The 57,498-nt window shown below is 48.7% G+C and carries 56 protein-coding genes (2 of these 56 running past the window's edge); 23 read left to right on the top strand and 33 right to left on the bottom strand.

What is annotated here, in order from left to right:
* Both kynU and TH61_RS07860 read right to left on the bottom strand, forming a co-directional pair.
* Positions 1 to 1,144, bottom strand: partial view of a kynureninase gene (gene kynU / locus TH61_RS07865; RefSeq protein ID WP_066512665.1) — the 5' portion only. It extends 131 nt beyond the left edge of the window; the window shows 1,144 of its 1,275 coding nt (coding positions 1-1,144); its start codon is at positions 1,142 to 1,144; its stop codon lies off the left edge, out of view.
* A 103-nt stretch (positions 1,145 to 1,247) separates the two neighbouring features.
* Entirely contained in the window at positions 1,248 to 2,303 is a 1,056-nt protein-coding gene (locus tag TH61_RS07860) for an amidohydrolase family protein (protein ID WP_066508049.1), read from the bottom strand.
* A gap of 472 nt (positions 2,304 to 2,775) precedes the next feature.
* Here TH61_RS07860 and TH61_RS07855 point away from each other — a divergent pair, with 472 nt between their 5' ends.
* The 3 genes from TH61_RS07855 to TH61_RS07845 all read left to right on the top strand — a co-directional run bounded on the left by TH61_RS07855 (position 2,776) and on the right by TH61_RS07845 (position 4,908).
* Complete coding sequence (locus tag TH61_RS07855; protein ID WP_066508047.1) at positions 2,776 to 3,165, top strand: RidA family protein; 390 nt, start codon at positions 2,776 to 2,778, stop codon at positions 3,163 to 3,165.
* An 85-nt stretch (positions 3,166 to 3,250) separates the two neighbouring features.
* Complete coding sequence (locus TH61_RS07850) at positions 3,251 to 4,108, top strand: NAD(P)H-binding protein (RefSeq protein ID WP_066508046.1); 858 nt, start codon at positions 3,251 to 3,253, stop codon at positions 4,106 to 4,108.
* Positions 4,109 to 4,173: 65 nt separating this feature from the next.
* A complete protein-coding gene (locus TH61_RS07845; RefSeq protein ID WP_066508044.1) occupies positions 4,174 to 4,908 on the top strand; it encodes a YebC/PmpR family DNA-binding transcriptional regulator in 735 nt (244 codons plus the stop codon).
* Positions 4,909 to 5,044: 136 nt separating this feature from the next.
* Here the strand turns inward: TH61_RS07845 and TH61_RS07840 are convergent, their stop codons facing one another.
* From TH61_RS07840 to TH61_RS07825, 3 genes are all read right to left on the bottom strand, one after another.
* Positions 5,045 to 5,584 carry a restriction endonuclease gene (locus TH61_RS07840; RefSeq protein WP_066508042.1) on the bottom strand — a complete coding sequence of 180 codons (540 nt, stop codon included), beginning with the start codon at positions 5,582 to 5,584 and terminating at the stop codon, positions 5,045 to 5,047.
* Between the two features lie 68 nt (positions 5,585 to 5,652).
* Positions 5,653 to 6,036: a nuclear transport factor 2 family protein gene (locus TH61_RS07835; protein WP_066508040.1), complete on the bottom strand. Its 384-nt coding sequence runs from the start codon at positions 6,034 to 6,036 to the stop codon at positions 5,653 to 5,655.
* Positions 6,037 to 6,589: 553 nt separating this feature from the next.
* The gene (locus TH61_RS07825; protein ID WP_066508037.1) at positions 6,590 to 7,117 is read right to left on the bottom strand and encodes a 3-hydroxyanthranilate 3,4-dioxygenase; all 528 of its coding nucleotides are present in this window, start codon (positions 7,115 to 7,117) and stop codon (positions 6,590 to 6,592) included.
* Positions 7,118 to 7,134: 17 nt separating this feature from the next.
* Between TH61_RS07825 and TH61_RS07820 the strand changes: the two genes are divergently transcribed.
* The 6 genes from TH61_RS07820 (at position 7,135) to TH61_RS07795 (ending at position 13,141) form a co-directional block, all read left to right on the top strand.
* Positions 7,135 to 7,371 carry a hypothetical protein gene (locus TH61_RS07820; protein WP_066508035.1) on the top strand — a complete coding sequence of 79 codons (237 nt, stop codon included), beginning with the start codon at positions 7,135 to 7,137 and terminating at the stop codon, positions 7,369 to 7,371.
* Positions 7,372 to 7,394: 23 nt separating this feature from the next.
* Complete coding sequence (locus tag TH61_RS07815) at positions 7,395 to 8,183, top strand: SDR family oxidoreductase (RefSeq protein WP_066508033.1); 789 nt, start codon at positions 7,395 to 7,397, stop codon at positions 8,181 to 8,183.
* Positions 8,183 to 8,626, top strand: a complete 444-nt coding sequence (locus TH61_RS18340; RefSeq protein WP_066508031.1) for a hypothetical protein — start codon at positions 8,183 to 8,185, stop codon at positions 8,624 to 8,626. Before TH61_RS07815 ends, TH61_RS18340 begins: the two co-directional genes overlap by 1 nt.
* A 44-nt stretch (positions 8,627 to 8,670) precedes the next feature.
* Entirely contained in the window at positions 8,671 to 10,113 is a 1,443-nt protein-coding gene (locus TH61_RS07805) for an aldehyde dehydrogenase (protein ID WP_066508030.1), read from the top strand.
* Positions 10,098 to 10,748 (top strand): hypothetical protein, encoded by a 651-nt coding sequence (locus tag TH61_RS07800; RefSeq protein ID WP_157600648.1) that lies wholly within the window; start codon positions 10,098 to 10,100, stop codon positions 10,746 to 10,748. Before TH61_RS07805 ends, TH61_RS07800 begins: the two co-directional genes overlap by 16 nt.
* A gap of 194 nt (positions 10,749 to 10,942) precedes the next feature.
* Positions 10,943 to 13,141, top strand: coding sequence for a S9 family peptidase (locus TH61_RS07795; protein ID WP_066508025.1), 2,199 nt, complete (start codon positions 10,943 to 10,945; stop codon positions 13,139 to 13,141).
* A 425-nt stretch (positions 13,142 to 13,566) separates the two neighbouring features.
* Here TH61_RS07795 and TH61_RS07790 read toward each other — a convergent pair whose 3' ends face one another.
* The 4 genes from TH61_RS07790 to glmM all read right to left on the bottom strand — a co-directional run bounded on the left by TH61_RS07790 (position 13,567) and on the right by glmM (position 19,595).
* On the bottom strand, positions 13,567 to 14,538 hold the full coding sequence (locus TH61_RS07790; RefSeq protein ID WP_066508023.1) for an L-threonylcarbamoyladenylate synthase: 972 nt from the start codon (positions 14,536 to 14,538) through the stop codon (positions 13,567 to 13,569).
* Positions 14,539 to 14,714: 176 nt separating this feature from the next.
* Complete coding sequence (locus TH61_RS07785; RefSeq protein WP_082780333.1) at positions 14,715 to 16,655, bottom strand: PAS domain-containing sensor histidine kinase; 1,941 nt, start codon at positions 16,653 to 16,655, stop codon at positions 14,715 to 14,717.
* 276 nt (positions 16,656 to 16,931) lie between these two features.
* Positions 16,932 to 18,074, bottom strand: a complete 1,143-nt coding sequence (locus TH61_RS07780; RefSeq protein WP_066508020.1) for a cysteine desulfurase family protein — start codon at positions 18,072 to 18,074, stop codon at positions 16,932 to 16,934.
* A gap of 129 nt (positions 18,075 to 18,203) precedes the next feature.
* On the bottom strand, positions 18,204 to 19,595 hold the full coding sequence (gene glmM, locus TH61_RS07775; protein ID WP_066508017.1) for a phosphoglucosamine mutase: 1,392 nt from the start codon (positions 19,593 to 19,595) through the stop codon (positions 18,204 to 18,206).
* Between the two features lie 609 nt (positions 19,596 to 20,204).
* Between glmM and mazG the strand changes: the two genes are divergently transcribed.
* From mazG to TH61_RS07735, 8 genes are all read left to right on the top strand, one after another.
* Positions 20,205 to 20,996: a nucleoside triphosphate pyrophosphohydrolase gene (mazG, locus tag TH61_RS07770; RefSeq protein WP_231862322.1), complete on the top strand. Its 792-nt coding sequence runs from the start codon at positions 20,205 to 20,207 to the stop codon at positions 20,994 to 20,996.
* Positions 20,997 to 21,248: 252 nt separating this feature from the next.
* Positions 21,249 to 22,103, top strand: coding sequence for a MotA/TolQ/ExbB proton channel family protein (locus TH61_RS07765; RefSeq protein WP_066508015.1), 855 nt, complete (start codon positions 21,249 to 21,251; stop codon positions 22,101 to 22,103).
* A gap of 28 nt (positions 22,104 to 22,131) precedes the next feature.
* Complete coding sequence (locus TH61_RS07760; protein WP_066508013.1) at positions 22,132 to 22,734, top strand: biopolymer transporter ExbD; 603 nt, start codon at positions 22,132 to 22,134, stop codon at positions 22,732 to 22,734.
* 14 nt (positions 22,735 to 22,748) lie between these two features.
* Positions 22,749 to 23,270, top strand: coding sequence for a biopolymer transporter ExbD (locus TH61_RS07755; protein ID WP_066508012.1), 522 nt, complete (start codon positions 22,749 to 22,751; stop codon positions 23,268 to 23,270).
* Entirely contained in the window at positions 23,270 to 24,091 is an 822-nt protein-coding gene (locus TH61_RS07750; protein ID WP_066508011.1) for an energy transducer TonB, read from the top strand. The genes TH61_RS07755 and TH61_RS07750 overlap by 1 nt, the downstream gene beginning before the upstream one ends.
* 141 nt (positions 24,092 to 24,232) lie before the next feature.
* Complete coding sequence (locus TH61_RS07745) at positions 24,233 to 24,490, top strand: hypothetical protein (RefSeq protein WP_066508009.1); 258 nt, start codon at positions 24,233 to 24,235, stop codon at positions 24,488 to 24,490.
* Complete coding sequence (locus TH61_RS07740; RefSeq protein ID WP_066508007.1) at positions 24,477 to 25,433, top strand: PstS family phosphate ABC transporter substrate-binding protein; 957 nt, start codon at positions 24,477 to 24,479, stop codon at positions 25,431 to 25,433. Before TH61_RS07745 ends, TH61_RS07740 begins: the two co-directional genes overlap by 14 nt.
* A 47-nt stretch (positions 25,434 to 25,480) precedes the next feature.
* Complete coding sequence (locus TH61_RS07735; RefSeq protein WP_066508005.1) at positions 25,481 to 26,953, top strand: tetratricopeptide repeat protein; 1,473 nt, start codon at positions 25,481 to 25,483, stop codon at positions 26,951 to 26,953.
* Between the two features lie 104 nt (positions 26,954 to 27,057).
* Here the strand turns inward: TH61_RS07735 and TH61_RS07730 are convergent, their stop codons facing one another.
* The 13 genes from TH61_RS07730 to TH61_RS07670 form a co-directional block, all read right to left on the bottom strand.
* Positions 27,058 to 28,122 carry an RluA family pseudouridine synthase gene (locus TH61_RS07730; RefSeq protein WP_066512654.1) on the bottom strand — a complete coding sequence of 355 codons (1,065 nt, stop codon included), beginning with the start codon at positions 28,120 to 28,122 and terminating at the stop codon, positions 27,058 to 27,060.
* Between the two features lie 93 nt (positions 28,123 to 28,215).
* The gene (locus TH61_RS07725; protein WP_066508001.1) at positions 28,216 to 28,821 is read right to left on the bottom strand and encodes an OmpH family outer membrane protein; all 606 of its coding nucleotides are present in this window, start codon (positions 28,819 to 28,821) and stop codon (positions 28,216 to 28,218) included.
* Positions 28,822 to 28,840: 19 nt separating this feature from the next.
* Positions 28,841 to 29,527 (bottom strand): OmpH family outer membrane protein, encoded by a 687-nt coding sequence (locus tag TH61_RS07720; RefSeq protein ID WP_066507999.1) that lies wholly within the window; start codon positions 29,525 to 29,527, stop codon positions 28,841 to 28,843.
* An 18-nt stretch (positions 29,528 to 29,545) separates the two neighbouring features.
* Entirely contained in the window at positions 29,546 to 32,035 is a 2,490-nt protein-coding gene (bamA, locus tag TH61_RS07715; RefSeq protein WP_231862321.1) for an outer membrane protein assembly factor BamA, read from the bottom strand.
* Positions 32,036 to 32,070: 35 nt separating this feature from the next.
* Positions 32,071 to 32,823, bottom strand: coding sequence for an isoprenyl transferase (locus TH61_RS07710; RefSeq protein WP_066507994.1), 753 nt, complete (start codon positions 32,821 to 32,823; stop codon positions 32,071 to 32,073).
* Positions 32,824 to 32,913: 90 nt separating this feature from the next.
* Positions 32,914 to 33,585 (bottom strand): DUF6089 family protein, encoded by a 672-nt coding sequence (locus TH61_RS07705; RefSeq protein ID WP_157600646.1) that lies wholly within the window; start codon positions 33,583 to 33,585, stop codon positions 32,914 to 32,916.
* A 90-nt stretch (positions 33,586 to 33,675) separates the two neighbouring features.
* Positions 33,676 to 34,614: a DUF6089 family protein gene (locus TH61_RS07700; RefSeq protein WP_066507988.1), complete on the bottom strand. Its 939-nt coding sequence runs from the start codon at positions 34,612 to 34,614 to the stop codon at positions 33,676 to 33,678.
* Between the two features lie 124 nt (positions 34,615 to 34,738).
* Positions 34,739 to 35,617, bottom strand: a complete 879-nt coding sequence (locus TH61_RS07695; protein WP_066507986.1) for an NAD kinase — start codon at positions 35,615 to 35,617, stop codon at positions 34,739 to 34,741.
* Between the two features lie 54 nt (positions 35,618 to 35,671).
* Positions 35,672 to 36,337 carry a CBS domain-containing protein gene (locus tag TH61_RS07690; RefSeq protein ID WP_066507984.1) on the bottom strand — a complete coding sequence of 222 codons (666 nt, stop codon included), beginning with the start codon at positions 36,335 to 36,337 and terminating at the stop codon, positions 35,672 to 35,674.
* Positions 36,334 to 37,098 carry an alpha/beta fold hydrolase gene (locus tag TH61_RS07685; RefSeq protein ID WP_066507983.1) on the bottom strand — a complete coding sequence of 255 codons (765 nt, stop codon included), beginning with the start codon at positions 37,096 to 37,098 and terminating at the stop codon, positions 36,334 to 36,336. Before TH61_RS07685 ends, TH61_RS07690 begins: the two co-directional genes overlap by 4 nt.
* 39 nt (positions 37,099 to 37,137) lie before the next feature.
* Positions 37,138 to 37,710, bottom strand: coding sequence for an aminodeoxychorismate/anthranilate synthase component II (locus TH61_RS07680; protein ID WP_066507978.1), 573 nt, complete (start codon positions 37,708 to 37,710; stop codon positions 37,138 to 37,140).
* Positions 37,711 to 37,788: 78 nt separating this feature from the next.
* Positions 37,789 to 38,283: a CvpA family protein gene (locus tag TH61_RS07675; RefSeq protein WP_157600644.1), complete on the bottom strand. Its 495-nt coding sequence runs from the start codon at positions 38,281 to 38,283 to the stop codon at positions 37,789 to 37,791.
* A gap of 26 nt (positions 38,284 to 38,309) precedes the next feature.
* Entirely contained in the window at positions 38,310 to 38,771 is a 462-nt protein-coding gene (locus tag TH61_RS07670; RefSeq protein ID WP_066507972.1) for a GatB/YqeY domain-containing protein, read from the bottom strand.
* 125 nt (positions 38,772 to 38,896) lie between these two features.
* Between TH61_RS07670 and TH61_RS07665 the strand changes: the two genes are divergently transcribed.
* The 5 genes from TH61_RS07665 to TH61_RS07645 are packed head-to-tail and all read left to right on the top strand — an operon-like array spanning position 38,897 to position 42,423.
* Entirely contained in the window at positions 38,897 to 39,613 is a 717-nt protein-coding gene (locus TH61_RS07665) for a pyridoxine 5'-phosphate synthase (RefSeq protein ID WP_066507970.1), read from the top strand.
* Between the two features lie 58 nt (positions 39,614 to 39,671).
* Positions 39,672 to 40,250: a hypothetical protein gene (locus tag TH61_RS07660; RefSeq protein ID WP_157600642.1), complete on the top strand. Its 579-nt coding sequence runs from the start codon at positions 39,672 to 39,674 to the stop codon at positions 40,248 to 40,250.
* A 40-nt stretch (positions 40,251 to 40,290) separates the two neighbouring features.
* Entirely contained in the window at positions 40,291 to 41,058 is a 768-nt protein-coding gene (locus TH61_RS07655) for an alpha/beta fold hydrolase (protein ID WP_066507964.1), read from the top strand.
* A gap of 1 nt (position 41,059) precedes the next feature.
* The gene (locus TH61_RS07650) at positions 41,060 to 41,773 is read left to right on the top strand and encodes an SAM-dependent methyltransferase (RefSeq protein ID WP_066507962.1); all 714 of its coding nucleotides are present in this window, start codon (positions 41,060 to 41,062) and stop codon (positions 41,771 to 41,773) included.
* A gap of 20 nt (positions 41,774 to 41,793) precedes the next feature.
* Complete coding sequence (locus TH61_RS07645; protein WP_066507959.1) at positions 41,794 to 42,423, top strand: hypothetical protein; 630 nt, start codon at positions 41,794 to 41,796, stop codon at positions 42,421 to 42,423.
* Positions 42,424 to 42,760: 337 nt separating this feature from the next.
* On the opposite strand, the gene TH61_RS07640 is transcribed toward TH61_RS07645, so the two are convergent.
* The 7 genes from TH61_RS07640 to TH61_RS07610 form a co-directional block, all read right to left on the bottom strand.
* Complete coding sequence (locus TH61_RS07640) at positions 42,761 to 44,119, bottom strand: murein hydrolase activator EnvC (protein WP_082780332.1); 1,359 nt, start codon at positions 44,117 to 44,119, stop codon at positions 42,761 to 42,763.
* A 34-nt stretch (positions 44,120 to 44,153) separates the two neighbouring features.
* Positions 44,154 to 44,912: a DUF4292 domain-containing protein gene (locus TH61_RS07635; RefSeq protein ID WP_066507958.1), complete on the bottom strand. Its 759-nt coding sequence runs from the start codon at positions 44,910 to 44,912 to the stop codon at positions 44,154 to 44,156.
* Positions 44,905 to 46,665, bottom strand: coding sequence for a tetratricopeptide repeat protein (locus TH61_RS07630; RefSeq protein ID WP_071887809.1), 1,761 nt, complete (start codon positions 46,663 to 46,665; stop codon positions 44,905 to 44,907). Before TH61_RS07630 ends, TH61_RS07635 begins: the two co-directional genes overlap by 8 nt.
* Before the next feature lie 18 nt (positions 46,666 to 46,683).
* Positions 46,684 to 47,691, bottom strand: a complete 1,008-nt coding sequence (locus tag TH61_RS07625; RefSeq protein WP_066507957.1) for a sugar nucleotidyltransferase — start codon at positions 47,689 to 47,691, stop codon at positions 46,684 to 46,686.
* A gap of 115 nt (positions 47,692 to 47,806) precedes the next feature.
* Positions 47,807 to 48,253 carry a dUTP diphosphatase gene (gene dut / locus TH61_RS07620; protein WP_066507955.1) on the bottom strand — a complete coding sequence of 149 codons (447 nt, stop codon included), beginning with the start codon at positions 48,251 to 48,253 and terminating at the stop codon, positions 47,807 to 47,809.
* Positions 48,254 to 48,272: 19 nt separating this feature from the next.
* Positions 48,273 to 49,769 (bottom strand): lipopolysaccharide biosynthesis protein, encoded by a 1,497-nt coding sequence (locus TH61_RS07615; protein ID WP_066507954.1) that lies wholly within the window; start codon positions 49,767 to 49,769, stop codon positions 48,273 to 48,275.
* A gap of 159 nt (positions 49,770 to 49,928) precedes the next feature.
* Positions 49,929 to 50,711: an enoyl-CoA hydratase/isomerase family protein gene (locus TH61_RS07610; protein WP_066507952.1), complete on the bottom strand. Its 783-nt coding sequence runs from the start codon at positions 50,709 to 50,711 to the stop codon at positions 49,929 to 49,931.
* Positions 50,712 to 50,937: 226 nt separating this feature from the next.
* On the opposite strand from TH61_RS07610, the gene TH61_RS07605 reads away from it, so the two are divergent.
* Positions 50,938 to 51,378 carry a hypothetical protein gene (locus TH61_RS07605; protein ID WP_066507951.1) on the top strand — a complete coding sequence of 147 codons (441 nt, stop codon included), beginning with the start codon at positions 50,938 to 50,940 and terminating at the stop codon, positions 51,376 to 51,378.
* Positions 51,379 to 51,598: 220 nt separating this feature from the next.
* Here TH61_RS07605 and infB read toward each other — a convergent pair whose 3' ends face one another.
* The 4 genes from infB to feoB all read right to left on the bottom strand — a co-directional run.
* The gene (gene infB / locus TH61_RS07600) at positions 51,599 to 54,775 is read right to left on the bottom strand and encodes a translation initiation factor IF-2 (protein ID WP_066507949.1); all 3,177 of its coding nucleotides are present in this window, start codon (positions 54,773 to 54,775) and stop codon (positions 51,599 to 51,601) included.
* A 168-nt stretch (positions 54,776 to 54,943) separates the two neighbouring features.
* Positions 54,944 to 56,209 carry a transcription termination factor NusA gene (gene nusA / locus TH61_RS07595; RefSeq protein ID WP_066507945.1) on the bottom strand — a complete coding sequence of 422 codons (1,266 nt, stop codon included), beginning with the start codon at positions 56,207 to 56,209 and terminating at the stop codon, positions 54,944 to 54,946.
* An 8-nt stretch (positions 56,210 to 56,217) separates the two neighbouring features.
* On the bottom strand, positions 56,218 to 56,691 hold the full coding sequence (gene rimP / locus TH61_RS07590; protein ID WP_231862320.1) for a ribosome maturation factor RimP: 474 nt from the start codon (positions 56,689 to 56,691) through the stop codon (positions 56,218 to 56,220).
* Positions 56,692 to 56,886: 195 nt separating this feature from the next.
* Positions 56,887 to 57,498, bottom strand: partial view of a ferrous iron transport protein B gene (gene feoB, locus TH61_RS07585; protein WP_082780331.1) — the end only. 1,548 nt of this gene lie beyond the right edge of the window; the window shows 612 of its 2,160 coding nt (coding positions 1,549-2,160); its start codon lies off the right edge, out of view; its stop codon occupies positions 56,887 to 56,889.

Genomic DNA, 57,498 nt, shown 5'->3' with positions numbered 1-57,498 from the left:
TGAGCGTGTCAAACAGTTGACGTCCGTTCTGGTTCACGAGCAGGGAAATCTGACAGCCTCTGGCCTCAGGCGCCGACGGTGTGATGATTTCCAGCAGCTCTTTGGGCTGGTTCAGCTCTTTGATTAAATACTCCAAGTAGGCAGTCAGGCGTTCGCTCTTAGCGCGCAGGTTTTTAATGCCGGCTTCTTCAAACAAGGCCAGAGACGCTTTATGCACTGCCAAGGGCAGGATTTGTGCGTTGGAAAGTTGCCAGCCTTCGGCGCCGGCCATAGGAATAAAACCCTTCTTCATCTGAAAGCGCTCTTGCTGGTCATGGCCCCACCAACCGGCAAAGCGCGGCAGGTTGGGATTGTTAGCGTGACGCTCATGCACAAAGGCACCAGAGGTTCCGCCCGGACCCGAGTTCATGTATTTGTAGGTACACCACACGGCAAAGTCCACGTCCCAGTCATGCAATTGCAAAGGCACATTGCCTGCCGCGTGTGCCAAGTCAAAACCGCATAACGCGCCCATGGCATGCGCCGCTTGGGTGATGGCCGCCATGTCAAACACCTGCCCGGTGTAGTAATGCACGCCGCCCATCATGACCAAGGCTAGCTCATCGCCGTGCTCTTGGATGGCTTGCAGAATGTCTTCGTTGCGCCAGGTAGTCTCCCCTTTGCGCGGCGAGATTTCAATGATGGCGTCTTCTGGGGTATAGCCATGGAACTTCACCTGCGTCTCCAGCGCGTACTGGTCACTGGGGAAAGCACCGGCTTCGGTTAGAATCTTGTAGCGGCCTTCTTTGGGTTGATAGAACGACACCAGCATGAGGTGCAGGTTCACGGTGAGTTGGTTCATGATGACCACCTCCTCGGGCTTGGCGCCCACAATGCGGGCAGAGGGTCCGGCCAGGGCTTTGTGGTAGGTGAACCAAGGCGTGTCTCCGGTAAAATGTCCTTCCACGCCCAGGGTAGCCCACTTGTGCATCTCCTCCTCTACCGCCGCTCTGGCAGATTTAGGCTGAAGCCCTAAAGAGTTTCCGCAGAGGTAGACCGTGTCCTGTCCGTTTTGCTGCGGGATGTGAAACTGCTCTCTGAAATTGCGTAACGAATCTGCCGCATCTTGGGCCTGGGCAAAGGCCAACGTATTTTGAAAGGTCATCTCTTTGAATTTGTAAAGCACCACGCATGCGGCTCTAGCCTGCTAAATTAAGGAGAAACCCCCAATGTTAAACAGGAATTACCGTCTGGCACGGGCTATTGTATTACAAAGAAGGGCTATGGGATGTTTTGAGAGAGTTGGGCAGGAACTGTTCTTTCTGCAAACCCAACCATTGCAACGCCGAGCCACTCAACAGCATTTCCTTCACCGCGTCTGGGTACGGCATAGACTCAATGAGTTTACCCGGTTCCAGTTCGCCCAAAGGGAAAGGATAATCACTGCCCAAGGCAATCTTATCTGCGCCGAACTGCTTGACCACATAGTCTAAGGTATTGGGGCAGTGCACGAGGGAGTCTATCCAGAACTTGCCCAGGTAATTGACCGGCGGCACGTTGTTGTCCACGGCGCACAAATCTGGCCTAACGTCAAACCCATGCTGAATGCGGCCGATGGTGAACGGGAAGGAACCCCCGCCGTGCGCGAAGGCTACGCGCAAATGAGGCAGACGCTCCAAGACGCCGCCAAAAATCATGGAGCAGATGGCGCGCGAGGTTTCGGCGGGCATGCCCACCAGCCACGGCAGCCAGTACTTGCGCATCTTCTTTTCGCCCATCATGTCCCAGGGGTGCACAAAAACGGCAGCACCTAAATCAGCGGCGGCTTCAAAGATGGGAAACAGGGCATCATCATCCAGGTTGAGGTCATTGACGTTGGAGCCAATCTGCACCCCGGCCAGGCCCAGTTCCTTCACACACCGCTCCAGCTCTTTAATGGCCAGTTTGCTGTCCTGCATGGGCAAGGTGCCCAATCCTACAAACCGCGTGGGGTAATCTGCCACTACGCCGGCAATGTGGTCGTTCAGGATTTTGGAGAGGTCCCAGGTGTCTTCGGGCTTGGCCCAGTAGGAGAACATGACCGGCACCGTGCTCAAGACCTGCACCTGCACGCCGTGGTGGCTGCACTCCTGCATGCGCACCTGTGGGTCCCAGGTATTGTCCTGCACTTCCCTAAAGAAGCGGTCATCCAGCATCATGCGCGCACAGCAGGGCTTGTGGTGCTCTAGCCGCACAAAACCGCCGTATCCATATCGTTCCCGCAAGTCTGGCCAGCGCTCGGGCAAGATGTGCGTGTGGATGTCTATTTTAAGCGGTTGGTGCATGATTGTAGGGTAGGCAGTGTACTTGAATGCTCAAAATAATAAAATCTGCGCACTTTCTGGGAACAGCTATTCACTTCTGCTTCCGTTTTTAGGCTATTTTCTGGAAATCAGGCTAAAAACAGATTTGATTGTTGATTGTCGATTGCTGATTGTTGTTCAATAGTAACAGAAACGTTTTTGGTCTGATTCTCAGAAATGAGGCTAACACAATGTGCCAATTCAAACTATCCATTTTGTCATCCTGAAAGGACCTTGTGGGCGAACTAGACAAACTCTTTATAAATGCTACTACAACTTTCTCACAAGGTCCTTTCAGGATGACAGTAGAGGGGAGTCTCATTTTCAGGAGGACGGATGAGTGGTTATCAAGCATTTATCATGACAGAAGAAAATATCTGCATAGTTTTTCTGCCTAAGTCATTATCAAGTAGATTGGCTAACAATTAACAATCAGCAACTAACAATTAAACCTATGTCAACAGAAACAACACGCCAGATATTCTCCTCAGGGGCGCCTTGGGAAAACACGGTGGGATATTCACGCGCGGTGCGGGTGGGGCCTTTGATTGAAGTGGCCGGCACTACTGCGGTAGAAAACGGCCAAGTAATAGGCGACGTGTACGCGCAAACCATCTGCATTCTGCAGAAGATTGAGAAGGTCCTGCAGGAGGCCGGCGCTTCTCTGGAACAGGTGGTACGGACCCGGATGTTTGTCACCGACATCAGCCAGTGGCAGGAAGTGGGCAGGGCGCATGGGGAGTTTTTCAAAGACATTCGGCCCGTGACCAGCATGGTCCAGGTGAGTGCGCTCATTGACCCTACCTTGCTGGTAGAAATTGAGGCGACGGCTTACTGCAGGTAAGTCGTTTTTGGGCTATTTTTTGAAAAACTAGAATAAATTCACTAGCTTATGCATTGATTATCAGTTTTCTCCAAAAGAATGGCCTATGAAAACAGTTTTAGTCTTAGGAGCCACCGGTTGTCTGGGTTCTCACATTCTGGAGGTACTGCGGGAGAAAGGCTTCACAATTAGAGCCACCGCGCGCACCGCCCTCAAAGCCGAACAACTGCAACCATCCGTTCATCAAGTCATCATCTGCAACCCAACCCAGCAAGAAACGCTCACGCCAGAACTTGTCCAGGGCGTGGACTACATCATCTCGGCACTGGGTAAAAGTCTGAGCCTGGCAGACACCAGCAAAACCTGCTTTCACGAGGTAGACTATCAAGGTAATCTCAACATGCTCCAGCTGGCGCAAAAGCACGGGCAAATAAAGAAATTCATCTACGTAGCCGCTTTCAGCGGTGAGAAACACCCCAGTGTGGCCTACTTCAAAGCGCACGAAGACTTTGCGCGGGACTTACAGCACAGCGGCATTGCCAACACCATCATCAAACCACCTGCGCTTTTCTCTGCCGTTTTAGAGCTAGTGCCCATGGCGCGCAAGGGACAGCTGGCCTCCGTAGGCCCTGGCAACCACATCACCAACCCCATCCATGAGCACGAGGTGGCCGAAGCCTGCGTAAACGCTCTCACCTCTTTAGACACGGTGGTGGAACTTGGCGGCCCGGTCAATTATTCCCGCATGGATTTGATAAGAATGGTAGGCAAGAAAGTGGGGCATTACCGCACTATTCCGCAGGTGCCGTACTGGGTGGCCAACACCTTTCTGCCCATGATAAAACTGGTGAGCAAGTCTCTGTTTGAAAAAGCGGCCTTTTTTGTGGAAGTCACCAAAACCGATTGCGTGGCACCCGTAAAAGGACAGCGCCGGCTAGAGGAATATTTAGCCGAACACGTGTAAGCCCAACGCTTGGGGCGTAGCGTGTTTTTGTTGATATTTGCACCAATCAGTTTTAGAAAACCGCAATGGGAAGAGCATTTGAGTTTCGGAAAGCCCGTAAAATGAAACGCTGGGACATGATGTCCAAGCAGTTCACCCGCATAGGGAAAGAGATTGTGATGGCCGTTAAATCTGGCGGACCTGACCCAGACACCAACTCCCGCCTGCGCGTCTGCATCCAGAACGCCAAAGGCGTGAACATGCCCAAAGACCGCGTAGAGGCCGCCATCAAGCGCGCCCAGGGCAAGGAAGAAAACGACTATTCTGAAGTAGTATATGAAGGCTACGGCCCGCACGGCGTCGCCGTCCTGGTAGAAACCGCCACTGACAACGTGAACCGCACTGTGGCTAACGTGCGCATGCACTTTAACCGCACCGGTGGTGAGCTTGGCCGCACGGGAGCCTTTGACTTTATCTTTGAGCGCAAAGGCGTTTTCCATTTGAACGGTGAAGGCCTGGATTTGGAAGAGCTGGAGCTGGACCTGATTGACTTCGGGCTGGAGAGCATTGACAAAGACGAAGAGGAAAACGAAATCATCATCCAAACCTCTTTCCAGGATTTTGGTGCCATGCAAAAGGCTCTGGAAGAGCGCGGCCTCCACGTAAAAAGCTCTGAGCTACAGCGCTACCCAACGGTATTAAAAGAACTCACGCCAGAGCAACAAGAGGACATGACCAAGCTCCTGGACCGTCTGGAAGAAGACGAAGACGTACAGGCCGTGTACCACAACATGAAAGAAGACGCCGAAGACGGGGAATAACCTTTGGTTTTTGGCCTGTTTTCTAAAAAAAAGGCTAAAAACGGAGATACATTCAAAGGCCCGCTTTCTTTAGAGAAGGCGGGCCTTTGTGTTGAAAAATATCTGAACACCAATTGGCTGATATTAAACATAGAGGTTAGTCAAATAGAAATTCTTTAAGTGGCTCTAAATGTCCATCCTGCAAGTATGCTATGTACTTATCATTACAATACTCACCAACATATTTTGGAGTATCCGCCCAAGGTGGAGGCTGAAAGTTTGGATGGTTAGTAGACTTTGTAAAATAATTATACTTGCCTTCAATTACTCTTATCAAGGCTATTCCATGCTCTTTTGCAAAAGTGATTGCTCCTTCTTGAAACCCAGAAGTAGAAAATATTAAACCCTTATGTGAACCAGTAGCCCTTAGCTTATCAAACAGTAACTGAACAACCTCTCTCTTAACTTTATTTTTATATCTCTTGCATTCAATAAGGACTTTGAAGGAAGCTCCTAAAAACTCAAATTCTGCAAAAACGTCTATTTGATATTCCCCGTCAACTCGATGAATTTTAATATCATGCGTGGCAGTGAAAGTATTTAACTCTTTCCCTAAGTTCAATAGATAATCTTTCACTAAAAGCTCAAATTCTCTAGGGCTTATTTCTGCATTGATATTTTCAGGAGGTCTTGGCATCTGGGGCTTTTAAGGCATAACGTTCATTTATAGCTGTGCAATTACAGGCTTTCCTTTAGTAAATGTCTCTAGCTAATATCCACCAGCTTAATCACCTTATCACCCGAAAAGGTAAACACGGATTTCCCCTGTAGCTTCAGCTCATCGCCTTTCCTTTGCCCCGTGGGGAAATCCATGGCGAGGATGGCCTGATAGTCTAGGGCAACCTCGGTCTGGTTGTCTTGGTGTTGGAAAGAGATGGGCGTTTGCTTTCTGGAAGAGAAATATGTGGTTGCCTGCTCGGCCTGCTTTTTGAAAGACTCTACGCCATGTAAGGACATATTCACCTCACCATTGGACACGTTTTCAAAGACAATGTTCTCATCAAAGTGGGCTATCATATTTTCTACATCAAACTGATTGTAGCCTTCTAAGTATTGATGGATGATGTGTTCTCTTTGATTATTATCCATTAGTGAATTGATGTTAGTTTGATTAAGGAAATTAGAGAAGGCCAATTGACTTTTGCTACTGCCTAGCTAGTTCGGGCACAAAGTCCTTTCAGGATGACAATGGGTAGAGAATTCAATTAGATTTTAAAATAGCCAATTGTACAGCCACGGTAATGCTTAATAGAAATGGCAGAACATGTACTACTATGTCTAGCAAGTTTTGTCTCCTTTTATCTTCAGGGTCATACCAAGCACATCTATTATAGGTAGGCTCTACCCTGTAAATGGCTACATACATCTTCCTCAACAGCAAATAAGAAACCATATAAGTGATGGGCCCATAAAGAGTATCGCTAGGAATTGGGGCAAGTATACCATCTTTTATAATTGACAAAAGCAACTGAAAGGAAGCTAGCAAACCTGAAAAGATTAGTAATCTATATGTCCAATTTTTCTTCCTGAATAACTTATAAAATCCAAGACATGCATAGATGCCGGTTACAATAAGTCCGAAGAGCATCAAGAACATGTTTAAGTTTGACACAGATACTTCAATAATATCATGAATTATCGCTTACTGAACCGGCGCCGGCTTCTGCATCACTTCACCGCACTTGCTGCAGGTGCGTTTTTCTTCTGAGGCCCAGAAGGCGTCCATGACCACGGGCAGTTGGCCTACAATGTCAGAGACAGGGATGTATTCCTCGTAGAGTTTGGTGTTGCAGTTCTCGCAGTACCACTGGAAACCATCCAGCTCTTTCTCATCGCGGTAGCGCTCCAGAACCAGGCCCACGGTGTTGGGTCCCCGGCGCGGCGAGTGCGGCACGTTGGGCGGAAGCAGGAAGATATCGCCGGCTTTGATGGTAATGTCCTTGAATTCGCCTTCGTCAATGACCTTGAGGGTAATCTCGCCCTCCAGCTGGTAGAAGAACTCCTCGCCGTTGTTGACGTGGTAATCTTTGCGCGAGTTGGGTCCGCCTACCACCATCACAATAAAGTCTTTGTTGTCTTTGTAGACCTGCTGGTTGCCCACCGGCGGTTTGAGCAGGTGGCGGTGTTCGTCAATCCATTGGTGAATGTTAAAGGCAGGTTGGATGGCCATGGCGCTAAAAATCTAAGGTGAAAGATGGAAGAACCTCCGCGGAGGAGACCGTTCCAAGGTACGAAACCTCTCTCATAAAAGATAGACCTCCGATTTTGGGCTCTTTTCTGGAAAACACGCCAAAAACGGCAGGTTGGCCTGCATTGAAAAAGGGCAAGGAGGGCAAATTACAACAGGGCAATTTCGTAAAAGGAGAAGGCTTTCTCAAAGAGGAGGCACTTCCCCGCATAATTCACTATTTTGACCACGTGTAAATTAGACTCAGAAATCTTCACATATGGACTTGAACTTAGAGAACAAGCACGCCGTGGTCTGCGGAAGCACCCAGGGCATAGGAAAGGCCATTGCCCTGGAGCTGGCGGCCATGGGCGCCACCGTCACCTTGGTAGCCCGCAACGAGACCCGCCTGCAGGAAACGGTACAAGAACTGGATACGGTAGCCGGGCAACAACACCGGTACGTGGTGGCAGATTTCACCAACCCCGCACAGGTGCAGGAACGTATTGAGGCGCATTTGCTGGAAATGGGACAGGCCCACATCTTGGTCAACAACACCGGCGGACCAGCCGGCGGACCGGCCATCAATGCCCAGGTAGAGGAGTTTGAAAACGCCTTCGCGGCGCACCTCATCTGCAACCACGTGCTGGCGCAGGCCACGGTGCCGTACATGATAGAAGCCAAGTACGGCCGCATCATCAACATCATCTCTACCTCGGTGAAACAGCCTATCAAAGGCCTAGGCGTGTCCAACACCATTAGAGGCGCCGTGGCCAACTGGGCGAAGACGCTTTCCTTTGAGCTGGCACCCTTCGGGATTACGGTGAACAACGTGTTGCCCGGGGCAACGCTCACCGCCCGCCACCATTCGCTCATTGAAGCCAAGATGGAGAAAACCGGCCAACCGCGTCAGTCTGTGGAAGCCGAGTTGCTGTCTGGGATTCCAGCCAACCGCTTCGGGGAAGCGCACGAAGTAGCCGCCGCCGCCGCGTTCCTTGCCTCGCCAGCCGCTGGGTACATCAATGGCATTAACATACCTGTGGACGGAGGAAGAACGGGGAACCTGTAATGGAGTTACAAAGGATTAACCACTGGCTCGGCATTTACCAAGCAATTGGCTTTTCTTTGGCTTCCATAATCCTAACTACAGTTTGGGTAAGAGCCGGAGGAATGGCTGTGTATTTAATCCCTATTATGTTCCTTCTATTTACTCCATTCCTAATAGTATCCTTTGCCACCGTCTCAAGGTCATTTAAGCAAAATATTAACCTTGATTTCTTTGTAGCTCTTGGTATATTTTGCTTGGTTCTTTCTTCATGGCTATTGATTATTTTTTATGAATGGGGAGGATTCTTAATTGAAATTATTTGCACAGCCATTGGAGGTATTGTTTGGTATCTTAAGAATACAGATACCAAACTCCTTTTTGCACAAATTATAGGTAGCATTCTGCTTTCTACAATTTTCTACTACTTACTTTGGAATTGCCTTTATAATCAGAGCTCATTTTAACACACAGGCATAATGCTAAATTAACTTTAAATTCATTCACCATTATGCTTCACCTACAGAATTACATCAACGGAAAACTGGTAGAGCCTGCTTCAGGCCAATACTTGCATAATATTAGTCCGGCTACCGGCGAGATCTATTCCCAGATTCCGGATTCTGGGGAGCTGGATGTATTGACGGCCATTGAAGCGGCGGAAGGAGCATTCCCAGCGTGGTCAAATTTGTCGGCAGAGAAGCGGGGGAGGTATTTGATGCGTATTTCTGAGCTCATAGACCAACACCTAGACCGTTTAGCCGAAGCCGAGACCACCGACAACGGGAAACCGCTGTGGCTGGCCAAGACCGTGGATATCCCGAGGGCCAGCAGCAACATGCATTTCTTCGGGACGGGCATTCAGCACTTCGCATCTGAGTCGCATTTCATGGAGGGCGTTGCCGTGAATTACACGGTGCGCAAACCCTTGGGCGTGGTGGCTTGCATTTCCCCGTGGAACCTGCCTTTGTATCTGTTCACCTGGAAGATTGCCCCGGCCCTAGCCGCCGGAAACTGCGTGGTCGCTAAGCCTTCAGAAATCACGCCATACACTGCTTACCTTTTGTCTGAGCTGTGCATAGAAGCCGGTCTGCCCGCCGGCGTCCTGAACATTGTGCACGGCACCGGCCCCATGGTGGGCGCTCCTCTCTGCGAACATCCTTCAGTCAAAGCCATCTCCTTCACAGGCGGTACCCAAACTGGCAAGACCATTGCTAGAACCGCGGCGCCTTTATTCAAGAAACTGTCTTTGGAACTGGGCGGCAAGAATGCCACCGTCATCTTCGCTGATTGTGATTTTGAGAAAACCGTGGCCACCGCGGTACAGGCCGCCTTCTCTAACCAAGGCCAAATCTGTCTCTGCGGCTCCCGCATTCTAATAGAGCGCCCGCTGTATGAGCAATTCAAAACCGCTTTCCTGGAAAAGGTAAACGCCTTAACCGTGGGCGACCCTATGCTGGCTGACACCAAGCAAGGCGCTTTGGTCTCAGAAGCGCACCTGCAGAAAGTCTTGCAGTATATAGAACTAGCCAAACAAGAAGGCGGTGTTTTGCTCTCAGGCGGGGAACGCGTTCAACTGGAAGGCCGATGTGCCAACGGATATTTCCTGCAACCCACCGTCTTTGAGAACCTGCCTCACTCCTGCCGAACCAACACTGAGGAAATCTTCGGGCCAGTGGTCACGCTTATTCCTTTTGATTCTGAGGAAGACGCCATTTCTTACGCCAACGCCACCGAGTACGGCCTCTCCGCCTCCGTCTGGACCAATGACCTTACCCGCGCCCATCGCGTCTCACATCAACTGCATGCCGGCATGGTCTGGGTAAACACTTGGTTATTGAGAGATTTGCGCACCCCTTTTGGGGGAATGAAGCAAAGCGGTGTGGGCCGTGAAGGCGGTTGGGAAGCCCTTCGCTTCTTCACTGAGGCGCAGAATGTGTGCGTGAAGTTGTAGTCCATATCAACCCAATTATAAAAATGACCAACCCCAAGGATTACAAAGAGCTTTTGGCTTTGTTTAAAGCAGGCTTAGCGGCGGGAGTTATTGACAAAGTTGAGGTTACTAAATGGGCAGATGGCTTCATTCTAACTAAAAATGAGCCTGACTATTTCTTCATTGAATTATCCCTCGCCAAATCAAAAAATGACGCCATCACCCTAATTGGTGAAGAATTAGATTCAGCCATGCTAGCAAATGGGAAAGCTATTCTTGGCCTTCTTCATAAAAGATTTACACAGGGAGATGAACTTGAGGCTATTGTCAAGACAATGTACCATCTTCTAAACAATGTAGAATTATCTGAATCAGAGGTTTGGGAAATCTATACAATTGCAGAATACTTTGACATGGCCCACACTAAGGTTCATGGTAGCCTAGAATCTGTAAGACAACGAGTAGCTGATTTCCTTGCCCTTTATAAAGACTATTCAATAGATAATTATCCGGAGTGGCTCGAACTGGATAAGAAGGCAGATTCTGCCCTAGAAGAAGCAAATAGAAAAGCCAGAGAACGTTTTGAAGCAGAGCAGAAGAGCCGTGAAAACAAGAAGTCTTGGTGGAAAAACCTATGGCAGAACAACCGGAATTAAGTTATTATAATAAAAGAATACTGCGTCTCACCTATTACATTTCCGCAGTAAGATAACTTTCCACCGCTCAGCCGAAGCAATTCGTTTTTCGCCTCTTTTCTTCAAAACAGGCGAAAAACGCCTTCCCATCGTTCTTAGGCCAAAGCCGAAATAAATCCCTATTTTTAAGGCTGAGAACTATCTAACAAACTAAAATGCGACAAACCATACAACGTTGGCTGTTGACAGTGGCCGTAGTGGGCACCGCCCTACAGGCGCAGGCCCAGCAGAAGCGAAGCTTTGATTTAGAAGACATCTTCCGGAAGGGCACGTTCCAGGCCAAGTCTGTGTACGGCGTGAACTGGATGCGCAACGGCCAGTTCTACTCCAGCCAGGTAGCCGACCAGAAAAACCAGAGCGTGGACGTGGTGCAGGTAGACGTGACTACGGGTCAGCCGGTGAGCACCATCATTGAGGGCGAGGACATCAAAGTAGACGGTAAAATCCTGAACTATGATGATTTCACGTTCAGCACAGATGAGACCAAAATCCTGTTTGAGACCGAGCATGAGCCGATTTATCGTAGAAGTAGCAAAGGTCATTTCTACGTGTATGACCGTGCCAGCAAGAAATTACAGAAGCTGAGCCAAGGCGGAAAACAGTCATATGCTACGTTTTCGCCAGACAACAAGTACGTGGCCTTCGTGCGAGATAACAACTTGTTCTACGTAGACCTGGCCTCTATGCAGGAGCGCCAAGTTACCAATGACGGCAAGTGGAACTTCATCATCAACGGCGGTACGGACTGGGTGTACGAAGAGGAATTCAGCTTCGCGCAGGCCTTCTTCTGGTCACCGCAGGGCAACCAGATTGCCTTCTACAAGTTCGATGAGAGCCAGGTGCCTGAGTACAACATGCAGACCTGGGGACCTTTGTACCCCACAGACTACAAATTCAAATACCCGAAGGCTGGTGAGAAAAACGCCACCGTGGCCATCTACACCTTCGACCTGGGCTCTGGTAAGACCACCAAGATGGACACCGGCAATGAGACCGACCAATACATTCCGCGCATCAACTGGACCAACACGCCTAACCTTCTTTCTATCAGAAGAATGAACCGCCTGCAGAACACCCTGGAGATTCTGCACGCCAACACCCAGACTGGTCAGAGCAAGGTAGTTTTGAAGGAAACAGACAAAGCCTACATTGACATCACGGATGACTTGACCTACCTGAAGAACGGTAAGCAGTTTGTGCATAGCTCAGAGAAAGACGGCTTCAACCACCTGTACCTGTATGACATGAATGGCAAGCAGGTTCGACAGATTACCAAAGGCAACTGGGAAGTGGCCAGCTTCTATGGCGTGGATGAGAAGAACGGCTTGGTGTACTTCACCTCTACCGAGGTTTCTCCCCTGGAGCGCCATCTGTACAGCATGGGCTTGAACGGCAAGAACAAGAAAAGCCTGACCCCGGCCAAAGGAACGCACACCATCAACCTGAGCCGTGACTTCAAATACTATCTGGACTACTACTCTACCATCACCAGCCCAACGGTGGTAAGTTTGCACACCTCAGACGGAAAGCAGATTAAGGTTTTGGAGAGCAACGAAAGCCTGAAAACTACTTTAGCCAACTACAACTTGCCGAAGGCAGAGTTCTTCCAGTTCAAGACGTCAGAGGGAGTGAACCTGAATGGTTACACCATCAAACCAGCAGATTTTGACCCGAACAAGAAATACCCTGTGTTGATGTTCCAGTACAGCGGCCCGGGCAGTCAGGAAGTAGTGGATAGCTGGAGAGGCAGAAATTACCTGTGGCACAGCTACCTTGTCAACCAAGGCTACATTGTGGCCGTGATTGACAACCGCGGAACCGGCGGCCGTGGCGCTGACTTCAAGAAAGTGACCTATGGCAACTTGGGCCATTATGAAGTAATTGACCAGATTGAAGGTGCCAAGCATTTGGGCAACCTGCCGTACGTGGACAAAGGCAGAATTGGCATCTGGGGCTGGAGCTTCGGGGGGTATATGAGCTCTTTGGCCATCACCAAAGGCGCCGATGTGTTCAAAGCGGCCATTGCCGTGGCCCCGGTGACCAACTGGCGTTTCTATGACACCATCTACACTGAGCGCTTCTTGAAGACCCCGCAGGAGAACCCAGACGGGTATGACAAGAACTCACCAGTGTTCTACGCAGACCGCCTGAAAGGCAAGTATCTGCTCATCCATGGCACTGGTGATGACAACGTGCATTTCCAGAACTCCATTGAGATGACCAACGCCTTGGTAAAAGCTAACCGTCCGTTTGAAAGTGCCTACTACCCTAACCGGAACCATGGCATCAGCGGAGGCAATACTACCATTCACCTTTTCACCAAAATGACCGAGTTTATCTTGCGCAACTTGTAGTCGTTTCAGGATTTAGAAAGTAAAAGGCTCCCGTTCTTGGATGAACGGGAGCCTTTTTTGTTGAGGTCGTTTTTGGCTTGCTTTCTGGGAAATAGCTCAAAAATGGAATAGCTTCCTCTAACCGTGCATTCTCCCCTTGAGGGGAGCGTAGAGGGGTGTCTACATTTTGTGGTTATCTATTTAAAAGACCACGGGTAGGTGTTTAATAGCATTTCCCGTGAGTTCATGTTGATTGTAGAAGATCAGGATTAGGTCAAATTAAAACCTATGACCTAATTATTAGCGATGTGCACCCGCTTGTGTAAACACCCCTCTACGCTCCCCTCAAGGGGAGAATCTGTGTTGAATGAGCGTGGCTACTTAAAGGAGATGCTTCTCGTTTTTTACCTAATTTCCAGAAAATAGGTAAAAAACGGTTGCTCTTATTACTCTTCTCCTTGAAAACTGGCGCGTTGTAAACGGTCATTGATGGCAAGACCCAAGTCTTGGTTTGGCATACGTTCCGCTAGGATGATGTCTACTGTAGGAGTGTCTAGTTGGCGTAAGGCTGAGAACAGGTTTCGGGCCGCTTCGCTTAAGTCACCTGTGACTGAGAGTTGGATTTGGTGCTGGGCAGGAATGCCGGAGAACTGCTTATCTAAAGAGATGATACCTACTCTGGATTTATCTTCTATCCTTTCCAGATTTTGAGCCACATCGCCTAAGAACACTTTTTTGCCGGGATTGTAGTGACTGCTCAGCATGCCGGGCGCGGCGGGGTTTGAGCTGGAGGTTTTGATATTGGCCTTCGAGATGCTCACCACCTCTTCCAGTTCTTCCAAGGCTAATCCGCCTAAGCGCAACACTTCCACTTCATCACCCACAACTCTAATGATAGTAGACTCAATGCCTATGTGGCTGGCGCCGCCGTCCAAGATGTAGGGAATGCGGTCGCCTAGTTGGTCCTGCACGTGCTGGGCAGTGGTGGGGCTCACGTAGCCAAACGGGTTGGCGCTGGGCGCGGCCAAAGGGAACGGTAATTGCCTCAACAATTCTAGCGTGAGTGGATGGTTAGGGATTCTGATGCCCACTGAGTCATGGCCCGAGGTCACCAGCAAAGGCACTTTTTCTGACTTGGGGAGAATGAGCGTAAGAGGGCCGGGCATGAAGCGCTCGGCTAGTTTATAGGCTACGTCCGGCACCTGGCGGGCAATCTTCTCTAGTTCCTGGATGGAGTGGGTATGCACAATGAGCGGGTCAAAGGCGGGGCGGTTCTTGGCTTCAAAGATTTTGACCACGGCGGCCTCATCATAGGCGTTGGCGGCTAGTCCGTACACCGTCTCAGTAGGGATAGCCACTAAATTGCCCTGGGTTAAATAAGAAACTGCCGTTGGTATGTCTTTGCCTATAAGTGCCATGAGAACCTAAATAATCCTACAAAGCTAAACGTTCCCAGTTTATTTATAGCTAGGCATTTTCTGGGCAGGCGTTTTTGGGTTGTTTTCTGGGAAAGAGGCTAAAAACAAATTTCCGCTAAGGTTAGAACATGGCTCTATCCCTAGCGGAAATGTGATTCTTTAAAATCTACCTCTTATTAAACCTTCTGGTTTTTGAAATGCAAATGGAAAGCGGTGCCCTGCCCTACCGTGCTGAACACTTTGATGTCGTCGCCAGAGTTGTCCAGAATCTTTTTAACCAAATAAAGACCAATACCCGTGCCTTCTACATGGTCATGCACACGCTTGTACATGGCAAAAATCTTAGGTACTTGGTGTGCTGGAATCCCTAGCCCGTTGTCTATGATAGAGAGAATGAAGTCCCCATTTTCTGACACCTTGGTACTGAGCGTCACCTTGGGCGCACGTTGCGGGTCGCGGTACTTGATGGCGTTAGACACCAGGTTATACAGAATGCTGCGCATGTTCTTTCGGGAATAGGATAGCATTTCATAGTCCATATCCCCCACTACAATTTCGGCGTTGCTGGTTTTGATGGTATCCCGCAGGTTGGCCTTCACTTCTTCTAGCAGCTGTAGCAGGTTCACGTGCTCTATCTCATCTTTTGCCTGCTGCAGCTTGGTTACCTCAGAAAGGTCATTGATCACTTTGCGCAGGGTTTGCAGAGAGCCGTCCATCATGGACAAAATGTTCTGGTGCGGCACACAGTTTGCGCCCAAGTCCTCTTTTAAGGCAAGCAGCAGCCCTTCTAGGTTAGCGATTGGGGATTTGAGGTCATGCGAGGCCGTGTACACAAAATTGTCTAGGTCGTTGTTGATGCGCACCAGCTCCTTGTTTTTCTGCATGAGGTCCTCGTTGCGGCGGCGCTCTGTTAAGTCTCTGGTAATCTTCGCGAAGCCCAGCAGCCTATGGTCTGAGTTGTACACCGGTGATAAGACCACGTTGGCCCAGAAGGCGGCCCCGTCCTTGCGTACGCGCCAGCCCTCGTCCTCAAAGCGGCCGTCTTGTATGGCTTTGCTCAGCTCAAACGCCGGAAACCCATTTTCAATAGCCTCTCTAGGGTAAAAGACAGAAAAGTGCTTGCCTATCACCTCCTGGGCCGTGTAGCCTTTAATGCGTTCGGCGCCAGTGTTCCAGCTCATGATATAGCCCTCTGTGTTGAGCATGAGAATGGCATAGTCCTGCACGCTGTCTATCAGAAGTCTGGACTTTTCTTCGCTTTCGCGCAGTTCCTCGTTGGTCCTGAAGAGTTGTTCCTCCAGTTGCTTCTTCTCGGTAAGGTCGCGGGTGATTTTAGAGAAGCCAATCAGCTCCTTCTTGTCATTGTAAATGGCGGTGATGATCACATTGGCCCAGAAAGCGGTGCCATCTTTGCGGTAACGCCAGCCCTCGTCCTCAAAGCGGCCGTGGGCGCGGGCTTCCTTCAACTCATATTCTGGATACCCGTCCAGCACAGAATCACGGCTATAAAACTTACCGAAGTACTTCCCGATGATCTCATGGGCCTCATACCCTTTTATGCGACGGGCGCCCTCGTTCCAGGTGGCCACGTGGCCGGCAGAGTCCAGCATGAAGATGGCGTAGTCTGTAACGCCTTCTACCAAGCGCCGGAACCGTTCTTCGCTGTCTTTTAGATTTTCATAGGCTTTGTAGAGGTCGTCCTCGGCCTTCTTGCGTTCAGAGAGGTCACGGGTAATCTTGGAAAAGCCCAGGTGTTTGCCGCTTTCATTGTAGATGGGCGTAAAGATGACGTTGGCCCAGAAGACAATACCGTCCTTGCGCACCCGCCAGCCCTCGTCCTCAAAGCGGCCGTTCTTTAAGGCTTGCTCTAACTCATACGCTGGGTAGTTTTTGGCAATGGATTCTGGCGTATAGAACACAGAGAAGTGCTTGCCCATGACCTCTTCCTGGTCATACTGATTTATTTTCTTGGCACCTGCGTTCCAGGTGGCTATATGGCCTTCGGGGTCTATCAGGAAAATGGCATAGTCCTTAATGCCTTCAATCAACAGCCTATAAATGTCCTCCTTTTGATTCTCTTGACTATAATTTGAAACGAGCTCTAATTCTGGATTCATACTGCTGCTGAAAGGATGGGGTGCACACTATCCTGTGGTAATACTACACAAAATACGTTTGGTTAAAACATTAACTTCTGGTATTAGGTTCTAGTGTTCCTAATCTTAGACGAATTATACGGCTAACTGACCGAAACAATTTCAAAATACCTGCTTTAACCTCTAAAAATCATGTTCCACACGCATAAGTCGTTTTTAGGCTATTTCTGGGGAAACAGCCTAAAAACGAAAGCCCCGCTTATAAGGCGGGGCTCTCACTTTGAAACTGAATGTAGATTACACTGTTACTTTCTGGTACAGCTTGGCTAGCGTGGCCACCGTGTAGTCAATCTCTTCTGCGGTGTTGTATTTGCTGAACGAGAAACGCACGTTGCCGCGGTTCATGTCTGCGTTCATGGCGCGCAACACGTGTGAACCCAAGTCTACGCCGCTGGTGCAGGCGCTCCCGCCAGAGGCTGAGATCTTGTTGATGTCCAGGTTGAACAACAGCATTTCATTCATCTCTGAGGCCGGCAGGCTCACGTTCAAGACGGTGTATAGGCTTTTATCGCCTTCGGCAGACAAGCCGTTGAATTGCACGTCTTCAATCTCCTCGCGCAGTTTATGAATCATGCGGTCTTTCAGGCTCTGGATGTGGCGGTGGTGCTCGTCCATGTCACGGTAGGCAATCTCCAGGGCTTTGGCCAAACCAATGATGCCGTACACGTTCTCTGTGCCACCGCGCATGTTGCGCTCCTGTGACCCGCCCTGAATCAAGGGATGGATTTTAATAGCCGAATCTACATAGATAAAGCCCACGCCCTTAGGCCCGTGAAATTTATGCCCTGAGCCCACCAAGAAATTGAGGCCCAGCTCTTGTACGTCATGCTTGTAATGGCCCATGGTCTGCACGGTGTCTGAGTGCAACACGGCGTCATACTTCTTGCAGATGTCTGCAATGGCTTGCAGGTCATTAAGATTGCCTATCTCATTGTTGGCGTGCATAAGGGACACCAAGGTGCGCGGCTGGCTGGCCAACGTTTCCTCTAGGTGCGCCAGGTCCAACTCTCCCTTGTCACTTACTCGCAGCATGGTTACCTGCACTTCGCCGCGCTTCTCCAATGACTCAAAGGAGTGCAACACCGCGTGATGCTCTAAAGGTGAGGTAACGGCCTGCTGTAAGCCCAAACTACGGATGGTGCAGATAATGGCTGCGTTGTCTGCCTCTGTGCCACCCGACGTGAAGAAAATCTCTGCCGGTGAGGTATTGATCAAGCTGGCTACGGTTTTGCGGGCGCCTTCAATGGCGGCGCGCACCTGCCTACCGTGCGAGTGAATGGAGGAAGGGTTGCCATAGTGCTCCAGCATAAAGGGAGCCATGGTCTCAAAAACTTCTTTGTCTAAGGGCGTGGTGGCCGCATTGTCCAGGTAAACTCGCATGGTGAAAAGGTATTAATTATGGCAACAGCAACAGATGAAACAATTTGGGAGGTGCATACACATGCAATATATAGGGTATAAAGGGAAAAAGGCCGCACTTAGTTCTCTCAAACGGGTGCGGCCTCTTACTTATGCTTTCTCAGAGATGATGTCTTTGATATCACCAATGATTTTATTGGCCAGGTGGTCTGCCGTAGAAAGTGAGTCAGACTCAGCGTAGATTCTGATGATGGGCTCCGTGTTGGACTTGCGCAAATGCACCCATTCTTTGTCAAACTCAATCTTAACGCCGTCAATGGTGTTGACTGGTTGCTTGGCATACTGCTTCTGCACTTTGGCCAACACCGCGTCCACGTCAATGTCTGGCGTTAATTCAATCTTGTTTTTAGAGATATAGTAATTAGGATACTTGGCTCTTAACCTAGAGATGCTCAAACCAGACTTAGCCAGGTGCGTCAAGAACAAGGCAATGCCCACCAAGGCGTCACGGCCGTAGTGCAGCTCTGGATAGATGATGCCTCCGTTCCCTTCGCCGCCAATTACCGCGTTCTGGGCTTTCATCATGTTTACCACGTTCACCTCGCCAACGGCAGAGGCAAAGTACGTACCGCCCGATTTCTCAGTCACATCACGCAACGCGCGGGTAGAGGAAAGGTTAGAAACGGTATTGCCCGGCGTATTCTGCAACACGTAGTCAGACACGGCCACCAGGGTGTATTCCTCCCCGAACATGCTGCCGTCTTCATTGACCAAGGCCAGGCGGTCCACGTCTGGGTCCACTACAATGCCCAGGTCAAACTTGCCTTTCTCCATCATACGGGAGATTTCGCCTAGGTTCTCAGGCAGCGGCTCTGGGTTATGCGGAAAGTTGCCGTCTGGCTCACAGTATAATTTCTCAATCTGCGTCACGCCTAAGGCCTCCAAGAGTTGTGGCACCGCAAAACCTCCGCAGGAGTTCACCGCGTCTACCACTACTTTAAAGTTGGCGGCTTTGATGGCCTCTACGTCTACCAAAGGTAAATCTGTAATGGCCTTAATGTGACGCTTCAGGAACTTATCGCTTTGGGTGTACTTGCCCAGTTTGGTTACCTCGGCAAATTGGAACGACTCTTTTTCTGCCAACTCCAACACCAGTTTACCTTCCTGGTCATTGATGAATTCGCCGTGCTGGTTCAAGAGCTTAAGCGCATTCCATTGCTTGGGGTTGTGGCTGGCCGTCAAGATAATCCCGCCGCCGGCTTTCTTAGCAGGCACGGCCATCTCTACGGTTGGGGTGGTGGAAAGACCCAAGTCAATCACATTGATGCCCAAGCCCTGCAAGGTGGCCACTACCAGTCGGTTCACCATGTCTCCGGAGAGACGGGCGTCACGGCCTATGACAATGTTGTTGTTATTGGTGGTCTGTAGTACCCACGTGCCAAAAGCGGCCGCAAATTTAACTACATCTAATGGTGTAAGTGCTTCGCCTACTTCCCCGCCAATGGTACCTCTTATTCCTGAAATAGATTTTATTAACGCCACGTGTTCTTCAATTATATCCTACAAAAGTAGCAAAACCTTGCCTATTATTTGAAAGTTTGATGACATCCCTGCCAATCCCTTATAAATACTTGATTTCAAAAAACACCCCAACTGGTTTATATTCTTGCCCTTAGCCCTTATAAGGCCACACAAGGGGATTACTAATAATATTAGTGGAGCCACTACTCCCTACCCCAATTTTGTGGAGCACCTGCCATCTGGTGTGCCCTTGCCGTTTTTGGCCTGTTTTACAGAAAGCAGGCCAAAAACGGACATTTTCTCTTTTACAAAATGGCAGGTGCCGCTATCCATAGACCGCCAGATGACCCCCTCCCCTACCAGCAGCTTAAAAAAAATTTAAAATCTTTTTATGGATAATGGGAGACCCCTGCATCTTATAGTCAGAATCCCTTAAACGAAACGAAAGATGCATACGCCCGCAGTACTTATATATAAGATAGACAGCAGTTAGCTGCTACGGCCCCAAACGTGCCTAAGAAGGTTTAGTTGTTGTTATATGTGTTACTAAAAGATTAAGTTACCGTCAAGCATTGGTTATTCATTTGGGTTTGGATGTATCTTTGGCTTATGGAAGAACAGCGTAGACCCATGACTGCCGCCCGCCAAGCCCAGCTAGATGCTTTTAACCGACTCTTGGACATCTTGGATGACCTGCGGGAGAAATGCCCCTGGGACCAGAAGCAGACCATGGCCACCTTGCGGCACCTCACCATTGAAGAAACCTATGAGCTCTCAGACGCCATTTTAAAAGAAGACCTGCCTGAGATCAAAAAGGAATTGGGAGATGTGATGCTGCACTTGGCCTTTTACGCCAAGATTGCCTCTGAGCAAGGCGCTTTTGATTTAGCCGATGTGCTGCACGCCCAATGTGACAAACTGGTGTTTAGGCACCCGCATATCTACGGTGACGCAGAGGCTACTACAGAAGAGCAGGTAAAGAAAAACTGGGAGAGCCTCAAGCTCAAAGAGGGAAATAAATCTGTTTTGTCCGGCGTTCCTGCCTCGTTACCCTCATTGGTGAAAGCCATGAGAATACAGGAGAAGGCCCGCGGGGTAGGTTTTGACTGGGACACGCCCAATCAGGTTTGGGAGAAGGTAGAAGAAGAGCTAGCTGAGTTTAAGGCCGAGGTGGAAGCTCCTTCCTTTAGCCCAGAAAACACGGCCAAGGCCACAGATGAATTGGGAGATGTTTTGTTTTCTTTAATTAATTACGCCCGTTTTCTAGATTTAAACCCAGAAGAAGCGTTAGAGAAGACCAACATTAAGTTTATCAAACGATTCCAGCACATTGAAGCCTGCGCCCAGCAAGAAGGGAAAAAGATAAATGAGCTAACCTTGGAGCAAATGGAAGTTTACTGGAACCAAGCCAAGCAACTTTAATCTAAAATAGATTTTAATTGCAATTATCTTAGAGTATACCGGTAAAGAACTAATGTTTTTTACCACTATATTTGATATTTTGCATTAAAATCCCTAGGCTTGTATTTATGTTGCTCATGAAGAGACAAGCTAGGTTTCAAAGTTTTGGAACAAACAGATGGGAATAGCGTTTATGAGCGTTTTTAGTAATAACAAATTTTTTAACAACTCACAGAGTAACACAAAACAACTAAACCTAAATTCTTAGACACAATGGAAAAAAAGAGTGCACCTGCAACTGCAAAACCAGTACAGAAAAAAGACGGCAAAGCAGGCTCAATGTTCGCCAGCATCGTAATTCCGATTGCAATTATCGCTGCTATCTTGATTTATATGTTCATCCTTGGTAACCCAGCTAACTTTGAAGGTGGAGACAATGCCAATCACCCACTTCCTGGTAATTACCTAGGTCAGGTGTACAAAGGTGGTTTCATCGTTCCTATCTTGATCTCTATCGTTATCCTGGTAGTAGCGTTTGCTATTGAGCGTTTCTTGACAATCTCTAAAGCAAAAGGTACTAAAGGTCTTGAGCAGTTTGTGCGCAACGTACGTCAGAAATTGAACGTGAATGATATCAATGGTGCTATTGCCCTTTGCGATCAGCAAAAAGGTTCTGTAGCCAACGTGGTGAAAGCCGGTCTTTTGAAGTACCAAGAAATGCACACTGACACATCAATGACTAAGGATCAGCGTATTTTGGCTATCCAGAAAGAAATTGAAGAGACTACTGCCCTTGAGTTGCCAATGCTTGAGAAAAACTTGGTAATCATCTCTACTATTGCCTCTATCTCTACACTAGTAGGTCTTATTGGTACAGTATTGGGTATGATTAAAGCGTTCGCGGCCCTTGCAACTGCAGGTGGAGCCCCAGATGCAACACAGCTGGCAAACGGTATCTCTGAGGCCTTGATCAACACGGCTCTTGGTATTACTGGTTCAACCATCGCTATCGTTGCCTACAACTACTTCACCAGCAAAATTGATGAGTTGACATACAGCATTGATGAGGCTTCTTTCAGCATCATTCAGACGTATGCCGCTCAGCATGGTGAAAGCAACAGAATGTAATTAGCTTTTTAAGTTAATAGAAGGAAAAATGCCTAAAGTAAAAGTACATAGAACATCACCCTCCCTGGACATGACGCCCATGGTGGACTTAGCATTCCTTCTGGTAACGTTCTTCATGCTTATTTCGAAGTTCGCACCAGAAGAAGTGCTGGTGGTGGACACTCCGTCTTCTGTATCTGAAATCAAACTCCCTGACTCTGACGTGATTACCATCTCTGTTGGAAAAGAAGGACGTGTTTTCTACAACGTAGACGGAACCAACACCCGACGTAAACTCATTGAAAAAATGGGAGAGAAGTACGGTATTGCCTTTACTAACGAGGAGAAAGAGCTTTTCTCTAGAAGTGCTAGTTTTGGTGTGCCAATTGCCAGCTTAAAGTCTTTCTTGAACATGACTCCTGAGGAGCAGAAGCGAGTAAACCAGCCAGGCATCCCTACAGACTCTCTTAGAAACGAACTAGGCGACTGGATCATGCAGACCAGATACTCTAACCCTAAGGCCATTGTGGCCGTGAAAGGTGACGGTTCTTCTGACTACCCAGCCGTAGGACGTGTGATTGAGATCTTGCAAGAGAAAAAGATTAACCGGTTCAACCTGGTAACCGACATGGAAACCAGACCGACCCTTTAACCTAAGTTAACGACATGGCAGAAATACAACAGCAGTCCGGAGACTCAGGCGGTAAGAAACGGGCCAAGAAAATGTCAACTCGCATTGACATGACACCTATGGTGGACTTGGGCTTTCTTTTGCTAACATTCTTCGTGATGACTACCACGCTTGCGAAGCCGCAAACGATGGAGATCAACATGCCGGTTAAGCCAAAGAACATAGAAGAGCAGTTGCCATTGAAAGCATCCAATGCAATGACTATTCTCTTAGGAGATGAAGACAAAATCTTCTATTACAAAGGCTTGAATGATGGCGTAAACCCAGTTGACTTAATCCAGTCTGACTGGTCTAAAAACGGTATCCGTAAAATTGTTCTTGAGGCTACTCAGGCAAACCCTAAGCTTGTGGTTCTGATTAAGCCAGATGAAACTTCTACGTATAAGAACGTGGTGGATGTCTTGGATGAGATGACCATTACCAATACCAAGAAGTACGCCATTGTAGAAATGGACAATGCAGATGCCACTTTACTTACACAAAAAGGAGGTAGATAATGGACAATAGCAATTATTTAGCTACCGCTTCTCTTGATGATATGGTCTTTGAAGGCCGTAACAAAGAGTACGGTGCGTATCGCCTTCGTAAGATTTACAACACTCACATTAACAGAGCCATTGTCATTGCCATTGTTCTGTTTGTGATAGCCTTAGGTGCTCCGGTAATCAGGAAAGCGCTTTTTGGTGATAGTGATGTGGTGAAAGCGCCACCAAAAATCACAGTAGTGGACTTAGAAGCGCCACCGTCTGTAGAGAAAGTGGTTCCGCCACCGCCACCACCACCAGATGCGCCACCACCACCGCCGCCCGTGCGTTCAACTATCAAGTTTACGCCACCGGTTGTAAAACGTGACGAAGAAGTACGCGAGGAAGAAATTCCGGACCAAGAGCAACTGAAAGAAGTTGACGCAGGAACTGAAACTGTAAAAGGGGATCCTAATGCGCCGCCAACCTTAGAAGGTATTGACGAAGGCACAGGTCCAGTAGAAGAGGTTTTTGAAGACAAAGTATATGTAGCGGTAGAAAAGATGCCTGAATTCCCAGGTGGACAAGATGCCATGTACAAATACCTTCAGAAAAATTACCGCGTTCCATCTGCCGCTTTGCGCGCAGGTGTTGAAGGTACCGTAGTTCTCTCTATTGTAGTAGGCCCAACAGGAGAAGTATCTGATGTACAGATCTTGAAGAAGCTTGGTTATGGATTAGACGAGGAAGCTGTTCGCGTTGTGAAGAGCATGCCAAGATGGAATCCAGGTGAGCAAAACGGCCGTAAGGTGTCTGTGAAATACACAATCCCTTACCGTATTGCCATCAAATAATTAATTCAGCACAACGCTGAAAGGCTTACCCAACTCCGGAAATAAACTAAGCCACGGCATGGTTTGTTTCCGGAGTTCTTTTTTAAGTGAAAGGCCAAACAGGTTCTTGCTAGAAACTCTAAATAAAACGTATACTATCCTATGGAGAATTACCAAAGACCGGTCAAACCAGCGCGTGCCAAATCGGGCTCTGCCTTAAAATACGCCTCCATGTTCATGGCTCTGGTGTATCTGGGTGTTGGCCTTTTTGTGATATTCTCCAGCCAAGAACAATTGAACGTCGCCCAGAACAGCAAATACATCTTTGGCGGAATGCTGTTCTTATATGGTTTGTTTAGATTTGTGAGAAGCTATCAACTCTACTTTAAAAAGCCTTCCAGCAGAGATGAAGAAGTTTAATATTTTATTCCGTCTAGGAGTCATCGCTATTGTTTGCACGTTTCTATCCTGTAACCAAGGCGGCTCCTCCCCTGCTGACACTCCTACCTCTGGTGAGATTAAAATTGGAGTGGATGAGTCCTTCGCCCCTATTCTGGAGTCCCATATAGACACCTTTATGGGTCTATACAAGTACGCCAAGATTAAGCCTGTGTACCAGTCAGAGGGACTAGTAATGCAAGCGCTTCTGCAGGACAGCATACGCCTGGCAGTGGCTACCCGCCGCTTAAACCAAGAAGAAAAAGACGCTTTTGCCCGGGAAAAGATTACCCCCACCGTCATACATATTGCCACAGACGGTATTGCCCTAATCATCAACAAATCCAACACAGACACAACGTTGACGCTCCAGCAGGTGCGCGACATCTTTACCGGTAAATTCACGGATTGGCGTCAAGTGAGCGGTGCCAAGGCCAGCGGCCCCATCACCATTGTCTTTGACAACAGCAACTCTAGCACGGCGCGCTACATCTTGGATTCTATCAACCTCAAGAAGCCTTTGCCTTCTAATACCTATGCTACCAAGTCTAATAGAAACCTGGTAGACTACATTGCCCAGAACAAAAATGCCATTGGCGTGATTGGGGTGAACTGGATAAGTGACCGCGATGACACCACCACCACCAGTTTCTTGAAAAAGGTAAATGTGGTAGGCATTAGCACTAAAAACGCCCCCACGTCCGTTGAGGATTACGTACAGCCCTACCAAGCCTACCTGGCTCAAGGAACTTATCCTTTAACCAGACAGGTTTTTATTATAAGCCGTGAAGCTAGAACAGGTCTTGGCACAGGTTTTGCATCCTTTGTGGCAGGAGACAAAGGTCAACGAATAGTATTGAAATCTGGATTGGTGCCAGCCTCTATGCCGGTACGGATTGTAGGTTTCTCTGAAGAAGAAGAATAGACAACAGCTTACAACAATTACTTATAACTCTAACCACACACAACACAATGATTAAGAACTGGAAAAAGTATGGGATTTTAGCAGTGGCTTTCTTGCCAACTGCCGGAGTCCTTGCCTATGGTGTAGACGGGCAACGTTCTGGTGAGTTTGAAAATAGTGCTTCCTCAGCTTACGTATCCTATACAAACCTTATGCAGGACAGCCCTGCCATGGGTTTAGTGAAACAAGGCAAAGAGGCGTTACTGAAAGGTGATGCCGCTGGAGCGCAACAGTTCTTTGACAAAGCCTTGGCCCTCACCAAGAACAAAGATGCAAGTGTGATGGCTAGCATTGGTGAAGCGTATGTAGACGCAGACGCTAAAGACTTGGCACCAGCCATTAAAGTATTGGAAGAAGCGGTAAAGAAAGATCCTAAGAATGCTGCAGCCTTTGTAGCCTTAGGCGATGCGTACTTAAAGCAGAGCAAAGATGGTGGCAAGGCGCTTTCTAACTATGACAAAGCCATTGCAGCCAACCCTAAATTTGCCAAAGCCCATTTACGCAGAGGTCAGTTGTATGGCCAGTCCCGTAACTTTACAGCGGCTAAGGAGTCTTTAGACGCGGCCATTGCGGCAGACGCCAACTACGCACCGGCTTACTTAGAATTTGCGGAGCTGTACTACCGTGCAGACCAGTTGCCTAAGAGCGCTGAGTACATCAAGAAGTACGTGACCATGGCTGAGAACACGCCAGAGACGCGTGCCAAGTATGCCTCTATCTTGTATTTGACCAAAGATTACACCGCGGCACAAGCAGAGATAGACAATACGCTAAAGGTAGATCCTAACAACATTGCCATGAACCGTCTGAAGGGCTACATTTTAGTAGACACCAAGCAGAACGAGAAGGCTTTGGAGGCTATGACTGCCTACTTCAGCAAGTATGATGAGTCTAAGCGTATTCCTTCTGACTATGAGTACTATGCCAACGCCTTGGTGGCGAACAACAAAAACCAAGAGGCGGTAGACTTGATTATGAAGGCCAAACAGGTAGATCCTAAGAATCCTTTGTATGATGATTTACTAGCGAAGCAGTACACCAAGCTGAAGAACTATCCTAAGGCCATAGAAGCGTATAAGGCGAAGTTCAGCACTACTCCTCCTACCAACACAGACTTGTTCTACTTTGGTCAGGCGCATGAGTTGAACAACCAGTTCCAGACGGCAGATAGCATTTATACTATCATCACCACCAAGAACCCGAACTACGCGTACGGTCACTTCTGGAGAGCCCGTGCTAATGCCTACATTGACACTGACAGCAAGCAAGGACTGGCTAAGCCTCACTATGAGAAGTTCATTGAGTTGACCTCAGCTGACAAAGAGAAATACAAGAAGGACTTGGTGATTGCCAACAACTACTTAGGCTACTACTATTACACTAAGAAGGACAAAGCCAACGCCACCAAGTACTGGTTAGAGGCCCAAGCCTTAGATCCAACCAACGCTGATGCCATCAATGGCTTGAAAGCGCTGAAGTAATATCAAACACCTATTAACAGAAAAGGGTCGCTCTAGCTTAGAGCGACCCTTTTTTATGGCTTCGTTTTTAGGCTACTTTCTAGAAAACAGGCCAAAAACGGTTCTTACTGCTGAGCTCGGTCTTCTAAGAGTTTCCCGTATTGACGCCACTTAGCTAACCCGGCTAAGAAGTCTTCGGGTAGGTCAGACTCAAATTGCAGGAATTCATGGGTTCTTGGATGAATAAAGCCTAGGGATTTGGCATGCAGTGCCTGCCTAGGCAAAGCATCAAACGTATTCTGCACGAAAGCCTTATAAGAGCCCGTATGTTGGCCTTTGACAATCTTATCCCCGCCGTAGGTACTATCATTAAACAACGGATGCCCTAGGTACTTCATATGCGCTCTAATCTGGTGCGTGCGTCCCGTCTCCAGGTTACACTTAAGCAGACTACAATAGCCAAAGCTTTCCAGCACCTCATAGTGCGTCACAGCGTGCTTCCCGAAGTCTCCCTCTGGATAGACCGCCATCACCTTGCGGTCTTTGGCACTGCGCCCCACGTGACCGGTGATGGTTCCTTTCTCTTGAGCAGGCACTCCCCACACCAATGCATAATAGGTGCGCTCAATGGAGTGGTCATAGAACTGCCGTGCCAGGTGCGCCATGGCCAATTCAGTCTTGGCTATTACAAGCAACCCTGACGTGTCCTTGTCTATGCGGTGCACCAAACCTGGCCTGATCTCGCCGTTGCGAGTGGTGGGCAGATTTTGCAGGTAAAACACCAATCCGTTTACCAAGGTGCCAGACCAGTTGTTGTACGCTGGGTGCACCACCATGCCAGCGGCCTTGTTTATAATCATCAGGTCCTCGTCCTCAAAGACAATGTTTAAAGGAATGTCTTCTGGTACTATGTCTGTGTCACGAGGAGGGTCTGCTAGTGTGATGGTAATCACATCCAAGGGCTTTACCTTGTAGCTAGCCTTAATAGAAAGACCGTTCACCCGCACAGACTCGGCCTTGATAGCTTCCTGCAGTTTGTTACGTGTCACGTTGGGCAAGCGGTCCATCAAGAACTTATCAACGCGCAGCAGGGCCTGTCCTTTGTCCACGACAATGCGGTGGTGTTCAAAGAGGTCGTCAGAATCTAGGCTGTTGGCAGCTTCATCTTCCTGGTCCAGAGAAGAGATCATGTCGTTTTTGGCTTGTTTTGGGTAAAATAGGCAAAAAACGGAAAAGCCGATGGTGTGCATCACCATCGGCTTTTCCGTTAAATAAGACGCCGTTTAGTTTTTCTTCTTAACTGGCGTTGCAGCTGGTTTGGCTGGTGTAGCACCTGGCTTAGGAGTAGAAGCAGCTGGGCCCGCAGGCTTAGCACCTGGCGTTACGCCTAATTTCTTCAATACCAAGTCAGTGAAGTTGTTTCCGTCTTCTGGACCATACAACAAAGCCTCAGCGGTAAAGATGTGGGTATAGCCGTTTTCTTTGGCAACCTCATCAATGGCCTTCTGGATTTTGTTCATCACTGGCTCAAGCGCCACCTGCTCTTTTTTCTGCAAAGAAGCATCTGCGTTGCGTTGGAACTCCTCAATAGAAGAACGAAGCGTAGTCAATTCCTTCTCTCTATCAGCTCTGATCACGTCAGTCATGGCGGCAGCTCCTTTGTTATACGCTTCCAACTTGCCTTGGTAATCTTTCACTTTATTCTGAAGTTCTTTCTCCAATTGACCGCTGTGCGCTTTCAGATCAGACTCAATCTGACGGCTCTCAGGCAACTGGCTGATAATGTAATTCGCGTTGGTGTAACCAATCTTAACGGTACCCGTCTGTGCAAATGAAGCCATGCTCACGCATACAAAAGCGGCCACCAACAGAGATTTCAATTTGTTCATTGTAAGTTACTTTGTTTGTTTAATTGTTTTTCTTTTTAACTGGCGGCTTTTTAGTGCCGGAGGCAGGCTTGGTGTTCTTAGAAGGCGAATTCTCTGTGGCCGCCTCAGGCAACGGAGGTATGTCTTCTGGTTTGTCTATCAAAGCATCTGCCGGTCTGGCTCCCTGTGAATTGGCTTCCTTAGACGCCAGTCCCAGTTCTTCCAGCACATACTCTGTGTAATCATGACGTGGGTCTGTGTACAGCATCACCACGTCTCTGGATGACTTATCAAATATAAAGCTCAGGCCTTTCTGTCTCACCACCTTTTCAACGGCTTCAAACAGCTGGTCCTGGGCTGGCCTGATCATTTCTTCACGCTTTTTGAACAGGCTTCCTTCAAATCCGAACATCTTGCGCTGGTACTCTCTCACCTCGTTCTCCTTCTTGGTGATTTCCTCCAAGCGCTTGGTTTTCATTTCTGAGGTAAGCAAAATCTCTTCTGCCTGATACGCTTTCTTAAGCTTCTCAACCTCTGCCCGCATGTTCTCAATTTCCTTTTGCCAGGCGGCAGACAACTTGTCTACCTCAGCTTGGGCATTAGAATATGCAGGCATCTTTTGCAGGATAAATTCTGAGTCAATATAGCCGAACCGTTGCGCATGGGAGGTCTGACTGCTCACCAGGAACAATGTCACTACCAATAGAAAACCAAGCGTTCTTTTCATGCTATCTCCTCTTTTATATTACCTGATCTGCTGTCCAATCATAAAGTGGAACTGACCACCGTTGGCGTTTGGCTGACCCGGCACGGTGTCTAAGCCCCAACCATAGTCAAATCCTAACAACCCGAAGGCCGCCATGAACACCCTGGCTCCCACCCCTACAGAACGATACAACTTGAATGGATCATATGTCCTGATGCTAGGGAAGTTGTTACCTGCCTCGGCAAATGCTAACACATATACCGTTGCCGCTGGGTTTGGTGACACCAGGTAGCGTAACTCAGATACGTATTTGTTGAAGGCAACCCCACCCGCTGAAATCTGACCATTGGCAGAAAGCGGCGTGATGCTTTCATCTTCATATCCGCGCAAGCCCACATAGTCAGTAGCCACAATATAAGAACCACCGCCCAGGCCAGAGCCTCCTAGTTTAAATCTTTCAAACGGCCCAATAGTTCCTTTTGAACTGTAGGTGCCAATAAACCCGAAGTGGGCTCTTGTATTCAATACCAAATTCCCTGCCAAAGTGTGGAACCAAGACGCATCTAACATCCATTTATGGAATTCAATCCACTGGAAGGAGTTGGTTTTACCTTTTATCAAAGAATAAGGAGGTGTCAATGTGGCCGTTAAGCTCAAGGATGCCCCAGATCTGGTGAAAGTTGGGTTGTCAATACTATTTCTAGAGAAGGCAGTAATAAAAGAGAAGTTGTTGGCATCTTTTATACTGTCTGCCTCTGCATAGCCCCTAAAGATAGTGGAGCCATTGCTCATGTTATAACGGTAGTAAGACAATGAGTTACTCAAACTGAAGTAGTCATCTGGCCATCTTAACCTACGTCCCAAGTTTACAGAAACCCCATTGATGTCAATATAGGCTTCTCTCTGCTGGTTGAATTCGTCTAGATCATTGAAGCGCTGAATAGACTTGCTCAAGCTTACTGTCAAAGAGTTTGGTCTACGACCACCTAACCACGGCTCTGTAAACGAAAGCGAATACGACTGATAGCGCTTTCCGTTGGCCTGAATGTTTAATGCTAGACGCTGACCATCACCTGACGGTACCGGGCGCCATTGTTTGAAATCACCGGCTTTGCGCAAAGAGAAATTATTCAGTACAAGACCTACTGTTCCAACCGCACCAAGGCCACCGCCCCAACCACCAGACAAAGTAATCTGATCATTTGGACGTTCCTCTACCGTGTATTGAATGTCTACCGTTCCATTGGCTGGATTAGGGATAGGGTTCATACCGATGTTCTCTGGGTCAAAATATCCCAAAGCGGCAATTTCACGCTGCGACCTGATCAACGCTGCACGGCTAAAGTTCTGCCCTGGTAAGGTGCGCAGTTCACGCAAAATCACGTGGTCACTGGTTTTGGTATTGCCAGAAACGTTGATAGAGTTGATTTTGGCTTGAGACCCTTCACTCAACCGCATTTCAATGTCAATAGAGTCACCTTCTACGGCTACTTCTACCGGCTCAATCTGGAAGAACAAGTAACCATCATCCATGTAAAGAGAAGTAACGTCTGACTCGTTAGGATTGTAGTTGAGACGTTTGTCCAGTTCTTCTTTGTTGTAAACGTCACCTTTCTGTAAGCCAAGTACTCGGCTCAAATAGGCGTCATCATATAAGTAGTTTCCGTTCCAGGTAATGTTACGGTAGAAATACTTGCTTCCCTCCTCAATGACCAACTTAATACCAATGCGGTCTTCACTGATTTTATAAACAGAGTCAGACACAATGGTGGCATCACGGTAGCCTTGTGTGTTATAGTAATCAATCAGAAGCTTTTTGTCTTCTTCATACTTAGCCTGCTGGAATTTGCCGCTAGTGAATAGTTTGTAAAACTTCTTCTCCTTCGTGTCTTTCAGCTTCTTTTTGAGTTTGCTGTCTTTGATGGCCTCGTTGCCTTCAATGTTAAGCTCCGCAATCTTTACTTTCTCGCCTTTGTTCACCTGTATATCTAGGGAAACGCTGTTGGCAATAATAGAATCTGGGCTTTGTTTGATAGTGGCTTGGGCATTCAAATATCCTTTCTCTTGGTAGAATTTCTCTACCGCGGTACGGGTGGAGCTTAAAAGCGCATCAGTTACCACACGACCTTTGCTCAGAGAGATTTTTTCCGTTAGATCCTCAGCTTGTGATTTGCTGGCACCGGTAAAATCAAACCTTGACAGGCGAGGACGCTCTGTCAAAAAGAAATCCAAGAATATTTTGTTGCCTTCAATGCTAGTAGCGCGCACGTCTACGCCACCCAAGATACCCTGGTCCCATAATTTCTGGATAGCAAACCCAATGTCTTCACCGGGTACTGTTATCTCATCCCCTATGTCTAACCCTGTCAAGGAGATAAGCGTATTAGGGTCAAGGAATTTGGCACCGCTCACCGTGATACCGCCAATGGTGTACCTTTTGGGATTGCTGTAATCTAACGTAGAAGGAGATTGTTGTGGAGTGCTTCTGCCAACGCCAAGCCTTACTTGTGCTGATGCCGCATTAGACATAACTAATAGGCATAACAGCCAAAAATACTTACTCATTAAGAATTTGCTTTTTGTAATTGTTCACTTGTTTTTCCAAAACGGCGCTCCCGTTGTTGGTAGGCAAGTATGGCTTCATATAGATGTTCTTTCCTGTAATCTGGCCATAACAGTTCTGTGATGTACAATTCTGTATAGGCTAACTGCCAGAGCAGGAAATTACTGATTCTTTGTTCTCCGCTGGTTCTAATCAACAGACTTGGATCTGGCATACCAGCAGTGGCCAAATATTTTTCTACAGTTTGTTCTGTAATGTTCTCAGGAAGCAGTTCCCCAGTTTTCACGGCTTGTGCTACCTGTTTTACTGCATTGGTAATATCCCAACGGCCACTGTAACTCAAGGCCAACACCAGCGTCATTCTGGTATTCTGACTGGTTTTGGCAATTGCCTCCTCCAATTGTTTTCTACAGGAGTTGGGCAGTGAGGCTGTATCTCCAATAGCCTGCAGCCTAATGTTGTTCTTATTCAGGGTAGCAGTTTCTTTGCTGATGGTGCTTACCAACAATTGCATTAACGCTTCTACTTCTTGCTTCGGCCGTGACCAGTTCTCTGTAGAGAAGGCATATAGCGTCAAATACTGCACTCCCAGCTCAGCAGAAGCTTCTACCGTTTCCCGCACTGCAGTAATGGCATTTTGATGTCCGAAGATCCGGAGGTTGCCTTTTTTCTTCGCCCAACGCCCGTTTCCGTCCATGATAACGGCAATGTGTTGTGGCAAATTGCCTAGATCTATCTTTTCCTTCAGGCTCATTAAAAAGAAATTTCAATGCAATTTAGGAAAAGGTTGCCAATATTAGACATACCCTTTCCAGTATACCTTATATTAAGGCATTGATTTCTTTTAAAATAAAGGGCAGTTGATTTTATAGAAGGTATATGAGAGGCTTACCCCGTTATAGAAATACCAATCATTGTCATGCGGATTCATGACTTTCTCATTCTGGTTGGTGAGGTTGTCAAACTTGTCTGTCAAGAGAAACCGAGCCCCGAACTCCACCCCCAGGTTCAATCTATGCGTCAAAGCATATTTAATCCCCGCCCCAATGGGAACAGCCATTGTAAAAGAGGTTTTATAGGGTTCGTTGTTCCCTCCATTCTCTGGATAGAGAACAACCGGATTTGGAGCAGTGGTTTTGTTGTTATATGCTAGACCGGCTACGCCTAATGTAAAATAGGGTGTCCATCTAATGTGCCTCCTGAAATCATAATAGTTCAGGAAGTTATAATCAAACCCAACTGCCAATTCCAAAACGCTGGTAGTCACCTCTGCCTTTCTATAATCAGAAAGAGGCAAGTCTTCATATTGTGTATCCTTGGCCTTTACTTTGCCAGCTAACAGGCTGCCCCGCAAAACCAGTGCTCTAGACACATCCCTTTTGTAGAAAAGAGTAAGCGCCGGACGATTGCTTAAAAGTCTATATCTGGGAGAAACATCTCCCTTGTATGTGATTCCGCCAATGCCAATCCCTAATTCGTTGGTACTTCGTTCCGTATTCTGAGCAGAAACATGCATAAAAAAAACACTCCCTATTTGGACCCAAAGGCAAATAAGGAGTGTCCGTAAAATCTGTATTCTCATTTAGTCAAGTTTGGATTCTCTCTATTAACGGAATTTAGGTCCTCTTCTTGCAGGTCTTAAAATATAACTTAGAGTTACGCCAGTTGTGATGTACCAGTCATCATCTGTAATATCACCACGCTGATTTCCTTTAAGCCCATAACCTCTCAAATGCGGATAACCTCCTGTTGTAACTATGGGGCCTAATCCGCTTTCCGCGCTTCTATCTGAAAGCACTATGGCTTCATTAGATTTCAAATCAGCTTTATTGGCATAGGTACCGCTTACATCGTCTAAGTAATCTGTAAAGGTTTTTCTCCAACCAATCTCTAGAGCAATATCCCAACGTTTATCTATTCTGTATCTAGCTCCAATCCCCAAAGGAATTGCAAACTGCACTCTTGAATAAGGCTCTGGATACCCTTCTGCGTCTGAATATTGCCCTTCAGTTCCTAATGGCTGCAACTCATACCATCCAGTAGCAATGGCACCACCATCATAGTAAGCCTTTGGATTATGATGCAGAACAGCAACTCCAGCAAACACATATGGAGTAAAATCTGGACGGCGCAAATAAGAACGACGGTTCTCAAATAGATCAACCACCCCTACTACACTCAGCTCTTTGATATCATTTCTAAAGCTTAAGTTACGTCTGAATCTAGGCAAGTTTTCTGCTTCATCAGGAGAGGCACTTTTAGCATCATCACCAGTAATCCGGCCCCAGCTAAAGGAGGCACGTCCCGAAATTCTAGGAAAGAACTTTCTTGAGTAACTCACCGCCAAGCTAGGACGAGTAGACTTCAAACGTAAACTGGTAAAGTCTGCCTCTGGCGTCACGTCACCAAAATAGTTCATTGCGTTTAGGCTTACACTCACAGAATTATATCTGTTTCTAGTTCTAAACCGCTGAGCCTCTGCATCTTGCGAAAACGCAATACTTAGAGTTAATAAAATTAATAATGCTGAGAATACGTTTTTCATGCCGTCAAACTATTTGCTGGATTCACTCTAAATGGAATTTACACTTGCACTCCAACAGGCAAATTTATCATTTTTTTCTACATAAAGATCAGCTATATACACAAATTATATGTATAAATGGTTGTTACCCATTCCGTTGATCTAATCCCCAATGCATTTTTGTGCGCAACGTAGTTAAGAAATTAACCTGGTTGAGCTTGACCAAACGTGCATTGAAGTCTTCCCGCCTTATGGCCAATTGAATGGACGCATCTACAGGCCTTGATCTGGAATCTAGAGAAACCAGATACTTGGTGCTCCTCCCTTCTATCTCAAAGGAAATCACACTCCTGTCTGACACCACCAAGGGGCGGACGTTCAAATTATGAGGGCATACGGGAGAGATGACAAAATTGTTTGTCTGTGGCATCATTACCGGACCGCCGCAACTCAAAGAATAGCCGGTAGATCCTGTAGGGGTAGCCACAATCAACCCATCTGCCCAATACGAATTTAAATACTCGCCGTCTATATACGTATGCACGGCAATCATGGAGGAAGTATCTCGCTTTAATATTGAAAATTCATTCAACCCGAAATTAATCCCCTCAAAAACCTCCTGGTCACTGTCTAAATGAATGAGCGAGCGCTCGTCAAACGTGTAATGCCCTTTTAACAGGGTCTCAATGGACGCATCTAACTGGGCGTAGGGCACAGACGCCAAGAAACCCAACCGACCCATATTGATCCCCAGTATGGGTATTTGTAAGGCCCCAACGTAAGTGACAGCATCTAAAAGAGTACCATCCCCGCCCAGACTGAGCATATAGGAGACATCCTGCAAATTGGTTTGTCTATTAAAATACTCTACCGTTGCTGGTAAAGGCAGCATGGGCTCTAATAATTCTGCGAAGCCTTCTGAGATGGTAATGGTAATGCCCCGCTGCAATAAGTTGTCAAAGAGACGCTTCACATAGGGCAGCACCTCTTCCTTTACTGGTTTACCAACTATTGCTATCTTCATAGGGTATTGCAGAAATAGGAAAGACTTTTAGAAAGCCAACTAGAGAGCAGAAGGTTATACATTTAGATACCGCATGAGCATATCCAAGCGGTCTTGGTCCTCATCTGTGTTGCCTGCATCTTGGAACTGAGCCGTAATTTTATACCCGAAGCGCTCTAACGTAGCCACAATTCTGGTAAGGTCTGCGGTATTGATCTTCAAGGTAAGCTTCATCTGAAAAACATCTACCTCATCTGGAGAGACGTAGGCGCTCAAAATCTTGGCGTTGTTAGACTCAACCAGACGGCTTATCTCCGAGAGCGAGTAGTCCCGTTCCGCCATGCTCAACACCAGAATTCCTCCCTGTCCCTGCATAGCAGACATCTGCCCGAAGGCGGCAATGGTGTCGCTTACTGTGATGACCCCTAAGTACTCATGCAATTCATCCAGAACCGGTACTACCTGCACCTTGTTTTTGATGGCCAGTTCCATAACACTGTAAAAGTGCTGGTTCTGCTGCACATGCACGTGCTCAAAGTCAAAGGGAATCTGTTCTAAAACAAGGTCACCATTTTTTGCCTCCAGCACATCGTCTTCCGTGACCAAGCCCAGATATTTCCGGTTTTTGACCACGGGCAGCTGGTTCAGCCTGAACTCTTCCATCCACCTCACCGCCTTTTCCCCTGAGTCAGAGAGTTTTAACGGAGGCACCATTTGATTAATCAATTCTTCGGCAATCATACAGAGGCGGTCTTTATCAGAAATCTATCTAAGATACTGTTAAAGGCGTCTGGATGTTCCATCATGGGGGCGTGGCAGCAATGGTCTATGAAGTGCAGTTCTGAGTTTTGAATGAGTCTGTTGAACTCATGCGCCACAATAGGCGGCGTAATGGTGTCATTCAAACCCCAGATTAATAAAGTAGGCGCTGTGATTTTCACTAAATCTTTTGCCATGTTGTTACGCTGCGCCGACTTGGCAATGGAAATGATGCGCAACACTTTGGGATTGCTGTTGGTGATGTCAAAGACCTCGTCTACCAGTTCTTTGGTGGCCGTCTCTGGGTAGTAGAAGGTATACTCAACGCGTTCCTTCACAAAGGCATAGTTACCGCGCTTAGGGAACGAGCCACCCATGGAGTCTTCAAACAACCCGGAGCTCCCTGTTAAAACTAAGCGCTTCACATAGCTTGGGTTTTTAATGGCATACTCTAACGCCACGTGTCCACCCAGGGAGTTGCCAAGTAGGGTCAAGTCAGACAGGTTCTTGAAGGCCACAAACTCCTCTACAAACTCCACCAGCCCAGGCACACTGGCTTGCGGCAAAGGCATTGTATACAGAGGCATCATCGGGATGACTACCCGGTAATTTTTACTGAAATGCGACACCACCCCCTGCCAGTTACTGAGCGCGCCAAAAAGCCCGTGTAACAGAATCAGCACTTGGCCTTCGCCCTCGTCTATGAATTCAAACCCGCCTTCCTTCTTTATTTCCAGGTCCATGTGTAGAGAATCGGTTGTGGTAATCGTACTTAAAAACTTCTAGTGGGTTGTAATATTAACAATATCTACCCAATTTTTAAGCATAGTGAGCCCATGAGTAGTCAAAGCCGCCTCGGGGTGGAACTGCAACGCATAGAGCGGCAATCGGTTATGCTTAAACGCCATCAGTTCGCCTTCTTTTGTTTGCGCCAGCGGTATTAATGAAGTCGGCGCCTCTGTCACCACTAGCGAATGGTAGCGTACCACCTGCACCTTCTGCGGCATGTTAGCAAACAAAGGGTCTGGTGCGCAGGTAATCTCAGAGATTTTACCGTGCATGGGCCTGAGTGCTTTGACTACCTGCCCGCCAAAGAACTGCCCCAAGGCCTGGTGTCCCAAACAAATCCCCAGCATGGGCAGCCGGTCATGGTAGTAGTCAATAACGGCTGGCATGACTCCGGCCTTCTCGGGCGTGCCCGGCCCCGGCGACAGCACAATACCTTCTAAGGGAAGCTTCTGTAATTCCTCCAAAGACACGTTGTTGCGACGCACTTCTACCTCCACGCCTATCTGTTTAAAATAGTCATAGAGGTTGTAAGTGAACGAATCAAAATTGTCCAGGAGCAGAAGCACAGAGTAGATACTGAAAGAAAAGAATTTCCGTTTTTGGCCTGTTTTTCAGAAAACAGGCCAAAAACGGAAAGGAAAATTTTATTGAAGCGCGCCTAAGGCATCTTTGCCCACCGGAATCACCCATTGCACAAAGGCCCAGGCGCTGGGCGCGGCCTCTAAGTAAAAAGGATAGACAGAGGATTCCTTCACGGTGGCAAAGGCAGTGTCTAACCCGGCGTTGTTGGCGAAGTACACCAGCAGGCACACGGCAAACCCCCACTTGAGCGCCCCAAAGAAGGCACCGCCCACTTTATCCAACAGCCCCAGCGGCGTGAGATTAACAGTCTTCTTCAAGAGAAGGCCAATGAAACGCACCGCAAACCCGATGGCAATGAACACCAGTAAATATGGCAAAAACGGCAAGAAGCCGGCGCTGTCGCCCAGCCATTCATTGATGGTAGGAGACGCCATGCTCACTAGTTTCACCCCAAAGACCGTGATAATCACCAACGCGGCCAGAGAGGCAACCTCTAAAATCAAGCCTTTCCACAACCCTTTAATGGCGCCATAGGCCACCGGAAGAAGCAGAAACATGTCAAACGTGCTCAATCAGGTAATACTTAGGCGTTGGTATTGTTTAACAATGCGCTTACCGCGCTGGAGATAGCTCTACCATCGGCTAGGCCGGCCAGTTCTCTGGAGGCTACGCCCATCACTTTGCCCATGTCTGATGGCCCCAAGGCACCCACGCGCTGAATGATTTCCAGAAGACGCTCACGCAAATCTCCTTCGTCCAGTTGCTTAGGCAGAAACTCCTCAATCACGGCCAGTTCTGCCAACTCTACTTCTTCCAAATCCTGACGGCCCTGGGTGCGGTAAATCTCAGCTGAGTCGCGGCGCTGTTTAGCCGACTTAGTCAACAGTTTCATCTCAGCGTCCTGGGTCAATTCTTCGGCGCCGCCTTTCTCGGTTTCGGCTAAAAGAATCTGCGACTTGATGCTTCTTAAGGCTTGCAGACGGGTCTTGTCTTTGGCCAGCATGGCTTGCTTGATACCTGCTTCTACGTTTGCTTTTAAACTCATAGTTAAATTTTGTAAGGCTCCCATAAAGGCAACCGGCGTGAGACATCTATTGAAGGGTGCCGTCAAATTGTTTTTATCTTTGCCCAGCCCGTATGAGGGTAGTGACCAAATCAAACGCGACAATCATGACGAAACTGAGCGTAAATATAAATAAAATAGCCACGTTGCGGAACGCCCGCGGCGGCAACCGACCTAATGTTCTTCAAACGGCATTGGACTGCGAACGGTTTGGCGCGCAGGGCATCACCGTGCACCCGCGCCCCGATGAACGCCACATCCGCTACCAAGACGTTCTGGACTTGAAACCCGCCGTCACCACCGAGTTCAACATTGAAGGAAACCCCACGCCAGACTTCATCCAACTGGTCCTTAGCGTGAAGCCCGAGCAAGTAACCTTGGTACCCGATGCCCCCGACGCCATCACCTCTAACGCTGGTTGGGATACCATCAAGCACAAAGATTTTCTGGTAGACATCATCGCGCAGTTTAAAGAGCAGGGCATCAGAACGTCCATTTTTGTAGACCCAGACAACAAGCAGGTAGAAGGCGCCGCCTTGACGGGCACAGACCGCATAGAACTCTACACCGAGGCCTACGCCTCTCAGTACCTGGCAGACCGCGAGAAAGCCGTGGCCCCGTACGCCGAGGCCGCCAAAGTAGCCCAGCAATGCAACCTAGGCCTGAACGCCGGCCATGACCTGGACCTGGACAACCTGCGTTTCCTGAAAGAGCGTCTCCCTAATCTACAGGAAGTTTCCATTGGTCACGCCCTGATTTGTGATGCGCTATATTTTGGCCTGGAGAATACCATTCAACTGTACCTGCGCCAACTCAACTACTAATGCTAGAACTTCCGTTTTTTGCCTGTTTTCTGAAAAGTAGCCCAAAAACGCCCCTCATATGATAGGGACTATCATAAAGATGACGGCCTTTCTGGTGCTGGCGCATTATGTGGTGGGCTTCCTACTGAAGGTCTTTTCCCGCAAGAGCAAAGTCTACTACCTAGCGCCGGCCCGGCAGTTCGGGATGGTGTTCTGGTCCGCCATTGGCACCTGGCTGGGCGCTTCTATTCTGAGTTTGATTCCTAGGGCGCAGACAGACACTATGCTGGAGAAAGGCTTGGCTGCGGGGATTGGGTCTGCCTTACTGTTGTTCTCCCTGCCTAGCTTGTTTGTGCACTTCCAGTACTGGCGGTTTGAGCAGGAAAGCGCGTTGGAGCTTGATGCCAAGAGCGGAGTAGCCCTGCTGTTACGGCCGGGCCAACGGTATTACTTAGATGCCACTCAAGTGCGCGCGGTGCAAGAAACCAAATGCGCGTCCAACAGTTTCTTCTGGAGCCCTTACAAGTACCTCACGCTCACGCTGGCAGACGGAAGTCAATTGACCATTACCTCTTTGCTCATAGACCTAGAACAACTGAAGGCCCTTTGGCCCCGCGCCGCGTACTCGGTTAAAACGAAATTCATCTGTTTTCTGTAAAACAGGCCAAAAACGATACTTCCCTCTAAGGACAATTCATATGGAATTACACTATCGCACCCTGGGCGAAGGCTCGCCGCTCATCATCATGCACGGCCTCTTCGGGACCTCAGACAACTGGCAGACCTTGGGCAAGCAATTCTCAGAAACCCACCAAGTGTACCTGCTGGACCTGCGCAACCACGGCCGCTCTCCGCATTCAGATGAGTTCTCCTACCAGTTGATGACCGATGACCTGGCTGAGTTTATTGAACAACACAACATCCAGAACCCTATCATTCTGGGGCATTCCATGGGCGGAAAAGTAGCTATGAATTTTGCCGTGCAACACCCAGACAAACTCTCTAAGTTGATTGTCGCGGACATTGCCCCTAAAGCCTATCCGCCGCACCATGACGCTATTCTGGAAGGTCTACGCTCCATTGATTTGAACACCCTGCAAAGCCGCAACGACGCAGATGCCATATTAGCCCAGAAAGAGAGTGACGTGGGCACGCGCATGTTCCTGCTCAAGAACCTATACCGCAAAGAGGACAACACCTTCGGCTGGCGCTTGAACATTGACGCCATTGAGGCTAACCTGCCCAGCATCCTGGACCAAGTAGTTTCTGACACGCCGTTCAACAAACCTACGCTGTTTATTAGAGGCGGAAATTCCCGTTACATCAAACCAGAGCAAGACACGGCAGAGATTCAAAAGTTGTTCCCGCAGGCGCGCATAGAAACCATTGAAGGAGCCGGCCACTGGCTACACGCCGAAAAGCCGCAGGAGTTCTTTGCCATCGTCAACCAGTTCCTGCAAGCCTAAGATGAGCACCAAAGGCACCCTATTCCTCATCCCCACGGTCTTGGCAGAAGATACCGCCAACGCCGTCATTTGCCGGCAAGTGGCTGAAGTCACCGCGCAATTAAAGTACTTTCTAGTGGAGAATGCCCGCACGGCCCGCCGCTACATCAAATCCATTGCACCAACGCAGGTCATTGAAGAATTGCAGATTACGGTCATTGACAAAGACTCGTCAGACACTGAACTGTCGGCAGCGCTGAAGCCCTTGCTGGCAGGCCAGGACGGCGGCGTAGTCTCTGAGGCGGGTTGTCCCGGCGTGGCAGACCCCGGCGCAGAACTGGCTCGGTTGGCACACCAGAACGGCATCAAAGTAGTGCCCTTAGTAGGACCTTCAGCGATTTTGATGGGTTTGATGGCGTCTGGCTTCAATGGACAGTCCTTCGCGTTTCATGGGTATTTGCCTATTGAAAAACGGGACCGGTTACAAGCTTTGCGCGGACTGGAGAAGGAGATGCAGCAGAAAGACCAAACCCAGATTTTCATGGAGACGCCCTACCGCAACCGCCAGATGATTGAGGACCTGCTACAGAACTTAAGCAAGGACACCAAACTCTGCATTGCAGCCAACATCACCGGCCCCAATGAATTCATCCAAACCAAGACCGTGGCTAACTGGAAAGGCAAAGTTCCAGATCTGCACAAACAGCCGGCGGTGTTTTTGATTTATAAACGGTAGGTTAACATTAATAATAAAGGTTGAAAAAGATACTACTACTGTTTCTCTACTTGAGTTGCTTTGATGCTTATTCACAGAAAAAGGATTTGAGTATTGAGCAGAGCGCAGTCAACTTCCTTGGGACTGATATTTTACCTAAAGAAAGGAAAGTAAGTAGCTTTCGATACGACGGCAAAGTGATACTTGGTTTTCATGATATAGAATCATCTAAAAGCACGCTCTGGATGCTATCTTTTTGTAAGATAAGCGAGAATAAGAATAAAGAAAGAGCCGGTGTGCAGACAAGCGGAATCAACTGGGTAAAGAAAATATCATCACTTGAGAAGCAACTGCAAAACCATTTAATTGACACCACCTTCGACTACTCGAATTCAAAGTTAACTGTACCTAAAGTGTTTACAAAAGTCTCTAAGGGAAAGAACAGGAAAATCAGATATGGAAAAATCAACCATTACTGGAGAAAATGGAGATATGACCTTTTTGGCTCTGCCCACTACATCACTGTTTATAACGCAATAGAGTTTGACGAACTCTATCTGGTGTACATTAACACCCATGCGACTCACGACCCAGCAGGACTATCTTATTATATTCTCCTTAATAAAGATGGAAATGTCACTGATTGGTGCAGAACAACATGGATTAGCTAGATGAAGAGAAACTTCTTCTAACGATACTTCAATAATACTTTCAGATACCAAAGCTGCCGTTTTTGGCTTGTTTTTCAGAAAAGAGGCCAAAAACGGCAATATTGTCAAAAGAGAACCGATGCTACAATAGCATCGGCCTTCTCTTTTGTATTTAGACTCTACTAGCGAATCCTCTCACTTTTGTCATCCTGAAAGGACCTTATGATCGAACTAGACAGGCTTTAACTAAGCAGTTGAACTCTATATTAACATCCCGAATAAAACTATTCATCTGCACTTAGGCAACGTCCTTACAGCTGGCCCACAAGGTCCTTTCAGGATGACAAAGGAAGATGAATTACTTCCGTAGCAACCAGCCTTCTGGATTGAGGTTGGTTTGGTTCTTCCAGATTTGGAACTGCAGTTCTGAGGTGCCTTCCTGGTCTGTGTACACGGTGCCAATCACATCTTTAGCACTTAGTTGCTGGCCTTCAGAGACGTTCACGCTGCGCAGTTTAGCATAGACCGTGAAATACTCGCCGTGCTGAATCATGACGATGTTGTTCATGCCCGGGATGGTCTGTACCGCCAAGACTTTGCCGCCAAAGATGGTGCGCACTTTCTCATTGGCCCCCGTCTGAATATCCAGTCCGCGGTTTTCTATCACCACGCCTTTCAAAACCGGGTGGGCATGACGCCCGAAGCGCTGCGAAATAAACCCACGCTCCACTGGCCAGGCAAACTTCCCTTTGTTGCCGGCGAAGTTTGAAGACACTAATTCGCCTTCCGGGGTAAGGGCTACTTTGTTACTACTACGCGGGGCGGCAGGTTCATCATTGTCTGAGGCTGCAGGTACTGGCTTACCCGCTTTGGCGGCAGCGGCGGCTTCACGAGCAGCTTTGGCTCTGGCGGCGGCCTCGGCGGCGCGGGCGGCTCTGGCAATCTCTTCGCGCACCAAGTTTTCAATCAACCTGTCCAGTTTGCGGACGGCCTCTTGTCTTTTTTCTACCTCCTGCTTCAAAGATTGTTCTTGCAAGCTCAATTGCTGCACCACTTGGTCCTGCTCATCACGCATGGACAACAGGTTCTTGTTTTCCTGCAGCTGCACGGTCAAGAGGCTCTTTTTTCGTTGCTTCTGGGTGGTAAGCGTGGTAAGGTGCTGGCTGAGGTTCTGCTGGGTGCGCTCAATGGCGGCGGCCTGCTTTTTACGGGCTTCGGTGTATTGGCGCAGGTAGCTCATGCGCCGCATCATCTGGTTAAAGGACTTGGAGGCGAACAGGAACATGAGCTTATTGTAGCTGTTAGAGGACTTGGAGGCCGCATAAATCAATTGGGCATACTCTTCCTTCAGGCGCGCCAAATTCATCTGGGTCTCGCCTACTTTTTCCTCGGTGGCGCTCAGGTCTTTGTCAAGGTAGTTGATCTCAGAAGAGATGTTCCGGATCATGCCCTTCTGCACCGTGATTTTCTCTTTGATCACGTTCAGCTGGCCCAGGGAGGCCTGCTTCTTTTGGGCGGTCTGCTCCAGAATGCGGTTGGCCTCCTGGATGCGGCGCAGGTTCTCCCGCTTTTCGCGCTCTAGCTGGGCTTTGCTTTTAACGGGTGTCTTGGCAGGAGCCTTTTTGGAGGTTGTTTTCCTAACTGGGGCTTTTCTGGTGGTGGTTTTGGTACGCGTGGTTTGTCTCTGTTGGGCGTCTACCCCCACAGAACCAACCATAAAAAGAAAGAAAAAAAGAAAGAAAACCCCCAGCCTATTTGCGTTCATAGTCCGAAGGTACAGAAAAAGGAAAATCCAAGGAAGTTTCCGATACTGAAACCTGTTTGTGCTTGACCGCGACTACGGTTGTTTTGGCTGTATTTCCCTCTGGTTGCTGGATGGTTAAGAGCAAAGCCATAGGGAATGGTTTGCCGTTCACGTTGTCAAATTCCTGATAGTCCATGGTCATCAAGTCTTTGTTGTTGAGGTTGCGCACCTCTACTCTTTTGAGCTTGTAGCGAGTAGTGTCCACAAACTGGTCTACCTGCAGGTTGTTGCGCAATTGGCGCACGTGCTGCACGGGGCCCATGTCCATGTATTTCTCCTTGGCAGGATCTCCGGCCACAAAATTACCCACCAGCATGTCCTGCAACTCCTTGAAGTTCACGTCAATCTTGTACTTCTCCTGCAAGAGCGCATAGGTTCCGGCAAAGTATTCCTGCTTTAAACGATTGACCATGAAGACAGAGTCTGGCGTCACTTTCAAGCGCACTGCTTCAATGCCCAGCTTAGACACAGAAGCCCAGATAACTTCGTCCTTCTTTAAGCGCATGGTCACGTTGGCGCTCAGGTTCTGGCTTTCTAGCTGCACATTTCCTTTGGCAGACAGGTAGTTGTAATCCGTATTGACCACGTTGACCTTGTTGATGGTCTCTGGTCCGGCGCCAGTGGAGGCTTCTGGGACAATGTCTTTCTTACAGCTGGCAAATAAAAAGAGAGAAACAGCCCAAAGCGTCAGGAACTTGTTATTCATAGAGTTTTTTGTCTTTAATCTTCTTACTGATGACCTGCGAGGCACCGCCCACCTGGTTGGCCTTTACCCACTGCTTGAGCGCTAATTCACGCTGCCCCAATTGGTAAAGCACATCACCGAAGTGTTCAATGATGGTGGCATCAGAAGACAGGGATACGGCCTTTTCTAAAAGGCGTTTGGCTTCCTGAAAATCTTTCAGTTTGTAGAGCACCCACGCGTAGGTGTCTAGGTACGTGGCATTGTCAGGATGATTAGATACCAAGATATTGGCCATTATTTTAGCCTTGGCCAGATTCTGCCCGCGCACGGACAAAAAGTAGCTGTAGTTGTTTAAGGCGTGCGGATTGTTCGGGTCCATGGCCAGCACCGTCTCATAGGCCTGGTCAGAAAGCTCATACTGCTCCATGGCATGATAGGCATCGCCTAGCTGCATGTTAAATTGCATCAACAATTCTGGGTTGCCCGCAGAAAGCCTTCTACCGTACTCCAATGCCTTAGAGGCCTTGGGATAGTTCTTGTTGATAAGGTGTGCAGTGCCGTTATAGAACCAGAACATGGCTTGGTTGGGGAAGAACTCCAGCGCCTGTTCAGAATGGAGGATTAGCGAGTCGGTTTGGTTCATCTCGCCGTCTAGTAAGACAATCTGTTGCCAGATCTTGTAGTGCCCCGGGTCCAGCTTTACGGCTTTCAAGTAGTTATCACGGGCAGCCTGTTTGCGGTCTGAGTTGGCGTATATGTCTCCGGCCACGGCAAAGGCCTTGGCCTCGCGCGGGTGTGCTTTGGTGGTGAGCTCGGCCAGTTTCATGGCTTGCACAGCCACCTTCTCATCGGGCAGTCGCCTGATGTAGTCCACCAGAATCTTCACCTTGGTGTCAATGTCCAGACCGGCATTCCCGAAGGCCATTTCCAGTTGTATTTCGCCTTCTGCCACTTTCCCCTGTTGACGCAAGAGGTCTGCCAGCATGAGACGGCCATAGGCGTTGTCTGGGGCCACTTTCAAGGCGCGTTCGGCCATGGCGGTGGCTTCGGGTAGGCGTTTGTTGGCAGCCAGCATTTCGGCCTGGGCCAGCACATAGCGTACTTCCTCTGGGTTGGCTATAATCAGGTTCTCGCCTTCTTTCAGGGCCTGCGCCAGGTTGTTCTGCTTGAGGTAAATCTGCTGCTTCTTGAAAGAGACTTCTTCTATGTATCCGTACTTCACCTCTATCTGCGCCAAGGTCTTCAAGGCGTCATCTAAACGCCCTTTGGCCAGGTACAAGTCGGTGAGGTTGAAGAGATACTGCTCGGTGTTAGGCAGCTCTTGGGTGAGCCGCGCGAAGACCTTGATGGCTTCCTCTACCTGCTGTTGGTTGGTATAGATTTGACCCAGTAGCAGATGGTAATAAGGATTGGAAGGTTCCAGTTCTAACGCCGCCTTGGCAAACGGCAAAGCTCCGCGCGCGCTGCCCAGCAGCAAACTGGTCTCGGCTATCTTGTAGTTGACGGCGGCATTGGACGGACTAATGGCGTAGGCCCGTTGAAACCGGTCCAGGGCTTTGGCATATTCCTCCAACAGGAAGAACTTCATGCCTTCTAGAAAATAGGACTCACTTAGTTGGGCCTCCTGAGTGCTTAAGGCTGGCAACGCAACCTGGGCAGCAGCCTCTACGGCTCCCTCCTTCTGCTTTTTACGGTCAGACTGGGCATAGCCCGGCTCTGCTGTAACTACCAACCCGCACAGAGCGGCCACTATCGTGAGTCCTCTTTTCAACATATATGGTGGTGTGCTTCTCTAGTCGCGCAGGGTGTTGTAGTCGCCTAGGCTAAGATCTGCCGGTGCTTTCTCATAGACAACATGGTTTCCTACCATTGAGTTTGCAATGAGGGCACTTTTAATCTTGCTGTTCTCCTGCACTATGCTGTTGCTCAGTACAGAACCGTCTACCTGCGTGTTATTTCCAATGGAAACGTGCGGACCTACCACTGAATTGTTAAGCACTACATTTTCTCCAATATAAACCGGAGGAATGATAACGGTGTTGTTCAACTTGGCGGAGGCGGCCACTAGTCCTTCTTCGTCTTTGATGTATTCTAAGTAGCGCTGGTTGGTGTACACGGTAGCGTCTTTGTTACCGCAGTCCAGCCACTCAGAGATGGGGCCCGGGATGAACACAGAACCTTTGCTCTTCATGTTCTCCAGCGCGTTGGTCAACTGGTACTCGCCTTTGTCCTTGATGTCATTGTCCAGCAGGTACTGCAACTCGTTGCGCAGGTACTCGCCGTCCTTAAAGTAATAGATACCAATGATGGCCAGGTCAGACACAAACTCCTGCGGTTTCTCCACAAACTCCGTGATCTGGCCTTGCTCGTTCAGTTTCACCACGCCAAACGGACGCGGATCTTCTACTTTTTGCACCCAGATAGTGCCTTCCGCAGAAGTATCTAAGGTAAAGTCTGCTTTGAAAAGCGTGTCAGCAAAGGCTACAACTACGTTGCCTTTCAAGGCGCTTTGGGCGCATAGGATGGCGTGGGCCGTACCCAGTGGCTCTTCCTGGTAATGGATAGAACCTTTAGCGCCCACAGATTCGGCAATTTTGATTAAACGGGCCTCAACCTCTTCACCGAAGTGTCCTATGATGAAGGCTACTTCTTCAATAGGCTCCTGGCATACTTTGGCAATATCTTCTACCAGGCGCTGCACAATGGGCTTGCCCGCAATAGGAATCAATGGTTTAGGAACAGTAAGCGTGTGGGGGCGCATGCGTTTGCCCATGCCGGCCATTGGTACTATTATTCTCATAGTGTCTAGTGATTTGAATAGAGTAAGTATGGCCTACGTACGGGCAAGCCGAATTTTGGATGTATTAAATTTGTTTTTGACTTCTTTCTACGAAAACAGGCCAAAAACGGTAAAGTTATTTGGTACCGGTGCTGCCGTAACCACCAGCCCCTCTTTCAGTAGAAGACAGCTCTTCAGCGGCTTGCCACACCACGCGCTCGTGCCTAGCTACTACCATCTGGGCAATGCGCTCGCCGTCTTCCACCACAAAGTCCGTATCAGATAGATTGACCAGTAATACTTTTATTTCGCCGCGGTAATCGGCGTCAATGGTGCCGGGCGTGTTCACAATGGAGATCCCGTGTTTGAAGGCCAGCCCGCTGCGGGGACGAATCTGGGCCTCGTAGCCTTCGGGCAGTTCAATGCTGAGGCCCGTAGAGACCAGCGCGCGTTGCAACGGTTTAAGCGTGATAGAAGCCTCCAGATTGGCCCGCAAGTCCATGCCCGCTGATTGCTCGGTTTGGTAATGCGGCAACGGGTGCTTGCCTAAATTGATGACTTTAACAGAAAGCGAAGAATTCATAGTCAGCTAATATACAAATTTATCTATTTACCGTGCGCAGCATTGGTTTCTCCACTACCCACACCACGGCCACAAACACCGCACATAAGGCCAGGTGGTAGACCTGCCGAACCCAGAAGTTGTCCAGCTCCCACGCTTGCGCCAGCCAGATAAGGCCCGTTGCCAGCAACAGATACCCAAAAATGGCTTTCAAAGGATACGGCACCGGAAAGTACTTCTGCCCGATGACATAACACACCACGGCCATCAAGAAATAGCACAGGAACGCCGCAATGGCGCTGCCCATGTAGCCCAGCACTGGAATGAGCAGAAAGTTGGCCACCACCGTCACTATGGCCCCGAAGATGGTGATATAGGTGCCGTAGTAGGTTTTATCTGTGAGCTTGAACCAGACTGTGAGGTTGTAATACACGCCGTTGAACAGATAGGCCAGTAACAGCACCGGCACAATTTCTAAGCCTGTCCGGAATTCCTTGCCCAGGAAATACTGGAAAATATCAATATTGGCGCTAATGCCCAAGTAAGCCAAGGCACAGATAATCACAAACCACCGCATGACCACGGCAAACGTAGCCGGCGAGTTCTTGTCCTCAGCCTGTGAGAAAAAGAAAGGCTCCGCAGAATACCTAAACGCCTGAATCATGAGGCTCATCATAATGGCCAACTTGTAATTGGCACCAAAAACTCCTAGTGCCTGCTCATTGGTTGTGCCAGGGTAAAAGCCTGCAGGAAGCCACTCATCCAACATGATTCTGGAAAGCATTTCATTGGTTGCCCCGGCCAAGCCCATGATTAAAATAGGAAAGGCATACACCAACATGGGTTGCATCTCGGTTAGCGCCAGCTTGAATTTAAAGTCCTTAAACTGTGGCCAGAGCATGGGAATGAACAGCAGGTTGGCCACCATGTTCACCAAAAAGATGTAGCCTACGCCTAAGTCTGGGTTGTAGATAGCTTCTACCATTGGTCGCAGTTCAGGCAAATACTTGCCTTCATACACGTGCCGGCAGAATAGCAGAAAGAAGAGATTGCCCCCAATAACCAGGAAGATGTTGGTCAGCCTGATGATGGCAAACCTGGCTGCCTTGTTCTCCAGCCGCAGACGGGCGAAGGGAATGGCCGTAATGGCATCAACGGCAATGGTAATGGCCAGCCAAACAATGTACTCTGGATGTTCTGGATAGCCTAGGCTGCCGGCAATGGAGGTGTTGAAAATGAGCAGCAGCGCCGTGAAGGTGAGGCTGGTGGTAAGCACCATCGTCTGCACTTTCTGGTATAACTCAATCCTGTCTGTGCCGGGCTTGTTGGCATACCTGAAAAAGGCGGTCTCCATGCCATAGGTGTAGACAATGTTCAGGAACGCGACTATGGCATAGAGCTTGGTCACCACGGCGTACTCCTCCCTAAGGAAGATGCCTGTGTACAACGGTACCAACAGGTAGTTTAAGGCCCGGCCCACAATACTGCTCAAGCCGTACGCCGCGGTCTGCCCTAGCAGTTTTTTTGCAATGCTCATGTTGGCAATTGGTAAGATAAAGATGAGAGAACGAAAAGCATTTCTTGAAACTCCTTTGGGCTAGGCACAGGTACTCCCGTTTTTGGCCTCTTTTCCAGAAAACAAGCCAAAAACGGGAGTACCTATATTCTATTATACTCTTGCTATTCTTCTAACGGACTACTCGCCTTTAAAGTGTGGCTTGCGCTTCTCTAAGAACGCGCTGGTGCCTTCCTTAAAGTCATCTGAGCCACAGCACCGGCTGAACGAGTTGGCTTCTGTCTGATAGCCGTGCTCTTCTTTGTCATACCAGGCGTTCACGCAGTCCACAATCATGCCCACCGCCAACGGCGCCTTGGCAATGATCTTGTTCATAATCTCCAGGCACTTCGGCATTAGTTCTCCAACGGCGGTCACGTGGTTCACCAGACCCAACTCCTTGGCCTCTTGCGCCGGGATAAGGTCGCCGGTCATCATCAGTTCCATGGCCTTGCCTTTGCCTACCAACTGAGTTAGGCGCTGGGTGCCGCCATAGCCTGGTATCAAGCCTAAGTTCACCTCTGGCTGCCCGAAACGGGCGTTTTCACTGGCTACTCTAATATGGCAGGCCATGGCCAACTCACAACCGCCGCCTAGGGCAAAACCATTCACGGCGGCAATCACCGGTTTAGGGCATTCTTCAATCATGGAAAACACGTCCTGCCCGCGCTCGGCAAACCGACGCCCGTTCACCTCGTTTAATTCTGCTATCTCGGCAATGTCAGCGCCGGCCACAAAGGCCTTCTCGCCGCTTCCGGTCAAGATGACGCCGCGCACTTCCTCATCGTCATACACTTCTTGCATAGCCGACTGAATCTCCTGCACCGTCTCAATGTTCAAGGCATTCATTTTGGTGGGTCTGTTCACGGTAATGAACAAAATGCCGTCCTGGTTGTCTAACAGAAGGTTATTATAGTGCGCCATGGCTAAAATTCTACTTTTGGTTTTTTCAAAAACGAAAGGCGCAAATATAAAGAAAACCCCACAGATATATGGGCTTCTGGCGCAAGACAAAAAAAGTACGTGAAACACCTGAGGCAGAAGGCCCTGAACTCAAAATTCTTTCTTTAATTTACATACCCCCAACCGGAACTGTTGCGTTTTACAAACAGTTAGCCCCTACGTTCCCAACATCACAACTACATTTAGTATGCGTATTTTTTTCAGACAGATTGCGTTAGCGATTGTGCTGCTACTCACCACGGCGGTGTTCACAGACACCATGGCGCAGCGCACCAAAAAGCGGAGTAAACCCCGGAAAGAAGTAAGGCGAAAAGGACCGGACGGGCGCATGCGCGGACAGGCGCCAGATGGTAACGGTGACCGCAAAATGCTTCTGGAGCGCGAGCAGGCCATTGCCAAGGCCAAAACCAACGGTGGCGTCTACAACGGACCCCGTCTGGCCATTGCCAAGAACACCTATGACAAAGGCAAAGGCGGTTTCTCACAGGGCAAGTATGAGAACAAGACCAACTACGCCAAGACCAAGAAATCCAAGGGGCCCAGAAAAGTCATAGACCGGGACAACCCCAACGGCAAACTGTACAAGAAAGGCCAGAAAAAACGAAATAAGAGGTTCCTGTTCTTTTAATACCTATAAGACATTATTAACAGAACCGCCTCTCTTGCATAGCAGGAGAGGCGGTTCTGTTTTTGTTGGTGCCATTTATAACCTGAACTCTGTCTTCCATTTTTGGCCTGTTTCCTGGAAATTAACCCAAAAACGAAATTACTTCCTTTCTGAAGTAGGCATAAAAAAACAGCCCCATCCTTTCGGGTGGGGCTGTTGTAATTCAATTTATGTATTCTACTTATAGAGTACGTTTGATTTCGCGCTCTTCGTAGGCTTCAATCACGTCACCTTGCACCAAGTCGTTGAAGTTCTTGATACTGATACCGCACTCGTAGCCTGTTCTAACCTCAGAGGCATCGTCTTTGAAACGTTTCAGGGCCAGGATCTCACCGGAGTGAACCACGATACCGTCACGTACAATTCTGATCTTAGAGTTACGCGTAATCACACCATCTGTCACCATACAACCGGCAATGGTACCCACCTTGGTGATTTTGAACACCTCACGTACTTCTACGTTAGCGGTTACTTCTTCTTTCACCGTTGGCGCCAACATACCTTCCATGGCGTCTTTCAGCTCATTGATGGCGTTGTAGATGATAGAGTACAGACGTATGTCAATCTCTTCCTGCTCAGCCAGTTTACGGGCGTTCACAGACGGTCTCACCTGGAAACCAATGATAATCGCGTCTGACGCCGAGGCCAGCAATACGTCTGTCTCAGAGATTTGACCAACCCCTTTGGACAAGATGTTCACCTGTACCTCCTCGGTGGACAGTTTCAACAATGAGTCAGAAAGTGCCTCAACAGAACCATCCACGTCACCGCGTACAATCACATTCAGCTCCTTAAATGTACCAATGGCCAAACGACGACCGATCTCATCCAGAGTGATGTGTTTCTTGGTGCGCATGCTCTGCTCACGCTGCAACTGCTGGCGGTTTACGGCAATTTCACGGGCTTCACGCTCAGTTTCCATTACCACAAACTTGTCACCCGCCTGCGGAGCGCCGTCAATACCCAATACCTGAATCGGCATGGATGGACCGGCAATCTTATGGCGTTTGCCCAGTTCATCGGTCATAGCTTTCACGCGGCCGTGGTGTGAACCAGCAACCAAGATATCACCAATTTTCAATGTACCCGTCTGTACCAATACCGTGGCTACGTAACCTCTACCTTTATCCAAGGCGGCTTCAATCACAGTACCTACCGCGCGACGGTTAGGATTCGCTTTCAGCTCCAATAATTCAGCCTCTAGCAATACTTTATCAAGGAGTTCATCAATGCCTTGTCCGGTCTTAGCGGATATTTCCTGGCTTTGATACTTACCACCCCATTCTTCTACCAGTACGTTCAACTGGGCAAGCTCCTCACGAATCTTGTCTGGGTTGGCCGTTGGCTTGTCAATCTTGTTAATGGCAATCACAATTGGAGAGCCGGCCGCTTGCGCGTGGTTCAAGGCTTCCTTAGTTTGTGGCATCACATTATCATCTGCCGCAACCACAATGATTACAACGTCTGTTACCTTGGCACCACGGGCACGCATGGCGGTAAAGGCCTCGTGACCCGGTGTATCCAGGAAGGTGATGTCTTTACCAGCCTCGGTGGTTACCTGGTAGGCGCCAATGTGCTGGGTGATACCCCCGGCCTCACCGGCAGTTACTTTGGTTCTTCTGATGTAATCCAGCAAAGAGGTTTTACCATGATCCACGTGACCCATGATGGTCACAATTGGAGCGCGTGGCAATAGATCTTCTTCAGAATCTACTTCCTCAATACCAGTGTTTTCTTCTTCCTCAGCCGAGGCGAATTGGATGTCATAGCCAAACTCATCTGCAATGATGGTGATGGCCTCGGCATCTAGACGCTGGTTGATGGACACGAACATACCCAGGTTCATACAGGTCTTGATTACCTCGTTGACGCTCACGTCCATTAATGCTGCCAAGTCATTCGCAGACACGAACTCAGTTACTTTTAGAATCTTAGATTCTAATTGTTCCTGCATTCTGCGCTCATCTGCGGCATCTGCCACGGCAGAGCGTTTCTCTCTACGGTATTTAGAACGGTTCCCTTGGTTACCGCCTTTGCCACCGCTCAAGCGAGCCAAAGTAGCCTTAATCTGATCCTGGATTTCCTTATCCGTTAGCTCAGCTCTTGGTTGAACTGGTCCACCCGGACGTCCTCCACCGCCACCTGGACGGTTGCCTTGGTAGCCACCGCCTGGACGACCTGGTCCACCGGCACCTGGTTGACGGTTAGCCGCCTGACCTGTTCCCAAAGGACGGGTGCTGGTAGCTCTGTCACCGGCACGGTGTGCTTGAGGAGCGTTAGGATTAGTATTGGCTGCGCCCGGAGCACCTGGTTTAGGTACTTCAATGCGCTTGCGTTTCTTTTTGTCACCGCCTCCTTGGCCTTGGCCACCTTGACCTGGCTGACCGCCTGGCTGGTTGCCTCTGCGGCGCTCGTCAGACGAGGCTACTGGCTTACCGCCTTTGCCACGACCACCACTTACTGGCAACTGAATCTTACCTAGAACCGTCAACCCTTTCAGTTGGTCGGCCTGAGCTTTGATAGTGCCTTGTGGGGTAGTGTCTGCATCAGCAGAAGGAGCTTCTGGTGCACTTGGGGCGGCTGGTGTTGCTGGTGCTTGAGGCGCGGCGGCTACTGGAGCTGGCTTTGGCGCTTCACCCACAGGGGCTGGCGTTGGAGCCGGAGCTGCAGGAGCAACGGGTGCTACCGGAGCAGGAGCCGGAGTTGCCGGTTTCTCTGCCACTGGCGCAGGAGCCGGTGCTACTGGAGCGGCCGGGGCTGGCGTTGGTGTTGGAGTTACAGGCGCCTCAGGTGCTGAAGCCGCTGGCGTTACAGGAGCCGGAGCTACTGGGGCTGCTGGCTTCTCAGCCACTGGTGCTGGTGCAGGCGTTGGGGCTGCGGCAGGCTTCTCTGGTGCCGGAGCGGCGGCCGGAGCCGGCTTTGGCACTGGACGGCCTTTGGCATCCAATTCAATCTTGCCTAGTACTTTAAACCCTGGCAATGTAGCGCTAGAGGCAGGCGCCGGAGCTGGCTCAGCAGGCTTGGGCGCCGCTGGCTTCTCTGGCTCTGCCGCCGGCCGTACCGGGGCACTGTTCTTGATGAGCATTTCGGGCTCTGGCTCCTGGGTTTTCTTAGGTTCTGGCTTCTCCTCAGACCCAGCAGGCTTTTTCCCTATGTTCAACTCGGCTGCTTCGGCTTTGGCTTGCATAGACGAAGCAAACTCTTTCGACAGCATATTGAACTGCTCGGGGGTAATTTTTGAAGTAGGTTTATTCTCGACATCCACTCCCTTTTTTTCCAGGAACTCTACTACCGTAGAGGTACTGATGTTCAAGGTGGTGGCTACCTGTTTAAGCCTCATCGTTCTTTCTTCTGACATGCTCAATATGCTGTTGTTTTTATTTGGTTCTGTTTTGATTACGTGACTCTTTTACTATGGTGTGGGTTTGCCGGTACGTTTTCACGTTTTTGACCTGTTTTCCAGAAATAAGGCCAAAAACGGCACCCACTCCCCTAGGTCAAATAATCTGGCACAAGTACCACGCCACTAGTTGGTTTCTTCTGATTCTGACTCTGACTCAAACTCTGAGCGGATAATATTAAGTAAGTCCTCTACAGTTTCTTCTTCAAGCTCTGTACGACGTACTAAATCCTCTTTGCCCACAGCCAAAACGCTACGGCCCGTATCAAGGCCAATGCGCTTCAACTCATCAATCACCCAGCTTTCGATTTCATCTGTGAACTCGTCCAGGCTGATGTCTTCTTCAAACCCTTCGGTTTCTCTGAACACGTCAATCTCCAAGCCCACCAATTTACTGGCTAGTTTAATGTTCTGTCCGCCTTTACCAATGGCCAATGAAACCTGGTCTGGCTTCAAGAACACTGATACGCGTCCATTTTCTTCATCTACTTTGATAGAGCTGATCTTGGCAGGGCTCAACGCCCGCTGGATGTACAGCTCCATGTTATCTGTGTAGTTGATAACGTCAATGTTCTCATTCTCCAGTTCACGCACGATGGTATGGATACGAGATCCTTTCATACCCACGCAGGCACCAACCGGATCAATACGGTCATCATACGATTCTACCGCTACCTTGGCGCGCTCGCCGGGCTCACGTACAATCTTTTTGATAGTGATTAAACCGTCAAATATCTCAGGCACCTCATTCTCAAACAGACGCTCCAAGAACTGCGGAGAAGTACGAGAAAGAATGATTTTTGGGTTACCGTTGATGATTTCCACACGTTGCACCACCGCTCTAACCACGTCACCTTTGCGGTAACGGTCCTTAGGGATTTGCTCCGTCTTAGGAATCAAGAGTTCGTTGTCCTCTGAATCCAGAATCAACACCTCACGGTTCCAAACCTGGTACACTTCACCAGAGATGATTTCACCCACCTGGTCTTTGTATTTTTGGTACAGCAAGTCTTTCTCCAGGTCTTTCACGCGCTGGATCAAGGTCTGACGGGCAGTCAACACCGCACGTCTACCAAAGTCTTCTAGCTTGATCAACTCAGAAACTTCTTCACCTACTTCAAAGTCAGGCTCAATCTTGATGGCCTCAGAGAAGGGAATCTTGTCTGTATCCCAGATATCCTCTGAGTTGTCATCCACAATCTCGCGGTTACGCCAGATTTCCAAATCACCTTTTTCTACGTTCAGGATGATGTCGAAATTCTCGTCTGTTCCCCACTTCTTTCTGATCATGGTGCGGAAAACGTCTTCCAGAATCCGCATCATGGTAGGGCGGTCAATGTTCTTGAACTTAGCGAATTCCGCAAACGATTCAATCAATACTGAACTATCCATGTCTTATCTTATTTAAAAGAGATTACAATCTGCGCTTTCACAATATCACTGTAGGCCACGTGTACGGGCTCCAGCATAGATACTTTATGTTTTACTTTCACTTCTTCGGCGAATAAGAAACCATCTTCCATGGCGTCCTTAATCTCACCCACCTTCTCCACACCGTCCGCTAATTTCAGCTTTACGTTGCGGCCAATGTTACGGGTGAACTGACGCGCCGTGGTCAACGGAAAATCTACGCCAGGGCTGGATACTTCAATCACAAAGCTAAACTCCTCGCCCATGGTTTCCTCAATCTTCTTGGCCACGCGGCGGCTAATCTTGGCGCACTGGTCAATGCTGATGCCCTGGTCGCCGTCTGCCAGAATAGTCACTTTAGGCCGCACCGGAGAGTCTGAAACCGTCACAGACACCAGAAAAAGGTCTGGTTCTGGCAGTGCCTCCAACGCGAAGCCTTCAATCATTTTTTCGTCTAGAGCCATTTTGCAAACAGGGTAAGAAATAAAAAGGGGGACTATCGCGTCCCCTTCTTTGCTCTTTAATCGCACAAATGTACAAATAAATCATCTAAAACACAAGCCCTACGCCGTTGACAACGTTTAGGGCCAGCGTTCTAAAAATAATTTTTATCGTTTTTGGCCTCTTTTCTAAAAAATAAGCCAAAAACGGAAAGGTCTTTAGGAGAATAGTTGGAAGACGGCGAAGGCAGACACGTACGCCAAACCGGTCATGTACAGCATCTGTAGGATAGGCCATTTCCAGCCTTTGGTCTCACGGTACACCACCGCTATGGTGCTCATGCACTGCATGGCAAACACGTAGAAAATCAGGAGCGAGAAGGCGCGGGCCGGTGTGAAGAACGGCTGCCCGAACTCGTCTTTCTGCGCTTTCAGTTTCTCTTTGACCGTGGCAATGTTCTCAGAATCACCCACGCTGTAAATGGTGGAGATGGTGCCTACAAACACCTCACGTGCGGCGAAGGACGTGAGCAAGGCGATGCCCAGTTTCCAGTCATAACCCAGCGGACGGATGGCCGGCTCAATGAACTTGCCAAACTGCCCGGCATACGACTCCTCTAGTTTCTGACCGGCAATGTGCGCCTCTGCGTCTTGCTCTGCCAGTTTCTGGGTTTGGGCTTCTACCGTGGCTCTTTGCTCGGCTACCTGCATGTTGTTACCCGGCCCGTAAGAAGACAGCACCCAAAGAATGATGGAGATGGCCAGAATGACCTTACCCGCCTGAAACACAAAGGCTTTCACTTTCTCTACAATAGTAAGGCCCACGTTCTT

The organism is Rufibacter sp. DG15C, assembly GCF_001577755.1.
In the GTDB taxonomy this organism is placed as follows: Bacteria; Bacteroidota; Bacteroidia; order Cytophagales; family Hymenobacteraceae; genus Nibribacter.
Note: the sequence above shows the minus strand (reverse complement) of the source record. Positions and strands in the feature narration are given on the sequence as shown.

Bases quoted from the DNA above. Each gene is read 5' to 3' on its own strand.
- TH61_RS07695 (WP_066507986.1), bottom strand. From the start codon at position 35,617: ATGAAGATAGCAATAGTTGGTAAACCAGTAAAGGAAGAGGTGCTGCCC.
- TH61_RS07635 (WP_066507958.1), bottom strand. From the start codon at position 44,912: ATGAATAACAAGTTCCTGACGCTTTGGGCTGTTTCTCTCTTTTTATTT.
- TH61_RS07805 (WP_066508030.1), top strand. From the start codon at position 8,671: ATGCTTCACCTACAGAATTACATCAACGGAAAACTGGTAGAGCCTGCT.
- TH61_RS18340 (WP_066508031.1), top strand. From the start codon at position 8,183: ATGGAGTTACAAAGGATTAACCACTGGCTCGGCATTTACCAAGCAATT.
- TH61_RS07745 (WP_066508009.1), top strand. From the start codon at position 24,233: ATGGAGAATTACCAAAGACCGGTCAAACCAGCGCGTGCCAAATCGGGC.
- TH61_RS07825 (WP_066508037.1), bottom strand. From the start codon at position 7,117: ATGGCCATCCAACCTGCCTTTAACATTCACCAATGGATTGACGAACAC.
- TH61_RS07665 (WP_066507970.1), top strand. From the start codon at position 38,897: ATGACGAAACTGAGCGTAAATATAAATAAAATAGCCACGTTGCGGAAC.
- TH61_RS07860 (WP_066508049.1), bottom strand. From the start codon at position 2,303: ATGCACCAACCGCTTAAAATAGACATCCACACGCACATCTTGCCCGAG.
- TH61_RS07675 (WP_157600644.1), bottom strand. From the start codon at position 38,283: ATGTTTCTGCTTCTTCCGGTGGCCTATGGCGCCATTAAAGGGTTGTGG.
- TH61_RS07705 (WP_157600646.1), bottom strand. From the start codon at position 33,585: ATGCATGTTTCTGCTCAGAATACGGAACGAAGTACCAACGAATTAGGG.
- TH61_RS07690 (WP_066507984.1), bottom strand. From the start codon at position 36,337: ATGATTGCCGAAGAATTGATTAATCAAATGGTGCCTCCGTTAAAACTC.
- TH61_RS07755 (WP_066508012.1), top strand. From the start codon at position 22,749: ATGGCAGAAATACAACAGCAGTCCGGAGACTCAGGCGGTAAGAAACGG.
- TH61_RS07615 (WP_066507954.1), bottom strand. From the start codon at position 49,769: ATGAGCATTGCAAAAAAACTGCTAGGGCAGACCGCGGCGTACGGCTTG.
- TH61_RS07700 (WP_066507988.1), bottom strand. From the start codon at position 34,614: ATGAAAAACGTATTCTCAGCATTATTAATTTTATTAACTCTAAGTATT.
- TH61_RS07850 (WP_066508046.1), top strand. From the start codon at position 3,251: ATGAAAACAGTTTTAGTCTTAGGAGCCACCGGTTGTCTGGGTTCTCAC.
- mazG (WP_231862322.1), top strand. From the start codon at position 20,205: ATGACTGCCGCCCGCCAAGCCCAGCTAGATGCTTTTAACCGACTCTTG.
- TH61_RS07750 (WP_066508011.1), top strand. From the start codon at position 23,270: ATGGACAATAGCAATTATTTAGCTACCGCTTCTCTTGATGATATGGTC.
- TH61_RS07720 (WP_066507999.1), bottom strand. From the start codon at position 29,527: ATGAAAAGAACGCTTGGTTTTCTATTGGTAGTGACATTGTTCCTGGTG.
- TH61_RS07740 (WP_066508007.1), top strand. From the start codon at position 24,477: ATGAAGAAGTTTAATATTTTATTCCGTCTAGGAGTCATCGCTATTGTT.
- TH61_RS07815 (WP_066508033.1), top strand. From the start codon at position 7,395: ATGGACTTGAACTTAGAGAACAAGCACGCCGTGGTCTGCGGAAGCACC.
- TH61_RS07640 (WP_082780332.1), bottom strand. From the start codon at position 44,119: ATGGTTGGTTCTGTGGGGGTAGACGCCCAACAGAGACAAACCACGCGT.
- TH61_RS07845 (WP_066508044.1), top strand. From the start codon at position 4,174: ATGGGAAGAGCATTTGAGTTTCGGAAAGCCCGTAAAATGAAACGCTGG.
- TH61_RS07780 (WP_066508020.1), bottom strand. From the start codon at position 18,074: ATGCGAGTTTACCTGGACAATGCGGCCACCACGCCCTTAGACAAAGAA.
- bamA (WP_231862321.1), bottom strand. From the start codon at position 32,035: ATGTCTAATGCGGCATCAGCACAAGTAAGGCTTGGCGTTGGCAGAAGC.
- TH61_RS07685 (WP_066507983.1), bottom strand. From the start codon at position 37,098: ATGGACCTGGAAATAAAGAAGGAAGGCGGGTTTGAATTCATAGACGAG.
- TH61_RS07785 (WP_082780333.1), bottom strand. From the start codon at position 16,655: ATGAATCCAGAATTAGAGCTCGTTTCAAATTATAGTCAAGAGAATCAA.
- TH61_RS07835 (WP_066508040.1), bottom strand. From the start codon at position 6,036: ATGGATAATAATCAAAGAGAACACATCATCCATCAATACTTAGAAGGC.
- TH61_RS07630 (WP_071887809.1), bottom strand. From the start codon at position 46,665: ATGTTGAAAAGAGGACTCACGATAGTGGCCGCTCTGTGCGGGTTGGTA.
- dut (WP_066507955.1), bottom strand. From the start codon at position 48,253: ATGAATTCTTCGCTTTCTGTTAAAGTCATCAATTTAGGCAAGCACCCG.
- TH61_RS07760 (WP_066508013.1), top strand. From the start codon at position 22,132: ATGCCTAAAGTAAAAGTACATAGAACATCACCCTCCCTGGACATGACG.
- infB (WP_066507949.1), bottom strand. From the start codon at position 54,775: ATGTCAGAAGAAAGAACGATGAGGCTTAAACAGGTAGCCACCACCTTG.
- TH61_RS07725 (WP_066508001.1), bottom strand. From the start codon at position 28,821: ATGAACAAATTGAAATCTCTGTTGGTGGCCGCTTTTGTATGCGTGAGC.
- TH61_RS07670 (WP_066507972.1), bottom strand. From the start codon at position 38,771: ATGAGTTTAAAAGCAAACGTAGAAGCAGGTATCAAGCAAGCCATGCTG.
- TH61_RS07840 (WP_066508042.1), bottom strand. From the start codon at position 5,584: ATGCCAAGACCTCCTGAAAATATCAATGCAGAAATAAGCCCTAGAGAA.
- TH61_RS07765 (WP_066508015.1), top strand. From the start codon at position 21,249: ATGGAAAAAAAGAGTGCACCTGCAACTGCAAAACCAGTACAGAAAAAA.
- TH61_RS07790 (WP_066508023.1), bottom strand. From the start codon at position 14,538: ATGGCACTTATAGGCAAAGACATACCAACGGCAGTTTCTTATTTAACC.
- TH61_RS07605 (WP_066507951.1), top strand. From the start codon at position 50,938: ATGCGTATTTTTTTCAGACAGATTGCGTTAGCGATTGTGCTGCTACTC.
- TH61_RS07625 (WP_066507957.1), bottom strand. From the start codon at position 47,691: ATGAGAATAATAGTACCAATGGCCGGCATGGGCAAACGCATGCGCCCC.
- TH61_RS07795 (WP_066508025.1), top strand. From the start codon at position 10,943: ATGCGACAAACCATACAACGTTGGCTGTTGACAGTGGCCGTAGTGGGC.
- rimP (WP_231862320.1), bottom strand. From the start codon at position 56,691: ATGGCTCTAGACGAAAAAATGATTGAAGGCTTCGCGTTGGAGGCACTG.
- nusA (WP_066507945.1), bottom strand. From the start codon at position 56,209: ATGGATAGTTCAGTATTGATTGAATCGTTTGCGGAATTCGCTAAGTTC.
- TH61_RS07650 (WP_066507962.1), top strand. From the start codon at position 41,060: ATGAGCACCAAAGGCACCCTATTCCTCATCCCCACGGTCTTGGCAGAA.
- TH61_RS07660 (WP_157600642.1), top strand. From the start codon at position 39,672: ATGATAGGGACTATCATAAAGATGACGGCCTTTCTGGTGCTGGCGCAT.
- TH61_RS07655 (WP_066507964.1), top strand. From the start codon at position 40,291: ATGGAATTACACTATCGCACCCTGGGCGAAGGCTCGCCGCTCATCATC.
- TH61_RS07735 (WP_066508005.1), top strand. From the start codon at position 25,481: ATGATTAAGAACTGGAAAAAGTATGGGATTTTAGCAGTGGCTTTCTTG.
- TH61_RS07610 (WP_066507952.1), bottom strand. From the start codon at position 50,711: ATGGCGCACTATAATAACCTTCTGTTAGACAACCAGGACGGCATTTTG.
- TH61_RS07855 (WP_066508047.1), top strand. From the start codon at position 2,776: ATGTCAACAGAAACAACACGCCAGATATTCTCCTCAGGGGCGCCTTGG.
- TH61_RS07730 (WP_066512654.1), bottom strand. From the start codon at position 28,122: ATGATCTCTTCTCTGGACCAGGAAGATGAAGCTGCCAACAGCCTAGAT.
- TH61_RS07710 (WP_066507994.1), bottom strand. From the start codon at position 32,823: ATGAGCCTGAAGGAAAAGATAGATCTAGGCAATTTGCCACAACACATT.